The sequence below is a fragment of the Bacteroides sp. B1-V-101 genome, assembly GCF_023656585.1.
Taxonomy (GTDB): Bacteria; Bacteroidota; Bacteroidia; order Bacteroidales; family Bacteroidaceae; genus Bacteroides; species Bacteroides thetaiotaomicron.
Genome location: NZ_JAMOKH010000016.1, coordinates 1 through 57,671 on the forward strand (window position 1 = coordinate 1; position 57,671 = coordinate 57,671).

Here is a 57,671-nt window from a genome sequence, read left to right on the forward strand (position 1 = left end):
TAAGTAAACCGGAGGCAGGAATAATAAATAATAAAGTAAACAGCTGCCAGGGTTAGTAATATTTCTAGTCAACACATAGCAGCTATTAGAGATAAACAAGTCAACCATTATTAGGGAAGTACACTCCGAATATTTTATGCTATCAGATAAAAAAAAGTTTCATGCCTTGAAACTGTTGGTTTCAACGGTTGAAACTTTTTGTTTCAAGCAATGAAACTAATCGTTTCAAGGCGTGAAACTAATAGCGTGTAATAGTACGGCAATCAGTTCTTCGGAACTAATTCCAAAAACATAGTAGTCGTCAATAATATAGCCAGCCCGATGCAGACTGTTATTAATAACCAGTTGATATATTTAGCTTTGGGCTTGGTATCTGCGTGCAGATTATTCAGGAAGTATTCTCTGAAGAAGAGATAAAGTCCCGGAATAGTCGCACTTGCCAAAAGGAAGTCTTCCGGAATCTGAAAGAAGTAAGTCTTGGATAATCCGATCAATGACCAGTGGCAAAGGAACAATACCAGAAACATATTTACCTTGTGTGCAAACAGCAACAGCAGTCCGATGGTAAATACCACTACAGAACAAGGCATCACTGGAGAAGTCATTTCCGGGAAAGATAGCCCGCGTGCCAACGACACCATAGGATAAATGAAAGGCATGGCCAGCAACACATAAGATAGCAGATCATATTTGTGTGTACGTTCGAAAGTCGTATATCCGGTGATCGCATCCCATATCCAGATAATAGCCATCACTCCCCAGAACATCGCCATCACCCCGTTATAGCTGCGTTCTTCGCAGTAGATAAAGTAATAGACAATGGAAATCCACGAATAAAGACCTATCATATAAATCTTCATTCCCATCTTCACCCACGGACGTGGTTTGCTGATCAGCAATGCGGTCAGCACAATGCCGATCAGAATGACAATAATCTGCAAAAGCCAAGTGGCTGAATTATAATACGCAATTGTTCTCCAAAAAATCTCCATAAAAGTAGTTTAATTAATGTCTTGTTAAAGAAAAGGCTCTGTGCGGGAACAGGAACATCGGGAATGTAGCTCCGACCGCAAGCATGAAAATTACTGTACTTGCCACCAAAGTGTTGGAGAAGAACATCTCCTGCATCTTTATATACTTATCATGCAGTTCCGGTTTATTTGCTGTTTGCAAGCACATAATAAGAGAGAATACCATGTTGTACGCAAATTTTCCCGGAATCATCGGGAGCAACGCAGGAATATACAGCACTGTCATCGGGCAATATACCCGTTTTCCGAGCCATAAACTGCCGAACCCGATTACTAATCCACCGAATAAAGAAGCCGTAGCAATATCTACACCCAAGTAAGTCATCAGACAGAAACGGCACGCATGTCCCAATGCCGCCAATATTGCAATCATTTTAAATGCACGCAACGGAGGATCGGAAATTGCGCCAAATCCGATACCTGCTATCGCTGCAAAGAAACCATCAGAAAGAATATCAAGTGCTACCATATCAAATTAAACTGTTTTTTACCATTAATAATGTAAAGGAAAGGCCGATGGCAATGCTGACAATCAGCAAAGAGGCTTCTGTCAAACGGGCAAATCCTGTCAAAACGTATCCTTCGACAACATCAATCACTCCATTAATCAAAGGAACACCGGGTACAAGATATAGGACGCTGGTTGCCAGTGCGATTTCGGAAGTTGTGTCGAAAATCAAGGCGGTAGAAGCACAGAGGGACGCGACGAAGGCCGAAACAATGAATATAATATAATGATTCATTTTCTTCTTTTGCATCTGCTGTTTCAGGTATAAACCTGTAATAGTGGCGGAGAAAACGATTCCCATTGAGATTAAGTCGCCGCCAAACAGTTTGCAGAATGACGCATTGGCAAAGCCTACCAATATCAAAACGAACAGAGGATGTATCATCGGAGCAGAAACTATCTTTTTGTATTTCTCTTTCAGTTCTTCCAACGATAACTGTTTGTCTACTGCTTCCCAACTCAAAGCGCTTAGTTCGGAGTTATGCTCAAAGCTGATGGGATGTGCAGGAATATCTATAACCTCGTTGCAGGCTTCGCTTGTCTCCTTATCGATGATAGTAAGAATGATATTTTTATGAAATACGCCCAGTTTGACATCTAAGCCAAAAGCTTCTCCGATACGTTTGGAATTGCGTACAACACGGGAGGTATGTACCCCCGCTCCCATTAGATGGGCTGAATATTCGGCTATGAATTTACCTATAGATAATAAAGATTCGCTTGTCTTCATGTATGTGATATTTTTAAATCGGCTGCAAAAGTACAAAAAAGAGTAATAGCAGGAAAGGTAAAACACAAAAAATAAATACCTTTGCCTCCATAAAAAGAATGACTCATGAACAACCAATTTACATATCCGAAAGAGAAAATACGTTTTGCCATCCTGACTTTCTTCTTTGCCCAAGGACTCTGTATGGCAAGCTGGGCAAGCCGTATTCCGGATTTCAAAGATGTATTTGCAGCCAATTATGCATTTTATTGGGGGCTGATTTTATTTATGATACCGGTCGGCAAGTTTGTAGCAATTCCTTTGGCGGGTTATCTTGTATCTAAATTAGGGAGTCGCACAATGGTACAAGTCAGCATTTTGGGATATGCCATGTCCTTACTTTGTGTCGGATTGGCTCATGAAGTCTATTTGCTGGGATTCCTGCTTTTTTGTTTCGGAGTGTTCTGGAACTTGTGCGATATATCGTTCAATACGCAAGGGATCGAAGTGGAGCGTTTGTATGGTAAGACAATCATGGCAACTTTTCATGGAGGATGGAGCTTGGGAGCCTGTACCGGAGCACTTATCGGCTTCGTGATGATTCTGACGGGCACCTCTCCTGTTTGGCATTATATGCTAATAGCCGCTATTATCCTTATCATAGTATTGGCAGGACGAAAATATCTGCAAGAAACAACGCTTCCTATATGCGAACATCCGAAGCCGGGCTTTGAGACAACAGACAAAGCGGCTGATAAAGCTCCGAATGGATTCCGTCTGTTATTTCAAAAGCCGGAAATACTCCTTTTACAATTAGGTTTAGTCGGATTATTCGCGCTCATCGTAGAGAGTGCTATGTTCGACTGGAGTGCTGTTTATTTTGAATCGGTTGTCCATGTGCCTAAATCATTGCAAATCGGCTTCCTTGTATTTATGGTTATGATGGCTACGGGACGATTCCTGACGAATTATGCATACCAGCTTTGGGGAAAGAAAAAAGTACTGCAACTGGCAGGCAGCCTTATTTGTATCGGCTTCTTCATTTCCGCATTGTTGGGCAATGCGTTTGACTCACTGGGAATGAAAGTGATCATCAATTCCTTAGGCTTTATGCTGGTCGGACTAGGTATCTCATGTATCGTACCTACTTTATATAGCTTTGTAGGGGCCAAGTCAAAGACGCCCGTCAGCATTGCGCTCACTATCCTGTCGAGTATCAGTTTTATTGGTTCGCTGATCGCTCCTTTGCTAATAGGCGCTATTACACAGGCATTTGATATTCGTATTGCTTACATGATTACAGGTATATTGGGAGGTTGTATCGTACTTATCGTCAGTTTCTGCAAAGCATTCGATATTCAGGAAGAAAACAAATTGTAGATATATAAAACGCAGTCTCTCACAGTACTTGATCATTCAAGTGTCTGTGAAAGACTGCATCAATCTTTTTACTAACCTTAACTAACCTAACTTCTATCTAATCTAACTACAAAATGTTCGAAAAATCTTTTATACTACTAACAATTCTATCCTTTAAATCTTGGTTCTCAACCAGTGAAAAGTCGCAGGCAACATCTGCCGGAGCCAATAATACGGCCTTAGCTTCTTCTGCATCTGCTATCTGTTCCGGGTGCTCTCTGAAATAAGTTTCCCATTGGGAAGCTGCTTCCGGAGTTACACCCAGTGCATAATTGATGAAATCATCATCCGTCAAAAAATCCTTTACCTTAGAGCACATATCGCATCCTTTTTAAGCATTTACATAGATAGGACGCTGTTACTCTGTGTATGTACTCAACTAAATATCCTTTTTACTAAAATTAACTTGCCAGACTACGCAATTTTGTCAATCCACGGTGCATCAGGTTGCGTACAGACTGATAGTTCATGTTCATAATCTCACAGATATCCTCGTACTTCTTTTCTTCTATATAATATAATGTTAGTGCTTCACGCTGCCGGGGAGAAAGCTGGTCCAGTAGACGCTTCACCAGCGAGAACTCATTTTTGCGTTGCTCTTCTTCCATATAGTCATCTTCTACATCTGTGGGAGCTACTGCATTTACATCTTCTATGGCTGTATCAGACATATACATACGTTTGCGGAGTTCATCGCAGAGTTTGTTCTTTAATGAGATGAACAAATAAGACTTCAAATTATCAATAGTTCCTAATTCATCCTTTTTAGTGTAGAGCTTAACGAAAATATCGTGGATGCAATCTTTCAGTAACTCTTTATCAATGGTCAACTTCAATCCGTAATTAAAAAGAATGTTGATGTGCAAATCATATAGCTGCGAAAAAGCTGCCATATTTCCCGCTTGAAAAGAAGCGAGTAAAGTGTCGGTTGAATTATTAGTCTGTTCCATCATAGCATTAATTCGATTGATTTGATGTTGCAAAGCTAAGCAGAACTGACCTCAACCACCGGTAAAATCTGGTTTGTAGGTTGAAAAAATAAGTATCATGTTTTATAACACTCTTTTGTTAGAAATTACCTATAAAATGGAAAAATCCCGCTGATCAGTCATCAGCGGGATTTTTTGTTTCAGAGTTTATGGAACCAATAAATACCTTCTTTTTTATCCGGTACCTTTAATTTGTATACCCCATTAATTTTCAATGATTTATCTATAACACTCATCATCCCTGAACCGGGATGTATGTACTTTAAGATATACTTTCCGGACGATAATTGAACAGGAATTTCTGTTCCGGACTTGGAATAAATGATACTGCCGATATCAGATTTTACCATTTTCTTATAGTTGTCGGTATCGGTTTCTTCCACTTCCATAGCCGCTGCATCCTTCAGGAATGCTTTATCTGTGCACGGAATTACAGGACATGAACCGCCGGCCATGAATACAGCCCATCCCATAGCCGGATAATTCTGTGCGTAGAAGGTTACGGCTTTCTCCGGGAACTTCTGACGATATTCGTGGACAGCCTTGTAGGCTTCGGTGAAAGTAACCTTTCCGACTTTCATCTTACGCATGTGTTGGCGGGGAGCCATATTCTTCCCTCCTTCCGGTGCAAAGACTCCATCAGTTTTATAGTGCCAGTAGCGGATATCAATAATATCCACCACAGCTGCACGCTTCGGATCGGCAAGGATGGCGTCCTGTACATCTTTTGTGGTACTTAATGCTACTTTGGCCTTCTTTCCGGTTTCAGTTTCCCATTCGGCAATCACGTCCAGCCAAAACTGTACAAAATGTAGTGGACCTGTAAATTCGGCACTTGTCAGCTGAATGACATTCGGGTTATCTGCAAAGTTGTTCAGACACTGGCGGATGTATTGTCTGTGTAACTCACGGCGAACCGGATGAGTGATGTCATAAAACATATCTGCAACAAAGATTCGTTTGTCTCCTGCAAACGGAGCAGGTTCCGGAAATCCGGTCTGGTTGATATTGTTGGTGCTTCTCCACGGACAATCTACCCAGTGCGCACCTGCTTCCAGGATATTGTGCTGGAAATAGTTCTCATGGAATAGCAATAGTCCGTCTTTATTTCCTTTTTCGGCAAACTCTTTCAATCGTGACCAATACCATGCATTAGGGCGATTCAGATCATATTTGCTCAGTCCTTCCCAGGCAGTACCCTGACCGCTACGTCCGAAAGGTTGTTCGTAGAAAGGCCCCCATACATCTCCGTCACGACGGCGCACTCGTTCATGATCATCCCGGCGGCGATCATACCAAAGTCCGTAGTTTTGGTCAAATACCAATATGTTCTTTTGTTTCATATAGCCGATTACGGAATCGATGCGATCTGTCAGTCCCAATCCTTCACGTCCGGGAACAAAGCGGGTGATGGCAGGGCTTGCTTTTTTCAGAAAGTTGGTTTTAAGTTTTCCATTCCACCAAGGGGTGGTATGGCTACTTCCTACCAACAAAGTACTGTTCATCTGGATACGTCCGTTTGCAATAGTTACTTCCGGTTGTGCCGATGTCTTGTTCGGAGTTATCTTCTTTTCTTTAATATCATCGATTGATTTTACTCCGGACATAGCTATTGAAGGAGCAAAGGCTCCTTGTTCAATCCAGTGTTCCAATGTCAGGCGGGGATTGTAAGCCTCTTTGGCCAGTTCCATAGCAACTTCAACGGTCGGACTGCTGGTGGCACTTGTATTCCTTGGCAGGATACGGGCACGTTCTGCACATTTTTTCTGCAAACGATCTTCTAATTGAGCATAGAAAATGCTTCGGGGCTGCACATGATTGTTTGATTGTGCCCATTCGCCGTCACCGGAGAATTGTGCCCAGCATCCGTACGCACGGTTCATGGCATCCTTTGCCGGAGCATAACAGTCTATTTCGGCAGCGGTACATTGCCAGAACAGACTATTTGCCGTATTCCATCCCGCTCCGTTCTTGTCCTGTCCCAGATTCTTGAAACTCAGATTATGCCCGTCTATATTAACCACGTCAAACAATAAGCCGCACGCCCATGCGTCAATAGATCCGCTGAAACCTAAAGACTCATACGAATCACATTGTACGAAAGCATTCGGTCCGGCAGCACAATATCCGGCTGCAAAGTCATGAATACCCTGTTCCGAATAGCAGCGCTGGAAAAGTGTCTGTTGTCCTAAGGTATAGAAAGTACAGCGGCGCATTCCTCCGATTTCAGAAACAGGTTCCCGTGAGATACAGTCCTCAACCGTGATTTGGGAACCGGTACGCTGAACAAGGATTGCACTTCCTGCAAAGTGCTTAAAGTTCACCCTGCGTACCCAGCAATCTTCCGCATCTTCGATCGAAATACCTGTCCAGCAATGATCTTCATCTTTAGGGTACCGTTTGTCATAGTCGGAAATCAGAGTCATGTTTTCTACTCCGCACTCCCGGATGCGCCCGTTCCACTGATAAGTAATCACGGAAGAAGTACCGTATTTAGCATCCAACGCCACTGTCAGCGGAGCGTCCAGCGTTATCTGATTACCGTTTACTTCTGTCACGGTTCTATCCCAGGTGAGATCCATATCTCCTTCTTTCCAGCCCAGTGCACTGATTCCTCCTCCAAAGATATCACATCCTAACGAAGCAATCCATTCTTTGCCGGACGGACGGTTTACCAGCACCCGATCTCCCTTTCTCAACGAAGTACCTGAAACAACTTCCAATGTCCTCGCATTTACCGGAACATACTTCGAGAGTACCTGCAATGTATCCTGCACCTTCATATCGTCTGTCCCTTCCATATAGATCAGGGCACCTCTGTCCACTCCTTTTTTTAGAAGTATCGTTTTCTCTTTATCCACTCCGCGCAGTACGATGCCGGAGGCATTTATACGAAGGCTTCCGGATAAAGAAAATTCTCCCTGATCCAATAACACGGCTCCCCTGAAACCGGAAGCATCAGGTACTAATGAGGCGACATAGTCAATGGCGCGTTGAATACGTGATGTATTATCTCCTGCTGTCCAAGGTACAAACACGGCATTGCGGACAGAAGGAATATCCTGTTCGGAGCTCTTGTAGCCACAGTACGAGAAATCAAGAATCCGGTTTCCCTGTTCGTCATTCAAGTAAGTGATCCGGTCATCCTTAACCTGTAAAGCAAAGGTTTGCGCATATCCCTGCGCAAACCCTATGCTCAATAATCCTAAAAGGATAGTTCTTAATTGTATATTCATTACAATAAACGTTGTTTTCTAATTATTCAATCCTGAAAGATCATTTGACCATAAGCAAATCATACGATTAAAACAGACTTTTCCGTTTGGATAAGGTATCGTAGTTGTTCTTCAGATCTGTCCAGTCTATTTTCTTCTTTGTATCCAGCCCATTGATATATTTCTCGATATTGGTATAGCCATCTCCATTACAGTCCTCCTTTGCATCAGTCGGATCGTTCGGATTCAGTCCGTTGGCTATTTCCCATGCGTCCGGCATACCGTCACCATCCGAATCAAGATATGCTTCTCCTTTGTACTCAGGAAGTCCGCCCACCTGACGGATATCGGTGATGATACCTTGTTTGTAGGAGTCTGCCGGCAAGCGTCTTTTCACATAAGGAGAGACAAATTCCGGAGCGTCTTTCGCATAAATCGCTTTTCCTGTCTGTACAGTCTTGATGACGCGTGCGTCTACCGCATCCCGTTTCGGGAGAGTAGCACCTACATTATCCAATACAAAGTTATAAGCTTTTTTGGTATCCATAATCGTCACGGGCGACATTTTGAATGCTTCGTCCACTCTGATTTGCGGTAAGAACTTTCCTTCATCCACTTCACTGGCAAGCTGAACTCCGCCATCCCAGTTATCTTTTGTCACTTTAGCATTTCCGTGAACGATGTTACCGTTTACATAAGCTTTTCCGAAGGACATCGGTTTGCTTTTATCGCGTCCGGCTTCCGGTTTCAATATACGATAAGAGATAGGCTTATCCAGCGGGGTGATAGGACCGGGCTTAAAATAGTTATTGATTATATTATAAAAACTCTTGTTATCTCCTCCGTCGACAGAACGGTTCCACCAGTTGAAGACCACATTGTTTACGAAGTTAAAGTCTCCGTCCATACCCACCGAACTGTTACGACTGATATTGGAAGCGAAAAGATTACGGCAGAACATACTATTATGTCCTCCGATAGTGGCGCCAAACGCATGATTATAAGTATCCAATGCTTCCGAGAACATCGAATTCTGAATGGTAATGTTTACAGTAGGTAACTTCAGTCCGTGCCCGGTTTCATCCCTGTTGTAGACGTGGCGATAGATAGACATATTTTCATCCAGTCCCCAGCTTGCCGAACAGTGGTCTATTATAATATTGCCGACTGCATTTCCTCCTACTGCATCATCACGGAAAGCAACATCCTGTGCCCCCCGACGGAAACGCATATGACGAATCACTACATCATGTGTATCGATCAGGAAAGAATGACCGGTCACGCAGATACCGTCTCCCGGTGCTGTCTGTCCGGCAATCGTTACATAAGGGGCACGTACACTGATCGGGCTTTTCAGGCGAATAATACCTGACACATTAAATACGATAACACGTGCACCACCGGTTTCACAGGCTTCGCGGAATGTGCCGGGACCGGAATCTTCCAGGGAAGTTACCACAATCACTTTGCCTCCACGACCGCCGGGAGTGTACATACCACCACCTTCCGCACCGGGGAAGGCCGGAATATTACTTTTTATCAAATCCTCCGGTTTGGAGGCCCAAGGTTTGTAAGGTCTTCCTAACCTTGCTTCTTCCAAAACTGTTGGCAAGGCTTTTTCCCATGCCGCATTTGATTTCTGTTCGAACTCTGCTTCTTGTTTTGCTCCTCTTTCTTTTACCGAGTCGGGGATCACCGGATATTGGGCTGTCACAGGTAGTACACAGGCAACCAACATCCATGCTGATAATACTTTCTTAATCTTGTTCATTCTTCCGAATCTTAATAGGTTTTTAAAAAAGACGATTAAGAAAGTATTTTGTAATCGGTCTTTCTATCCTTTCCGCCATTCATTCATATATTCACGGGGAGTCTGATTATATTTTTTGCGGAAACACTTGCTATAGTAGCCCGAATCTTTGAATCCGACAGCAAACGCCACTTCCGAAACACTCAAATCCGTATTTTTAATCAGTTCGATCGATTTATTCAGGCGAATCTCCTTTACCAGGTCGACAGGTGCCAGTCCGGTAAGGCTTTTCAGCTTTTTGAAGAATGCCGAACGGCTCAGTCCGATGCCGGAAGCGATCGTATCAATATTGAAATCACTGTCGTCCATGTTTTCCTCGATCACTTGGTGTATCTTTTCAAGGAACTGCACATCTTTCTTCACCAGATATTGTTCGTAGCTGTCTTCTTCCGTTGTCGTCTGGTTCTCCATTTGCTGGCGGATACGTTCGCGGAACAGTTTCCGTTCGCCGAGCAACTGATCGATCCGTGCCAACAGATACTCTTTGCTGAATGGCTTGGTTATATATGCGTTCGCACCCAGAGTGATCGCTTTGGTCTTGGCACCTTCATCGTTCTTGGCTGTCAGAATAATGACAGGGATATGGCTGATCTGAAAATCCTTCCGGATAGATTGCAGCATTTCCAGTCCGTCCATTTCCGGCATCATCTGATCGGTCACTACGATGTCCGGATGATACAGATGCACTTTCTTCAGTCCTTCTACGCCGTTATTGGCTATATGGATATTGAATTTATCTTCCAATTGCAGTTTTATCAGCTGGCACAGGTCTTTATTATCCTCTACCAGCAGAAGAGTCGGTAATGAAGCATCAATTTCCAGTTCCTCCTCCGGTTCCTTTTCTGAATCGATAACCATCTTCTTGTCTGTAGCGGCGGGAGCAGTTTCCGTATCACTGACATAGAAGTCTACTTCCGACGGACGATAATGGTCCTTGTCCAGCAATAGCTCTACAATAAACACGGCCCCCTGCCCTTCCGGACTTTCGGCACGGATGATACCGTGATGCAGGTTTACTATTTCTTTGGAAAGTGCCAGACCGATGCCCGTACCCTGATAATGTGGATTATTCGCATTCTCTCCTTGTGAGAAACGCTCGAAAATTTCACTCAGCTTATTTTGCGGAATGCCGACACCGTTGTCTTCTACCCGTACATAGCAGGATTTTCCATCATCTGTCAATCCGGTAGTTACATAAATACTTCCACCAGAAGGAGTAAATTTGAACGCGTTCGATATGACGTTGCGGATAACAATACTCAGTTTGTCCTTATCTGCCCATACCATAATCGGTTCGTCCGGCAGTTGGAATGTGAAACTGATTTCATTTTCCTCCGAAAGTACACGGAATTCTTTTTGGAAGGAAGCTATCATTTCATTGAAATCAATCAATGATACGTGCAGACGCATCTTGCCATTCTGAATCTTTCGGAAATCAAGAATCTGATTGACCAGTTGTAACATTTGGTTCGTATTCTTTTCCATCAGGTCCACGTATTGCAGTCCTTTCGGAGACAGTTCTTCCCGCTCCTTCAGTTCTTGTATCGGCCCTTTTATCAGTGTCAGAGGAGTACGAAGCTCATGAGAAATATTGGTGAAGAACTTGATTTTCATTTCCGAGACTTTCTGCTCGATATAAATGTCGTTCTTCATCTTAATCATGAAGAAGGCCAGGCGCAGACCGAAATAGAGGGCCGCGATGCCAAGGATTACATAGATAAGAGTTGCCCACCAACTCAGCCACCACGGCGGGAGAATGGTGACAGCCAATGTGCATGTGGATACAAGTTCCGGATTGGCTTCATCCATCGTTTCTACACGGAATACGTAGTCTCCGGGAGGAACATTGGTATAAGAAGCAATACGGTTTTTGCCGTTATAGTGCCATTCTTTCTCATACCCTTCGAGTATGTAACGATAAGATACGCGATTCTGATTGTAGAAATTTAATGCGGCAAATTCGATTGTGAACATAGACTGATTATACTTCAATTGAAGTGCATCGGTGTATGTGATAGACTCCTGAATCGGACAGTCGTTCAAACTTCGCAGATTACGATTGGATACTTTAAAGTCTACGATACGGGTGTCATAGTTGGTATGTTGTGTCTCCAGTTTATCAGGAGAGAATGTCAGAATCCCCTGTCGCGAACCAAGCCATAAGTCTCCGTTCAATGCACGCAACGCACTGCCTTCTTCCAGTTCAACATTCAGGAAACCATCGTATTTGTCGTAGTTACGGAACTGCTCTGTCGCCTTATTAAAGCAGGACAGACCAATTTCGGTAGTAAACCACAAATTTCCGTTTTTATCTTCCACGATGGACTTGACCACATCGTTATTCATTCCTTCACGTATGCCATATGACTTGAATATCGGTTCACGTTTTTCTTTGTCATAGCGGACCAGCTTATTCAGACCTCCGCCGAATACACTCACCCAAATTTGCGAATCACTGTCTTTATATAGTACATAAATGTCATTGTCTGCCACATTGGAACGATCGCTGATCTGTCGGTACGTCTCAAACTGAATCTGTTCGGGAGTCGTAAAATGTCCGTCAAAAGACATCAGACCATCCATCGTACCTACCCAGATACGCCCGTCTTCATCTTCTGTCATTGTACGGACTTCCATATACAGACCATAAGCGGGATATTGTTTCAGTCCGTTGTATTTATGCTTGAATACAAGTGTCCCGTTTTCTTCGGAAATCAAGTTCAGCCCTCCGCCTAGCAGACCGACCCAGATACGCTCCTGACTATCCTGATAAGTGAAATACACATCATTGTTACTGATAGAATTCGGATTCTTGGGATCATTCTTATAGCGGGTAAAACGCAGACCATGTGGTGAGTTCATATCCGGTTCGGCTTTGACAAGTCCGTTTCCCTTAGTGGAAAACCACAAGTTTCCTTCTTTATCTTCCATGATATGATATACGGCGCCTATCAGATAATTCTGATCCGTAAAAACCTGCTTTATCTGTCCGTTGCTATCCAGACGATAAAGTGCCTGCCAACGGGTACCGACCCAGATGTCTCCATTCTTAGCCTGATACAGTGCACGTATCCCCTGATTCCAAGAGGTCGCTCTTTCTGTGTCTACAGGGACAGGAGAAACTTCTGTCAGCAGTTGAAATTGCTTCTTTGGAAAGTTGACTTTGTATACTCCGCTGCCTGTAGATGCCAGCCAAAGAATACCGTCTTTATCCAGCAGCAGATGAAAGAAGAGCTGATCGGGAAGGTCGTCGGAAAAAGGTTTCAGTTGATTGATACGGGTCATTTCCAGTTTCTCCCTGTCGAAGAGCAGAATTTCTCCACCGGGGGTGAGGAAAAACATACCCTGTTCACCGGCATCCTGCTTTTCAAAGTTACCGATGGCATTTTGTTTGGGGAAAGGAAAGCGATGATTGCTTTTGTTCAGAGGATCATAGTACGTCAATGCCTCATTACCTTCCTGAAACCAAATTTTGTCATACTTGTCATTGAATATCATTCCTACTTTTTTCCCTGCGATGGAGAACGGTAGTTTGGTCAGTTGTTTGTAGCCGATGTTATATTCATACGCACCATCAACGGTGGTGATATACATTAATCCTGATTCAGTGACCAGTATATTGGAAATCGGTTGATCAATTTCTGGTATTTCGTAGCGGTTGACTACTCCATTTTGCGGATCGACGCTATAAATATGTCCGTTCTTATCTCCCAGCCATAAGAATTTGGAACTGTAGGAAGCACAAGTGAACTGGTCCGGATCGGCAGAAACTTTCTTTTGAATAAAGTCGACAGGCTTATCTTTCAGAGCCTCTCCTTTTCTTAATGAAAGAATCTGATAGTCCATACCGATCCAATTGATAAACTCGGCAGTTTCGCAAAACACATTATGCTTGAGGCGTAAGTCGTAGACGTTGACATTGGGACGCGAATCGTGCAACTGCTTCATGGTGATTTTACCGTTCTGGTCTGTATTTGCACGCAGCAGGCTTTTATCTTTGGTCAGCAGCAGTACGTCTCCGTCATCTGTCGTCTGTATCTTGATAATCTGAATATTTTCAGAGTACTCTTTTACATCGTCATACACTGCGTGGAAACTTTCATGTTTCTTATCAAACAGATAGAGTTTGCGGTCGATAGTCTTGATCCAAAGGTATCCGTTCCTGTCTTCTACAATACGCTGAATCTTACGGGGAGGAATATCTGCGGAGTAAAATCCATCATGATTATCATAGGAACGGAATTTGGTACCGTCGAAACTGCATAGTCCGTACCAGGTGCCGAACCATACAAATCCGTCCTGCCCTTTCAGTGTACAATTGACGATATTATTGGGTAAGCCTCGTTCGGCCGTATAATGTTCAACAATCATGTTAGGGTAGGCAAAAGCACAGATTCTCGTCATCAAGAGAAACATAAATATAAAAAAGAAGTGTTTCTTCATTGTATATTATATTAGTGGAAATGAATCTTGCATCAAAGATACTATTTTATCTTTAAAAAAGAAACTGAATTTTATAACTTATCTTTTTTATCATCGAAGATATTCATTGAAATTTCGCGAGAATTTCAGTGCTAAAGCTGAACTGGAAACAGCCCCAAAGCAATGATCCGAAGCAAAGATTCAACAAAAGCGAATGTCATATTTAAGTACTTACATTAAATGCTGTATTTCGATCTAAACTACCTCATTTTTCATTCTCAAATTCCAGTAAAGTCTAAAAATCCAGTATTAGGTTTTTCAAAAAGAACAAAAGGGGTAAATAAACCTATAAAAACACATCTATAAGCTTTGTAACGCCTATTTGCTTTTTTAGAAACACGATTCTTGCTACCGGTTCCCACTATGTTCGGGAAATATTTCATGATAGGATATAAAAACAGAGCCTGTTTAAGGTTTATGTATATATATATCACCATTATTCCCTTTCCGTGAGAACTTATTTTCTTCATTTATGCATTTTTGAAAAACCTAATATGGACTTTTAGACTTTACTGGATTTTGAAGTCCCGAAATTAAGGTGTCAGCAAGCCAAAAATTAGCTATTAGCAAAACTGAATTAGCTATTAGCAAAACCAGATTAGCTATTAGCTTATTCATTTTTGCTAATAGCCTATGTTCGATATAACTCAGGTCTGAAAGAATGAAGCATATTGATCTGTCATTCAGTTTCGACCAAGCTCACTTTTCTATTCCAAATTCAGTTTGTTGCCGTTCCACTTCATCCAACACCCGTTGTCGTTCTTCTTCTGTCAGTTGCACTTTGCCGTCGGTTGCATTCTCGGATAAAGTAGCTTTTACAGTTAATGAGGGTGTGTCCTGACTAATACAGTACTTCTCATCATAACAGAAAGGAAGCTCCGCAGGAACACTTTCAAATTCCATTTCAGCGGCAGTCGGAGCCTGAGTCCCTTCAAATTGTACATGAGCTTTCACTTTAATCTTCCCGGCTTTTCGTGTGGAACGGATCAGCAGAGGAGCCGAACCGAATTCTACGGCACGAGGGTTGGCACCGATCCTTGCGTCACCAATGATTTCTCCTTCCCCTTCTACCGTGAATACGATATTTTCCTTTGCCAGACGACGAACGTTTCCGCTATCGTCCGTCACTTCGGCAACTACTACTATAAAATCCGAACCGTCCGCTACCAAGTTTACTTTTTGAGTATCTGCATACAAGCGAAGTTTGGTAGACCGGCGGGAAGGCATTTTCTTTTGGGTACATACTACTTTCCCGTCGATAATACCTTCGGCAACCATATTTACTTTCTGCCAGTTCTTTTGAGTATAACTGTATCCGCGCGCTTCCCAGAAATCCCATACATTTTCGAAGATGACAGGTGCGTTCGGCATATGCCCTTTGGCATGTACCACAGGTTTGGTCCATGTTTTTGTTCCATCGTAGATAGAAAGGCGGATGGAGTCACAGTTACTGAATACTACTACATCCTTATCGGAGAATTGTGACATTTCATGAGCAAGGAATATCATCGGTCCGCATTCTGCCAACGGATGTTGGAGGCTTGCCGGAGATTGGCTGCGGAACATTTCATACGCATACTTTTTCTGACGGAAAGCGTCATAAATGCCTCCCCAGTATGGATCGGGGTGATAACCACGCTGGTGATCGAATGGATGCCACTGTGTGCCACCGATAAACTGACCGGTAGTGCGGTACATCTCATCATAACTTTTAGCCAGAGAAAGTGCCTGTATCAGCAGCGGACGTTCACCCCAACTGCGGCTTGCACGGTTATTGTTGTTGTGGGCATACCAGTCATCTACGTTTTCTCCGAATTCACGGGTGAAGATGCATTGTTCCGGTTTGTCCTCCTTTTCGTCATCACCCGGCCAGCCGTAGACTACATCGTAATGTTCCTTTACACCGGCAGAATGCACATCGGCAGCGGCTATCGGACGTCCCGGATACGGATATTCTTCCTTCGTAATTTCAAGTGCCTTCAGTGCAAAGTCGAGCGGATAGCGAGTCTCATTCAGAATGGGCTCCCACATCAGCACAGAAGGATGATTGCGGTCACGACGAATCATCTCACGGGTATTCTGATGAACCAGTTCTCCGAATTTCGGGTCTTTGTTCCAGTATTGCCAGCCAGGAGTAGCGACGATGACAAACAAGCCGAGTTCGTCACAGGCATCCATAAAGGATGGGTCCTGCGGGTAATGCGCTACACGGATGATGGTACATCCTGCATCACGCAGACGCTTTGCATCACGCCATTGCTGTGAATTGGGAAGAGCATTGCCTACGTATGCGAAGTCCTGATGACGATTGGCTCCGACTAATTGTCCGAAAGGTTTTCCATTCAGCCAGAAACCCTCCTTGCCACGAAATTCCGCTAGGCGGATACCGATACGGGTCGTTCCTCCGTCAATGGAACGGTTTCCTTTCTTTATGCGGGATTGTACTCTATATAGATAAGGAGCATCCGGTGACCAGAGTTTCGGATTCCTCACTTCCATCTGCTGACGGATTGATTTCTTTTCTCCGGAGTTCAGAGAAAGTTTGCCGGACGTACGTTTGATAACGTTGCCTTCGGCATCTGTAAGGGTCGTTTCTATAGTGACGGATTCCGAACGGGTATTATCGTTCTGAATCTCCGTTTCTACATATACTTGTGCGCTCTTTTCGCTGATCTTGTCAAAGTGAACGAATACGCCGCCACCGCCAACTGTGCGGGAGTCGATGGCATCGGTAATGGCAACCGGAGATTTGGCAATCATCCATACATCACGATAGATACCTCCATGATAAGCAAAATCCAGTGTGTATTGGGGCTTTCCGGGAGGGTATGATTTATCGTTGCTGTTGTCGGTATAGACGGCAAGGAGGCAGGAGTCTCCGGCTTGTACGCCGTTTGCCGTCAAGTCCAGTGTGAAAGGCAGATAACCTCCAAGATGTTCCTGGACACGTTTGCCGTTCAGGTAAAGTACTTGCTTTCCCATTGCCGCTTCAAAATGAAGGAGTACACGCTGTCCTTTCGTTGCAGTGGGAACTACAAAATGCTTGCGATACCACGCAGGACCCTGATAATTGCGGCAACCACTGCCTTCGGCGGGCATCAGTTCCACTGTGTGAGGAGTAGAAACGACCTCCCAAGAACGATCGTCAAAATTTACAGCTTCCGCCCCCCGGATATCGCCTTTGAAGAATCGCCATCCCGGATTGAAGTTATATACTTGTCGCCCGCAATCGGGAAGCGGAATAAATCCGGCAACCGATATTTCGGGACGATAAGTATCTGCTGCCTGCCCATCGAAGGAGAATAGCAGTAGAAATAGGGATAAGATTAAAAACGGTCTTTTATTCATAGTGCTTTTTATTTATGTATTCTTTTTTTTATTTTTCTATCATTATAACAATGTCTTTCTTTCTGCTTTCCGGTGACACCTTTAGGATTGTTACTTTTCCATCTTTTAAAGTTGCTTCTACCGTCGTATTGCCCGGAGCATGGAGTTTGAAATGGACGTTCCATTCTTTGGGCCAGGCGGGGAACAGAAGTATTTGTGTTCCATTCGTTTGTAAGAGCATCTCCTGAAGTCCTATCATGCCGCTACCTCCCCAGTTGTGGTCGGGTGTCCAGTCATATCCCGGTCCCCAGAAGGCAGGAAAACGGTGGGGACCATCTGATAGCTTTGCCAGAGAAAGGCTTTTGGCTTCTTCGGTCAGCCCCAGACAGGCTGCCCAGATGTTGTCTTGCTTCCATCCGGTATGGGAGCGGAATTTGAGTGCGTCGGGATCATAGAAATACGTATCACGAGCTATTTCCAGATTTTCCTTGCCTACTCCGTAGATGCGCCAGGGAAAAACCGGGTAGAGTTGTGGTGTCTCTATATTGTTGATTCGTTCCCAGCTTTTGGCGGGAGAAATCGTTTGTTTCCATGCCGGAGTCATGGTAGAAGCCTGAAGATTAAGAGAATCCTTGACTTCGATATAGCGTAATGGAACCGGAGGAATTGTTTCCAGCATCTTTTGCCACTTTTCATTGTTGCAAACTTTGATGTAAGTCTCCAATACAGTTCGCAGTGCGGCGATGGTGCTGCTGGCGTTGTTGGTCATCTTGTAAGTTTCGCAGGCAGAGCCGGGGAACAGTATCAGGTGTCCGTCACCATCCAGTGCTTTGCGTCCCCGACGGGAAGCGAGTAGTCGATAATGTTCGTCGAAAAAGGTCAGCGAACTTTCAATCAAAGGCAAATACGGAGTTATGTCGGCACCGGCATAATTCTTCGTTTCCAGAATCATCTGGCAAAATTCAAGAATAGTATCCCATTCATATTCCAGCCACGCATTGTATTCCAGTCCTTTGTCAAACCAAGCCGGACGTTTGAAACCATATTCTGCGGGATTGGGTAAGCCGAAGTTTTCTATCTGCTCACAGAAGCAGGCTCCCTCGTGTTGCCAATATACATGGCTGCGGAGTTCCGCATTCTTCAACATCCGGTTATAGAAATTGAATTGGGAAGGCATCATGTCGAAGTCACCGCTTTTCAGCATCGGCCAGTAGACAAGACGCTGATTCTGTGCAGTCATCGTTCCTCCTCCCCACTTTCGGTAGTCAGGAGTGAATGCCTGCTTCTCGTCTATGTGGCAGGGATCGAAGGTGAATAAACCACCGTTGAATTTGGTGGGGACACTGCCGTAAGCATTGCAGCCCAGCATATAGCGGAAAAGAGTGTAGTTTCGGGTGATTTCTTTCAATGCATCTTTCGCGTCGCTCTTTTCTTTATTTCCGGTTTCTTTTTCTACTTTGCTGTTCTCCTTGTTTTCGGTTTCACCAATCGTTTCGATAAAACTCCGTTGCCAGAAAGCATTCCACCATAGGCGGGTTTGTTTTTTATCCTGTGATACCACTTTAGACGATATCTTTCCTTGTGGGGCAATTCGTTGCCAGGCTGTTTTCAGACCTTGCTCCCATTGGGTGACGGTTTCCGTCTGTTCTGTGTGTAACACAACTGAGAAATGATGCTTTTTAGAAGCTTTCAGAGAACGAAATCCCCAGGCGCGGTAATCAGTTCCGGCATATACACTGTCTGAAGTGCCTATATATTCCAAATTCTCTCCTGACAGATACCCTCCGAAAGTCAGATTTTTAAGAGGATTCATCATCTGCGACTTCACTTCATTCATCCCTTGCTGGGCAACTGCCACGTCAAACACTGTCTCTTCCGCATTACGATGATAAAACAAAAGGCGTTTACTATCCTTTTCGGATGAATTCTCCAATGAAATGAAGTCGGCATGCGTCATCGTTCCTTTTGGAGGAGCCCACTTATAGGAACATTGCTGCCCCTCTCCTTTTCTGATCAGCCGATCCTGGTATCTCCAGTTTTCATAAAAGATTTCCGCCTGCAAAGACCGGTCATTAACCACTTCGATGTGTACTACCGGATGAAAGACATCTGCCCAGAGTTGTACTTGTGTCCCTTCGGCGGAGATTTCAACATAACCGTCGATCAGCTTTAATTCCTGCCGGAAATCCTTTGCGTCTTCAAAAGGATTGGGAGATAACCGGAGACGAAAACGTCCCTGCTTCAACTGACAGTTGTTTTCATCGAACGTACCGCTTCTGCTCAGATAAAACAGTATATCCCCCTCTTCTACCCATACATTCATGCCGATATCTCCCCCGCCGCATGGCATCGATTCGGAGGAATTCCGGCTGGGAGTATCCCAAACGACATTGGCATGCTGGCTCCAAAGAACCGACACGCCAACGAATATCATTGCTATAGCCAGATAAAATCTCTTCATATTTTCAAATTACCAGTCGTCCGAACGGAAAGACCCCAACGGCAGCCCATCACAATATACATCTCCTTCCACATAATTCTCAAATCCATAGCGGACAGCTACCGGATACGGAACTTTATCACTTTTTACTAGCATTTTGCTGCGTTCGATCCATGCTTTCGCCGGATAAAACACCTTGTCTTCACCTGCTACCTGAAAGTTTTTCGATTCAAAACAGTTTTTACCGCTGATCCACATATTCGCACGTTCAAAGCTGACGACAATAGTGTCATTCTTGATTTCAATACTTTTGTAATAAGGGCTTTCTCCGTTTACTCCCTCTATTCCGTACGTCTTTGTCAGTGCAAGGAGTGCCAGACGCTCTCCGGCAGCCTGTTTCTTTGCGGGATGAATTCCCTTTTCCATTCCAGCATCCAGCAGTACAGCCATGCCGCTGTTAGACACACGATGTTCTACCTTTGCCTGTGCTTCCCGTAGATAAGCAGAATTAATCACCTCTTTACCTTTTTCAGTGATAATACCATAGTCATAAGGAGCTATCTGACAATAGTAGAAAGGAAAATCACCTTGTTTCCATTCGGCACGCCAACCGTTAATCAATGTGGTAAACATATCCGCATAGGTATGGGCACGATTCCAGTTATCTTCTCCCTGATACCAGATCACTCCTTTCATGGTCATGCCGATCAATGGATGCAACATACCATTATAGAGTACGGTCGGGGTACGGTTTTTCGATTTTATATCAGCTTCCGATTGAGGTATCTTTGCATCCGGAAATGCTTTCAGCCAATCGGCAGTCATCCATGCCTCACAAGCAGAACCGCCCCATGCCGCTACTACGAGTCCTACCGGAACTTCTAATATTTCATTGACCAGTCTTCCGAAATAATAGGCCGTCGCACTGAAATCACGGACACTGACCGGAGCCGCTTCTTTCCATGAGCCGACAACGTCGTTCTGTGGGGTAATGGTAGAAGTACGTTTTACCGTAAACAGGCGGATATGAGAATTTTTGCTGCGAAGAATATCCATATTGGCATTCTCTACAGGTTGGTTCTTGAATCCTTTCATCGGCATTTCCATGTTGCTCTGACCAGAGCACAGCCATAATTCGCCTATCAGAATATTATTCAGTGTCTTTTGGGTTCCATCGTCGAAAGTGATGGTATACGGTCCGCCGGCTTCCGGAGTGGAGACTGAAAGTTTCCATGCGCCGTTCTTGTCTGCTGTTACTGCATATTGTTTTCCGTTCCAGCCGGTAGTGACTGTTACTTTCTTGTTCGGAGTTGCCGTTCCCCAAAGGTTGGCATTGGTTTGTTGCTGCATCACCATGCCGTCAGAGAAAATAGCGGGCAGTTTCACTTCCGCACGCATTGACAGGCAGGCAGCGAGCAGAAAGCTTGCTAATACTGTGCTTGTTTTAATTCCTGAACTTTTCATTCTTATTTGTTTTTATTCGCTACATCAAAATTCAAAGGTCCGAGCAATCCTGCAGGAAGCAGGGTGTTTTCTGCTCTTCGGTATTTGGCATTCGTCCATATTCCATCGAAAGGAGCTTTTCCTTCATCGGCTCCTTTGAGTGCATTCGCCCAAGTATTGGTCACTTCGATTTCCAGTTCATTCACACCTTTCTTTAAGGCTGCCGTAATATCAGCCCGATAAGGAGCTGTCCATATCGTTCCGCAATCTATGCCGTTCACACGGACAGTAGCCAGATCACATACTTTTCCCAGATTCAGATATACTTGTTGGTCTTCTTTCACTTTACTTTTCCAGCGGAATGTTGTTTTATACACTGCTGTTCCGGAGTAATAGCGTATTTGCTCATCTTCTTCTTTGCTCCAGTCAAAGAGTTCCTGTCTTTGGATAGTCTTACCGTTTGCTGTAAAAGTCACGGTATATTCTGTTGCTTCCAAGCCTGTCTCCGAAGCTTCTTTTACCGAATCCTTCTTTTCCTTGCGCTCTTTTTCCGAAGTTTCCTTATCATCTTCTTCTGCAGGGTATACGATGAAGACAGACTCATTCGGAGCTAATGTTAAAGTGATTTCCGTACGATGGCTTTTTTGTTCGTAAGGAATGTCAGCGTTAATCTCACCCGTCACCGGATTCCAGCATTCCGGCTTTCTGCCGTCGATGCGCATACTGGCGGTAAATGTACGTGTTTCTTCCAGTTGGTTGGCGATAAAATAAATATCCCCCTGTTCTCCTTGCCGATGTGTCCAGGCAATGTTTTCCGGTACGATCAGATCACGTTCCAGACCGTATGAGGAGAAATCATCTTCTTTATATGGAAGAGAAGGAATCAGTATGCCTGCTTCTTTCAGTTCATTTATCTTTTGTTTTACTTCCGGAGACAGTGCTGCGGGGTCCGGATTCATCGGACGTGGAAGTGGTAATACTAACACTTTGTAACTGGCTCCACCCGGTAACGTCATCCTGCCGTTTTCCGCTTTCGCCAAACGGAGTAACGCGTCTTTGTTAAAGCTGTCATAAGCATATCCTCGAAGTGGATTTACCCACTTTTCAGGATCGGACATATTTGCGGAATGTGTTACGCCTACAGGACGCACACGTAAGGGTTGTCCTTCGTTTGCCAAACGGATTCGTTCGCTTTCCACCCGCTCTGCACCGAAGATGCCCGGTAAAGAAGGAACTAAACGTTCCGGCAATATCGAACGTCTTGGCATCTCTTCTCCTGTAAATACTGCAATATCCGCCACCGGATGCCCGTATTGCAGCAATGACTGGCAACGGGTGATGTATTCACAGAAAGCCTTTGCACCCTTATTCCACCACGTCTGGTCACGCTGGAAGAAAAGGCCGATACCATCCAAAGTCATTCCCGGTTTGCGGTCCAGCCAAGGATTATGGACATATACATGGAAGAAAAGGCGGTTGATGCCTAAAGCATAGTTGCGGTCCAGTAAGGCTTTCAATATTCCCGGATGTTCGTTCCATGTTCCGCGTACTTCCGTGAAACCTTCTGCCTGGATGATATTCTTGCCGTAGATATGCGCTCCGCTGATGGCATCCAGCATATCATTCGGTTTGTCGTGGGTTGGGCTGTTCAGCCAGAATTCTCCCATGGGAAGGTCTACTTTCTGATAATGCAGTAATCCGTCACTTACCATGGTAGGCGCTACGCATTCGGCTGAGAACTGGCAATCATATTCTTTCGCACAGTCGGCCAAGACTTGATAGAAAACATCGACGACCAGTTCACCTATCGTTGTGCGGACATCACGCAGAATCTTTTCGCTTCGTTCGGCACTCTCCATCGGAATACCTGCCAACAATGGTAAATAAGGCATCAGGTCGTATCCACGGCGTTTCCGGAATTCTGCGGCAAAAGTATCGCTCCAGTTCTGGCTTCCGCATTCCCAACTATCCACGTGCATGTATTTTAATACGCGGCGGGCAACGTCTGGATTTGTCTTTACAAATGCTTGCGCAAACCAGTTGTCGAACTGCTTGCGAACAGCTTTTGGATTAAATTTATCACATTCCAGTCCTTTTCCTCCTCCGGCAGTTGCGTTCGTATGTCCGGTGGCGGTATGTCCCATGCGGAGTAGTTTCCACTTTCCTTTGGGGAGAGTAGCTGTCAGTGTTCTCTCTTTAAAATTGTCGCTCGGACTATTTTTAAAGGGATCTGTCAGGTTGATAATCTGTGAAAGGGCATAGCAATCTTGCTCCCCTATTTCCTCCTTCTTCGTGGAGGAAGCTACACGCCATACCAGTCCGGCTTTGCCTTCCCACTGATCCAGTCGGGCTTCCCGGTGCAGACGCAGTTCCTTGATTTTCAGATTTGGTTTCCATTTTGCGGCATCCATGTCTTCACTTCCCGGTTCACTGCCTTCGGGTGTCCAGTAGAAGCGGAAATAACGGGCAGTTGTAGCAGGAATTGCATGAGTGGAATTTTCATCTGTATTCTGCCATCCCTGACGTGCAGGGACGAGCTGTTTCACCAAACGGTAGTTAACCCCATCATCACTTGCCATCACTTTCAAGCGGTGCGCCTGATAATTATTGCCACTCAGAATGATTTCAATATTGCGGCAGGTGAAAGGCTGTTCGTATTCATATTGGATATAGCAGGGATATGATGAACGGATTACTCCGGCATCATCCATGTTCACAGTCTTCTTGATGTCAATATGATTTCCTGTGGCTATATTGGCACAGGTTATTTGGGCCGGCATAACGTCTGCCGCTTCCTCTTTTACAGGCAGGGCAAATAAAGAAATATCTTCATAAAAACCTTCGTATGCCTCCGGTTGCGGTAAGTGTAGTCCTTTGATTTTGCCACCATCAACGATTGTATCACTCCAGACTATCTTTTGCATCGATTCTTTCGGAGTCATCCACGGACCACCAGCCAATGCAAAACCATCACAAATATGCATTCCTAACTTTAATCCCAAGCGGTCGGCTTCTTCCATGCTGAAACGAACCATTTCCCACCATTCGGGTGTTAGTTGTTGCGCCTTTCCATTGTATTGTGGTCCTTCTTTGATACCTTTGATAGGCATCAGATAAGTACCTCCCAGCCCAGCACGTTTCATTGCTTCCAAGTCAGCCGTAATCCCTTCTTTGGATACGGCTCCAAACATCCAGTACCAAAAAGTCCAAGGCTTTGCTTCGTCAGACGGATTTTGGAATTGTTCGCGAAGTAAATGTGTTTGCAGAGCATTGGCAGGAGATATAGCAGTGCATGCCAATAATGAGATTGCAAATATTTGTTGTTTCAGTCGGCTTTTCATTCTAATCTATATTTTTACTTATAGATAAGACGAAAAACGGACTGTTTTGTACTCACAGTATTCTCCTTGCTCAAATTAAACTATTTAATTTCTTAGGCAGTATTGCTTTCTACAAAATAAGTCTCATTTCACCGCTTCTTCTATTCGGGATACTAACTGCGGATTACTGGGACGTGCCGCAGTTCCGAAATCAATAATCTGCCCCTTTCTATTTATTAATACATAGTAAGGCATCCTGTCTATTTTCCATTGCTTACAAATTTTCTGATAGTTATCTATTCCCAAATAATCAGTCACATGAACACATTCAATTCCCCGGTTTTTCAATGAATACTCATTCAGGCATTCCTCCCATTGTTCTTTGGGTTCACTCACACAAATGGAATATATAATCAAATCATCCGTAGAGAATTTGCTGCGCAATTGTTTTAAAGGTTCCATTTCAGCCAGACAAGGAGGACACCATCTAGCCCAAAAATCGAAATAAATCACTTTCCCACGATTCTTTTCGAGCACATCATAGACAGGTTTCATGTATGGCATACGTGTTGTATGCTTTGAGTTCTCATGGAATTCGCCATATAATAAATTGTCGGAAACAGGCTGTGGATTTTTTAGATACGATTTGGTCTGATTATAGATCTGCATCACCTGTGCACGTAGATGTGACATTTTAACGATTGAGTCAAACTGTGTACGTTTTTCGTGAAAAGCAAGTGTGTCATTAGTACATAAAGAACCGGCTATCAACTTAGTATATAAATACTGATTCATCTCACTCTCCCCCATTGTAGCCATGATTTCTTCTATCGAAGGATTCTTTTTATCTCTGAAAGCGATCCCATAAGCAATATATCTTTCTGCTTCATCAGCAACATCGTATAAGCGTGCCGAGAGTATGCCTTTAGTATATAGTTTATTGATTTCAGGTAAAAGTGTATGATAACGGTCCATCTCTTTTCTCGTTTTAAACAAGTATGACATACCATTGAATAACAGCGCATAATAATAATCTTGCTTCAGCAATTCTTCAGTAAACAGTACTACATCTTCCATTGGCTTGTACTTCACCAGATACTCATTCCTACGTTCCAAACGAAAATTATAATCCTTTTTTAATTCAGCCTCAAAATCCTTAACGTCTGATTCCGGTTTCATATTGTAATTCTGTATATAGTAATATGCACTTTCAGTGAACGCTAATATCTCCTGATTTAGCTTTTCGGCATCACCTGTCACTTTAGGATGAAAAAGATCTTTGAAGTCTATTTCTACATGTATGCTGTCTCCCGGGTGGATATAAAGATGTTCTGCATAGTTGCGGATAGAAACCTCCCTTAATTTGGCATAAACCGGAAAACGGAAAGAGAATGAACCATCTTTTTGTATGGGCGAACGATACTGATTTCCCATATCTCTGAAAAATGGGATAATGAGAGTCAGTTCCTTTTCCTGAGGATAGAAATCCCGATTTAGTACTTTGCCTGTGATGACTGCTTCTTCAGCATACTCTTCCAATGAGGGATTACTTTCCTCTGTTTGTGCAGAAGATTCGGACAGGAAATTACTCTGGGCTTTTTGACGGCATCCGGCAAACAACAAGGTAATTATTATCAGAAAGTATAAGCTGTGTTTCATTGTGTTTGAATATTAGTATGTTCGTAAATCTAACATTTAAGAGTTCTTGCCTCTAAATGTATGAAATTATTTTTAGAGGCAAGAACTTTTGACAGGTTATCTGTCTCAATTTTAGATATTTCACATTATATATACATATTTTGTGGGATAAACAGGCCGAATGCTATAGCCAACGTACAAACTTCCTGATATACCAGTTCTTTACCAATTGCGTCAGGATACAATAGGAAAGCAAAATACCAATCAGCCAGGGAAAATAACCCAAAGGAAGAGCCGTCAGGCCGATGGAACGTCCGAAAGCTGTGAAAGGAATAAGAATGCCTACTGCCATAATTAAGAACGTCAGCCCCATAACAGGCCACGTGGCCCGGCTTTGTATAAATGGTATTTTACGGGTACGTATCATGTGGACAATCAATGTCTGGGATAACAAACCTTCTACAAACCATCCGGTCTGAAACAAAGTCTGATGTTCGGGACTGTTACAACTGAACACATACCACATGACCAGATAGGTAGCAATATCAAAGATAGAACTGATAGGCCCTATATAAATCATAAAGCGACTCAGGTCGGATGCATCCCATTTGCGCGGTTTCTTCAGAAATTCCGGGTCCATACGGTCGAATGGAATGGTTGTCTGTGATATATCATATAATAGGTTCTGAATCAGCAAATGTATCGGCATCATGGGCAGGAACGGCAGAAAGGCGCTTGCAAACATCACGCTGAACATATTGCCAAAATTGGAACTGGCAGTCATCTTTATATACTTATTGATATTACCAAATGTCTTTCTACCTTCGAGTACGCCGTCTTCCAATACCATCAAATCCTTCTCCAGCAAGATGATATCCGCACTTTCTTTTGCTATATCTACCGCCGAATCGACAGATATGCCAATATCTGACTGCCGCAAGGCGCCTGCATCATTGATGCCATCTCCCAGAAAACCAACTGTATTACCTTGCTCCTGCAACAGAGAGATTATTTGCGTTTTCTGCAATGGAGTGAGTTTGGAGAATAACGTAGTGTCTTTTACCGCTTCTTTCAATGTTGTTTCATCCATTTCCTCCATTTCTATTCCGGTAAGGGAGTGCCCGGTATCAATCCCTACCTGACGGGCAATAGCTTTCACTACGGTATCATTGTCTCCCGACAATATTTTGACTGCTACTCCATGCATATATAATTGTTCGATGGCTTCGGCGGCAGAAGGTTTGGGAGGATCAAGAAAAGCAAGATATCCGATCAACACCATTTCTTTTTCATCTTCGATGACAAAATTACAGTCCTTTTCGATGAAACTTTTCTGGGAAACCGCCAATACTCTCATACCTTGCCGGTTCATTTCCTCACTGATCTTTTGCGCTTTTATTTTCAAGGAGTCAGTCAAAGGATGTATCTCTCCGTCGAACTCGGCATACGAACAGACATCGAGAATCTCTTCTACCGCTCCTTTGGTAATAATTTGCCGCTTCCCTTGCCTGTCTTCTATAACGACAGACATCCTTCTGCGTGTAAAATCGAAAGGAATTTCATCGACCTTGGTATAGGCATCCTTCAAATGTTCCAGATTCAACTCTCTTACATGAGAGAGGATTGCCTTATCCATCAGGTTTCTCAAGCCGGTCTGAAAATAACTGTTGAAGTACGCGTGACGAAGAATACGTTTACTGTTGTCATCGCTGCCGTCTGCATTGATATACTTCTCCAACACAATTTTATCGCAAGTCAATGTACCGGTTTTATCAGTACAAAGTATATCCATTGCTCCAAAATTCTGAATGGCATTGAGGTTCTTTACGATTGTTTTCTTTTTGGACATGGCGATTGCTCCTTTAGACAGGTTAGCCGTCACAATCATAGGTAACATTTCGGGAGTAAGACCGACCGCCACAGATACGGCAAAAATGAAGGCTTCGAACCAGTCACCTTTCGTAAAACCATTCACGAAAAACACGAACGGAACCATAACCAGCATAAAACGAATCAATAAAAAGCTGACCTTGCTAATACCTTTATCAAAGGCTGTAGTGGCACGATGTCCGACCAGACTTTTGGCTATTGTACCCAGATAGGTTTTATTCCCCGTTTCAAAAACAATTCCTTTTGCCGCACCGCTAATCACATTGGAACCCATATAACAGATATTATCCAACTCTATGACACTTCCCTTACGAAACTGTTGTCCCTGTACTTCCGGAAACTTTTCTATCGGTTCGGACTCACCCGTCAGTGAAGCCTGACTGATAAACAAGTCTTTTGAATCGATGATACGTATATCGGCAGGAACCATATCACCGGCTACCAGATACACAATATCTCCCGGAACGAGTTCTGTTATATCGATCTCTTCTTCCTGTTCTCCGGCACGTTTCGCCAGACAAGTGTTTTTTACCATCCTCATTAAAGAATCCGTAGCTTCACTTGCTCTCCATTCCTGCCAGAAACGAAGAACAGCACTGAATAATACCATGGACGAAATAATGATTACCCCTGTCCATTCTTGCTCTCCGGGTTCAGCCATCAACACATCCAGAAATAAGGATATGATAGCAAGTCCTGTCAGAACGCCTATGAAAGGATTGATAAATGTTCTGATAAACAGTATAAACGGATTCTTTTTTTGTTCATGGATGACTTCGTTTCTTCCATAAATGGATTGTCGCTCCTGTACTTCTCCCAGCGTTAATCCAAGCTTTGTAGTCTGCAAACAGGAATAAATTGACTTACCGGGTTGCGTGGCAACCAAAAATACTCTCTCTGAATTGAATGTGTACTGTGATGAACGCAGTTTTTTCTTCCATACCATACTCTCTAATTTTTTTAAGTTACTAACTGCATTTATTAATTCGATGCAAAAGTAAGGAGGACTTCGGGAGGAAGCCGTTAGAGAATGATTAGAGTGGTATTAGAAAACTATTAGAGTTTCTTAGATATGCGGGAGTTTTACCACAAAAGTAGTTCCCTCGTCCTTATGAGAAGATACGGTAAGTTCGCCTTTGTGAAGGTGAATGATTTTCTGTGTCAAAACCATGCCTATACCATTTCCGGGAGCTATATTCTTGTTTTCTCCCCGATAAAACAGTTTAAACAGGTTTTCTTTGTCTGCATCGGACATTCCTACGCCATTATCAGACAAGCGGATAATAGCCCATTGTTCCCAATAAGCTATCAGGACGGATGAAGTCCGGTTGGAAGAGTACTTGCAGTTGTTCTCTACCAGATTCACAAAGGCAGTAGTCAACAGATAGCTGTTTCCGATTACGGTCAGCACATTATCTTCCTCAGCTTCCTGCTCAAATACTAATTCGATATGATAATCCGGATGGGCTTTTAGGACTAATTCTCTGGCATCCAACAGCAGTTCATCCAACCGGACCTCTTCCATTGTAATCTGTTCCGACTGATAGTCGGCTTTTGCAAGATTCAGCAATCCGTCGATCAGGTTTATGATCCGTCGCGAATCTTGTAGTGCATTGCCGATAGCTGCCTGATATTGTCCGGAGGTTCGTTCTTTCAACAGGGCCAGATCCAGTTCGGCTGTAAGGGCTGCCATAGGTGTACGTAATTCATGAGATACATTGCTGACAAACATCTTTTGCGAATTGAAGGACTTCTCCAAACGTTCCAGCAGTGCATTGAATGTAATACTCAGTTCTCCTAGTTCGTCCTGTTCGTTTTTCACTGGCAGTCTTTTGTCGATATGTGAAGCGGTGATTTTCTCCGCTTCTTTCACGATATTGCGTATAGGCTTTAAGGTGCTTCGGGAGAGGATATAACCGACAATCACCAACATGGTCAATCCTCCGATAAATAACAGAATGAGCATATTTCTCAGTGCATCCCGGTTAGCGTATCCATAGCCATCATAGGCAGCGGCAGTGACAATGTAGTCTTGTCCTTCAAACGGATACACAAGTCCTATTGCCTGATATTCGTCCACATAGAAACTGATATTCTTTCGTTTCAGAATACGTTTTACCATTTCGGGTGTTTCCTTGACTATGTCGTTTTGAAGGGCATCATGATATAGTATTTTAAAATCTGTAGTATAGACGGCTACCTCTACTTCATTAATAAACTTCTGATTATTCAGGTAAATAGACTGCATCGTTTTTGCATCTACCTGATTATTAAGAAATAAGTGGGCTTTGGTTATAGCTTCACTTTGCAGGTTTCGAAAGAAAGCATTGCTGCGCGAATGCTCGCTTACGTAATAGACAGCTATGACAAATGCGAAGAATACCGCAGCTGTAATGCCCGCATATTGCAGAGTCAGCGTTGCCCGGATTTTCATAATTTGTCAGTCAGTATGAAACCCATCCCTGCTTTGGTATGAATAAGTTTCGGTTCAAAGTTACGGTCTATCTTTTTGCGAAGGTAGTTGATATATACATCAATGAAGTTGGTTCCCGTATCAAAATGTGTGTTCCATACTTTCTCCGCTATCTCTACCCGGCTCAATACCCTTTCGGCATTTTCGACCATATATAGCAGCAGGTTATATTCTTTCGGAGAAAGTTTAATGGAAACGTTATTTCGTTCTACGTCCTTCCGCTGAAGATCAATGCGCAGATCCGCATAAACAAGTTCCTGCGGCAATTCCGGTACATTTCCCGAGACACGTTTCAATAGAACTTTGATTCTGGCATTCAACTCTCTGAAATCAAAGGGCTTCACCATATAGTCGTCTGCACCGGCATCGAAACCGTCCAGCTTATCGTTCGTTGATCCTAATGCCGTCAACATTAATATAGGAATACGGGGATTGGACTTACGGATTTCTTTCGTCAGCTCAAATCCGTCCATCTTAGGCAGAACAATATCAGATATAACCAGATCGAACGTATGTGCCTGAAAAAGCCGCAGCCCCATTAATCCGTCATAAGCTACCATGGTCTGATAACCATTTTCTTCCAGCCCGTTCATCAGCAAACTTGCCACTCTGGGTTCGTCTTCTATAATTAGTATTGTGTACATAGGAAAGAACTCGTTAATCTGAATCTATAAAACGAAACAAAAATAATGATTATTCCTCACTTATGACTCTTTTAAACCATTTTATATTTGCTATATTTGCGCAATTATCATCAGTTGAACTTATGTCAGGTATTAAAGAGTTAGAACTATTATTATCCAATATGGAGCCTGTGTTGGATGAGCGGGATTTTGTTTTTTGTTCTTTCCCAACACTCGATTGGGATCAAATGCGGGAGCTGAACCCAATCGGGATTTTCCATGAGAAAGAGGGTGTAACCTTCATTCTTGACAGGAAAGATGCTGTAGACAAAAAGATAGATTACCTGTCCGTTTACAGACTTATCACTCTCAATGTACATTCAAGTCTGGATGCGGTGGGGCTGACAGCTGCCTTTTCTGCCAAGCTGGCAGAAAAAAATATTAGCGCTAATGTGGTGGCGGCCTATTATCATGACCATATCTTTGTGCCTGAAGAGAAAGCGGAACAGGCTTTGGAGGCTATTCTTGAATTACAAAAAAAGGTACCCAACGCAATGTGAGTACCTTTTTATTTCATTTATTTATTCCATAAACCGGAAAATGATTCGTCCGCTCTGCGGACCATTCACCCATTTTGGCTGCGATGACGGGCCACATAGATCAGTCGAATTTACTTTATTACGTACAGGAGGAATCACATTCAAGACAGAGATTCCACTTTCAGGAAGCGTATAAAGTAAGCGGTCACGACCGTCACGCGGCTGATATACTCCGATGTAAGCATCCGGAGTTTCATTGGTCAGGCTGATAGTACCCTCTTTCGTACGGATGTTCATCCAGGAAACACTGCCGAAATATCCTTTGAATTCGGGATATGTGAAGGTTTCACCCGGAATAGGATCGTTATAGTCGTTTTCCCAGACATCGTATTGCGTGCCATGAATACGGTTCTGCCATACACGGTAGGGCCCCGCTCCCAGCCAGCGTTTACTGATCACCTGATCTTCGGGATAGTCGAAGCAGATTCCCATTAAATCTACCACGCCGGAGAAATTGTAGGTATAATCCAGCACCGCTTCTCCACTTGGATTGATTGTCCATTGCGCTTTATCCAGATTACCCAGTTTATAATTGGCAGTAACAATCAGATTGCCTCCGTCTTCTTTTACATCCAGTTTCGTGAATACAGCAGCATCAGGGAATTCGCTGTAGGTACGATCCTTTTCTTTCGCTTTTTCGTCATCGTGATTATAAAACTGATCCAATGAGCGGTCGGCACGACGGGCACCGATGAAACGAGGGCCGTTGGCAAAGCTGATCTTGCGATTGTTTACGGATACACCTTTCAGCTGACCGTCTTTCTTTGAGAAAATGAAAGTATGATTCTTCGCTTTTACGGTAAGTTCATTTTCTGTTTCTGTAGAGGTTACCTTATTAGATAAGGGAGAAAGCACTTCATTAGCCTGATTCAGTTTGTTCACAGGGAAAGTCCAGCGCCAAAGTTCATGACCGTATCGGTCGATGGCTGTGAGGAAAAGGGCATCGGCATCCGGAAGGATCGTTGTTTTAATATTCAGCACACCTGCCGAATGGGCTGCGACATCACTTCCTTGTGTTTCCCCTTGTTTCAGAACTTGGGCAGTTGTATTAGAAGCATCTGTTGCGGTAGGGAACTTCACCTGTTTCCAAAGGAAACGGCAAGTATTCAGATTCAGATAATCATAACGGTTTTCTACGGAGAACTTACCGTCAAACTGCTTGTCGACAGAAGTATTCATGATTTGTACCGGACTCCATAACTGCTTGATTGTGTAGAAACTGCCTTCCTTTTCATGATGTGGCCCTACAATACCGTCAGCGCCGAAATTTCCTTGATTATCAATGAATCCCTCCATATCGACACGCTTCACTCCTTCGTCTGCCAGTACCCAAAGGAAACCACCGATACAGCGGGGATGTTTACGCATCATTTCCCAATAGTCGTATAATCCGGCACCATGACCGCCATCATACAAACCGTGGAGAAATTCTGTCGGCATAAAGATTTCCGGCAAGCGCATATAGTTCTGACTTTCTCCGTAAGAACGGTAATGCATGGTTTCAAAACCAGAGAAATTGCCTTGCGGGTGAATCACCGGACGTTTCTGCGGATCGTACTTGTGAAATTCTCCATCGAGTTCGGTATTCCATCCTTTTTCATTACCATTACTCCACCAAATAATAGACGGGTGGTTAACGTCACGTTCTATCATTCCTTCGATCAGGCGTACTCCGGTCGGAGTATCGTATTTGCCATGCCAGCCTCCTAATTCATCCATCACGTAAAGTCCCAGAGAATCACAAGCTTCCAGAAACTCCGGATCAGCCGGATAGTGACTCAGACGGACGGAGTTCATATTCATGTCTTTCATCAGAAGAACATCTTCGATATTTTTCGCTTTACTTAATGTACGGCCACTTTCCGGACGGAAGCTATGGCGATTGACACCACGCACCATAATGCGTACACCGTTTACGTATAATCCATCACTTTCACGTACTTCGATGGTACGAAAACCGAATGTTTCTGTCTCGCTGTGCAGCACTTTTCCGCCTTTGTCCAGCAAAGAAAACTGAGCTTTATAAAGATTCGGCGTTTCGGCTGTCCACAGAGCCGGATCAGAGACATTGAGCTGTAAAGAAGTCCAGTCTCCTCCTGCTTTTACAGGTACGGTCGTTTCAGTTAGTTTTTTGCCTTTATTATCCAAAATCTGTGCCCGGATACTCATTCCGTCATTAGACAGATTGGTATAGCAATTGGCACGGAAGGAACCATCCATTTGTGCATCGATGGCGATGTGACGTAAATTAATCGCAGGTTTTACTTCTAGGAATACCGGACGGAAAATACCTCCGAAATTCCAATAGTCGGCACGTCGCTCGGCAAGATTCACACTGGCATTTTCGCTTTCCTTTGAAACGGTTACTTCCAGCAGGTTCTTTTTTCCATACTTAAGGAAATCTGTGACATTGTATGAAAAACGATAGAAAGCTCCCTGATGTTTCGAGCCGACTTTACGCCCGTTTACTTTAACTTCGGTATCTGTCATCGAAGCTTCGAATACCAGATTTACCTGCTGTCCGCGGAACTTCTCGGGGACCTCAAACTCGTACTTATACATTCCTTTTTCATCGGCGATACCTTCGGGGAAGGCTTTGCCATAGAAGGTGATTCCATACTGATAGGTGCCAAAGCCCTGCAACTCCCAGCATGACGGTACGCCGATCTTCGTCCATTTGCCGGAATTGCGTCCGTCAGTACAGAAGAAGTCCCATTCTACCATATCATCACATCCGTGACCGGAAAGGTATTGCCGTTCCGTTTGCGGAAGGGTTTGAGCAGCCAGAGTAGTTGCCAACGCCAAGGTTGATAATAAAGTGGTTACTTTTCTCATTGTTACTTTTATTATTGTGTTAGTTACTATTTATTTGAATCAATTCTTATTTTACTGCTTGCTGATGCGTATATGCAGCGTATGTTCTTTTTTCTCAATAGCATACTTCTTCAGTACGCCCGGTCCGCAGCTGCTATTCCCTAATCCGAGCACGGCCGCGTCCATACTGAGAATAATTTCGGGACGTGGTTTCAGATTGCAGTCATGAGTTTCTTTATATAAATCCTGTGCAGTATAATGCAAAGCAGAGGCAGAAAAGACATCTTCTACCGCGTCTACACGGATACCTTTATTCTGTTTGTCTGTCAGCGTAAGAAATTGTACTTCTTCCTTATTTCCGCTATCCTGCGGACGAGGATAATGTACATACTGTTCTGCTACCGTTCCCTTCCAGAGCCCTGTTGCGGCAGATGTCTTGCGATCGGGATAATTATCCTGTGGTCCTCTGCCATACCATGTAAAGGTATTATAGGCAGGAGCCAGACAGAATGCAAGTCCCAAACGAGGCAATTCCGGAAATACTCCTTGTGGTAAGAAAGTTGTTTTCAGATCAATGACTCCATCGGAAGAAATGGTATAGACGGATGTCGTTGTCACGTTGCCTTCTTTATATAAATTAGTCGTCCGGATACGTACTATGACTGCCCCATCTGCACGTACTTCATGATCGAAAGACTCCAGACTAATCAGAGGGTGGTCCATGCCATGCAGTTGCCAGTCTTTTGCCAGCCAGTTTCCGAAACTCTTGTCATTGTCTGTCGGTGCACGGAATGCTTGCGTGACAGGCTGAACCGGAAAATGATTCTGAGTCAATATTTCTTTGCCATTGTACATAAGGGAAGTTATACTTCCGACTGTTTTCTTTTCCCACTGAACCGAGAAACCGCGTCCGCTAACCGATAAAGATTTATCATCCTCTTTTACTTGCAGCGCTCCTTTATTGATCAGATCGGCAGACAACAATTCTCCTTGCTGTAAGCAGAATTGTTCCCAAGTAACTTCATGACCGGCTTTTGCCCAAAGGGCATCAGATTTCAATACGATGCTTACTTTTAGCTGACAATCAGAAAGCATATTCGTTGAGTTGCTGTTGTTGCTTTTTCTGTTTAAAGCCTTCTTGTCCGATAAGGAACGGAAAGCAGGTAAAGTGATTGTTTCACTCTCACCCGGAGCGACTTCCGGTAATGTGATTTCTCCCTGTTCTTTCTGTTTACCATCTATTGTCAATGTCCATAAGCAGCGATACTGAGATAAGTCTATATGATGATTCCTGTTTGTAACGATCAATTGTCCATTGTTGACGGCCAACTGAACCGGTGCATATACTTTCTTTACTTCCCAATATTTCGGAGTCGTCTCACGATCACTCATCAATAGACCGTTAAAGCAGAAAGCTTTCAGATTCGGTTTATCACCGAAGTCTCCGCCGTACGCCACCATAATGCGGCCATCAGGCAATTCTTTATAAATTCCCTGATCTACCCAGTCCCAGATGAAACCGCCCAGCATACGGGGATTGCTATATATTTCATCCCAATATTCTTTAAAGTTGCCCAACGCATTTCCCATCGAATGGGCATATTCGCTTGTCATCACCGGACAATCATCATTGGTACGTTCCGCTATTTCCAACAGCCGTTCCCAACGTGCATTTTCCGCACGTTCTTTGTCTTCTCCTTCTGCAATACCCGGATTCAGATATTCTTGTTTCACACGGGTATAAAAACGGCTGATCACATCGACCGTCTTCGGATCAGGATTGCCATCTACTCCCTGCGCACCTTCATAATGAACGGGGCGTGTAGGATCAAAATCGTGTAACCATGCAGAAATAGCTGCAAAGTTCGGTCCGTAGCCGCTTTCATTTCCCATACTCCACATCACGATACTTGGATAGTTCTTATCACGTTCTGCCATGCGGACCGCACGATCCATGAATGCAGCATACCAATCGGGAGTACTTGCCAGTGTCCCGCGCAGACCATGCTCTTCGATATCCGCTTCATCCATCACATAAAGCCCTAAACTATCACAGAGTTCATACCAGCGGCTCACATTGGGATAATGGCTGGTACGAACGGCATTGATATTTGCCTGTTTCATCAGCAGTATATCCTGAAGCATTCTTTCTTCACTCATTACGCGTGCCGTCCGTGGATCGTGTTCATGACGATTCACACCTCTGAAGCGAACCGGATTACCGTTAATCAGTAATTGTCCTTTATTGATTTCTACAGTACGGAAACCAACCGATTGCTCCGCCTGTTCTATCACTTTTCCTTCCGCATTCTGCAAAGTCAGGTGTAATTTATAAAGATAGGGTGTCTCCGCTGTCCATCTTTCCGGTGATTTTATTATGGCTGACAAACGTCCCGTCTTACGTGGCCCGCGTTGCGGATACCACTCATTCATCCGGCTTGCTTTGTGCTCCAGATCCAGTATCTCTTCCACCTCTCCCTGCAACTTTACTATCTCTTTTCCACTTGCGTCTTTCAGCACACCTTGCAGGGTATATCCTTTTCCAGTCATACCTCTGTATACACTAAATTGCGGATCGATCTGCAAAATAAAGTCCTCATAATTGCCAGCAGATGCAGGAAGAGTGCGTATCGCATAATCACGCATACGAACATCAGGTGTATGTATCAGATGAATGCTACGATGAATACCGCCAAAACGCCAGAAGTCCTGATCTTCGAGATAAGACCCGTCACTATAACGGTACACTTCCAGTGCTATCTGATTCTCACCGGTCTTCAGATAGTTGGTGATGTTAAATTCACTTGGCTCCATACTGCCTTGACTATACCCTACCCGTTCGCCATTTATCCAGACATAGAAAGCACTCATCACTCCTTCAAAGCGCAGAAAAGTCTGTCCGTCCGCTTCCCATTCCACAGGCCAGACGAATGTGCGCCGATACTGTCCGACCGGATTTCGTTCTTTATAGGTCGTATAGTCGGCTTTCGGCTCTCCCATTACCCGTGGAGGATCTATCTTAAACGGATAACCTGCAGATACATAAATAGGCGTGCCATATCCGTTGACTTCCCAATTGGCAGGAACAGGAAAGTCCTTCCAGTCTTTATCATTAAAATCAGTCTGATAGAAATCTATGATTCTTTCGCCCGGAACAGGAGTCCATCGGAACTTCCATGTTCCGTCCAAAGATATCGAACAGTCTCCTTTCTGTACGGAAAAAGGAGTAAAAGCAGCTCGTGCCGGTTCACGATTGATCTGGAGAACATGATGATTCTCCCAGTCATGCATTGTTTGTGCCTGCATCGGGCAAGCGACCAATGCGCCAAACACTAATGTATATATTTTCATTCGTTCTTTTTTCTTCATACCAAGAAGACGGACGAAGGGGCATTTTGTACCCCTTTCTTTTACATTAATATTAAAGAATAATAAAAGGAGAAACACTCTATGAAGAAAAGCTCTACCTTGTGACCTATAATTACTTCTAATATTTTTATTATGAAAAAACTACTATTCAGCAGCCTCTTTTTATTCAGTTGTCTCGCTTCACACGCACAGCATGAGTATACGATTGAAGGTGATGTAAAAGGAGTGAAAGACGGCACTCTTGTTTCCCTGTTTTTAACGGACGGACGTGTAGGAAGCGTAGTTGCTTCGGATACGATACGTAATGGCAAGTTCTTCTTCAAACGAAATGCAGGAGAAAGCGGTATGGATCAATTATCCCTTATGTGTAACCGCGAAGCGGATTTTCCTTCGATGTCTTTGGAGATTTATGCAACTCCCGACGCTCAAATAAAAGTGACAGGCACCAATACTCTGATTTATACATGGAAAGTAGACAGTCCGGTAAAAGAACAACAGGAATATAACCGATTTATTGAAAACTCCCGTGACCTGTGGGATGAATACCAACGTCTGGCTATCAAAGAGAAAAAAGCGGCCTCTAAAAGTGAATATGATTTAATAGAAGCAAAAGAGGACAGCATATCAGCTATTATCAAAAAACGGGAACTTAAGTTAATGCAGGAACTCCCTGTTTCTAACATCTGGATGGATAAACTGTTCGGTTTAAGTATGTCTGTGAAGTACAATCCCAAGTTTACCTATAAAGAAGAAACATTGGCTTTGTATAACAGACTGAATGAAGAACAGAAAGCTTCCATCAAAGGACAGGAAATTACAGTCAATCTTTTCCCTCCCAAAACAGTGAAAGAAGGAGATGATATGGCAGACACCGACCTTTTCGACCTCGACGGAAATATTCATCATCTGGCTGGCTTTAAGGGAAAATATATGCTTCTTGACTTTTGGAGCAGCGGTTGCGGACCTTGTATTATGGCACTCCCCGAAATGAAAGAAATCCAGGAACAATATAAAGACCGACTCACGATTGTCAGTTTGAGTTCGGATACCAAAAACAGATGGAAGGCTGCTTCTGCCCAACATGAGATGACCTGGCAAAACCTGAGTGACCTGAAACAAAATGCAGGATTGTCCGCTGTATATGATGTCAATGGTATTCCCAACTATGTTCTCATCTCTCCGGAAGGCAAAATCATGAAAATGTGGTCAGGATATGGCAAGGGTAGCCTGAAACTTAAAATGCGCAGATACCTGGATACACCTAAGCGCGAAATGAGTATCGTTCGGAAAGCCAACACCAAGATCGTTAACCATCCAATTTACAAATCAACCAATACCGACATTCTTGAAGTGAAGCAGGTGGAATTGACGGATACGGCAACAGTCGTTCACTTCTATGCATACTACATACCCAAATATTGGATACAAGTGAGTACAGATGCCAAGTTAACAGACGCAAAAGGCGTATCATATGCCTTGAAGAAAGCGGAAGGCATTACTCCCGGTGAACATTTCTTTTTGCCCGAAAGCGGAGAAGCCGAGTTCTCACTCACATTCGAACCATTACCTTCCGATACAAAATCGTTTAACTTCACGGAAGGAACCGCCAAAAAAGACTGGCAAATAAATGAGATAAAACTTATTAAGTAGAGAATAAAGAAGAAACTAAACCTATCCTTCTTTTTTCTTTATTAAAGATTCAATTGAAGACTTCGAAATAGCTGCATATTCCGAAGTCTTCTTTTTTATTTCATCAATCGATTCTAAAAGTTATAATTAAAATAAGAATATCAATTATTAAAATGCAAACATCGTTTTAACAATTAAGGTCTTGCGAATTAAAATACTCCTTCAGACAGAAGTAAAAACAGAAATGAATATCGTATTATCTTCCGGGAAATGGTTTTCTTTGTTATGTATTCATATCACTAATCTCATATTCTGCATTAAAAAATAAAAAGAAATGGAAGAGAATAAACAAACACTTTACAATGATGAGTTGCTAGATATCTTACCTGACGGAGTTATTATATTTAATATTAGTGGAGAAGTAATACAGCTTAACCGGCAAGCTCTGACCGAACTTCATGTGCATTCATCAGTCAATGCAATGATGCCTCTTCCAACCAATATCCTTTTCAAATTATTAAATAATAAAGAAGACATTCTTTCTGTCATCTTAGAAAAGATTCGTCAGGGTGAACAAACTTATTCGCTTTCTGAACATACTTTCATGCAAGAACAGGTGGATTATACACAATTCCCGATCAGAGGTGATTTTGCAACGATCAAGGAAGATGGCAATCTGAAAAAGATATTATTCTTTTTTCGTAATATCACTGTAGAACTGACACAGGAGTATATTCTGAACACAGCCTTACAAAGAACCAGGATATATCCGTGGTATTATGATATAAACCGAAGTGAGTTTACCCTTGACAACCGTTATTTCGAACATTTGGGTATTTCGGCCGGAGAAAATAACACTCTGACTATGGAGGAATACGTAAATATGATTCATCCGGACGATCGGCAAGCTATGGCTGACGCCTTTATTGTACAGCTTAGTGGCATAGAAACATTCGATAAGTCTGTCCCTTTCCGCTTGCATCGTGGAGACGGAACTTGGGAATGGTTTGAAGGACAGTCTACTTATATTGCCAATATTTCGGGGCACCCTTATCGGTTGGTCGGTATCTGTATGAGTATTCAAGAATATAAGGACATAGAGAATACCTTAATCGAAGCACGTAAGAAAGCTGAAGAAAGTGACCGGCTCAAAATGGCTTTTCTGGCAAATATGAGCCACGAGATTCGCACACCACTAAATGCAATAGTCGGCTTCTCTGATGTAATTGGTGCTACGTATGATGAATTAAGCGAAGAAGAACGTGCCGATTTTGTGAGACTAATCAGCATCAACAGCGAACACTTGGTAAGACTGATTGATGATGTACTTGATTTATCCAAGATTGAATCAAATACCATTAAATTTACTTTTACTGACTGTTCTCTCCAGTCTCTCATGATGGATATAGAGAAAGAACAGGCAATGAAACCTATATCGGAAATAGAGATCAGAGCATCATTACCCAATGAAGATGTCTATATTAACACAGATGCTACACGTCTGAAACAAGTCATATGTAACTTTATTAATAACGCCCGTAAATTTACCGAAAAAGGGTATATTCATTTTGGTTATGCGGTTGATCCAGTCAATGCAGACTCTGTGAATATCTTTGTGGAAGATACCGGTTCGGGGATTCCTCAAGAATGCCAAAAAGAAATATTCGACCGTTTTTATAAAGTAGATACTTTTAAACAAGGAACCGGCCTGGGACTTTCTATCTGCAAAACGATTGTGGAACATTTGCAAGGAGACATCTCTGTAGAGTCTGAAATGGGAAAAGGCAGCCGGTTTATCGTTACTCTTCCATTTGAAAGGCAGACAGAAGATTAATGTCCTCTGTATTCCTGCGGAGTGACACCGGTATGCTGCTTAAAGAATTTATTGAAGAAAGAGATATTATTGAATCCCAAAGACAAAGCGATATTCTTCACAGGTTCATTACTTGACTTTAAACGAGACTTAGCATCCATCAGAATGACAGAAGCAATGACTTCCAGCGGGGTATTCCCCGCTGCCTTTTTAATTGTTGAACAAAAATGAGGCAGACTAAGTCCCAAATGATCAGCATAAAAAGAGGCACCATGATGAACTGTATAATTCTTCATGACCAGTTGCAGAAACTCCTGATATATCTCATATTTTCTTGATTGAGTAGATAAATACCGATTGCTCTGTAGCTTATAAATCTCTGTTGCCCCCTGAATAAACATAGTGAGTACAGCCTTTACGATTTCTTTATTGGCCAATGTCTTGGCAGAAGCATACGCAAGAATCAATGACTCATAAAACATCTTATAGCTACAGGCTTGCAATGGAGACAAATTGATAACCGGATTTTCTACTATTATCGGAAGCAGATGCTGGGTGGACTTCATCAGATTTATATTTTCTATGAACTGAGATGAAAAGCCTGCATAATAAATATGAATATCAGATGAAAACTCATGAATTTCCATGAAATAATTAGGTGGCAGAGTGATTAAATCATTTTCGACAATATTATATCGTTCTCCATTAATTGTTGCCTGTATTGTCCCTTTCACACAAAGTATGAAGAATCCTGCCTCTATTTTACAATGAAAATTCTTATACCCATTCAGTAAGTTTATCCCAAATCCTTCTCCCACTATATAATCAACTGTTAAATCGTACCTCGGTATATCGCTTTCCATCGTTATTTTGTTTTTTACTTCAAATATAGAGATTATTTAAAATCTACGCTCGAAATAATTAAAATCTGACTATCGAATCATAAAAAAATAACATATATATTCTATTTATAGGAAAAAGGTTTCAAAATAAGAAACGGGATGCAGAAAGCTATACAAGCTTCTTTGCGTCCCGCTTTTTAACTACTATTGCAAAAGTTCAGTCTGCTAACAGATTTATTGAATATCCAAGGCATCAAAAGCCAGACCGTCCATATTTTCCGCTGAAAGTAATACTTTATAATGTCCGGCGTTGATAAAAGTTCCGGTGGTGGTACTCATCATCTTCCATTTGTCCGGTGTTTCCGGGAAGGTCAGAATGTCTTCTTTGAGCACTACTCCCTTTGAATCGATGAACTTCATTAAAACAGGCATTGGTTTTCCGGTAGTATTCATATATTTAAAGCGAAGGGCATAAACCTGTGCCAGTCCGGTAGAGATATTCCATTCAATACTGTTACCTTTTCCTTTATCAAAGAATACTCCCGTTTGCTTGCGATGTTCTTTCTTCCGGAACTTGCCTTTCAGGGTTGCCGTTTCAGCTTCATACGCTACACTGACACGGGCATTCTTGTCTTCGGGAAGCAACTCTTTCGGAGTTTTTTCCATGACTTCTTTGCCGGCCTTTTCCCAACTCCAGTCGGATGCGGGGAATACAGTAGGTTGCAGATTCGAATCAACAGAAGCAATGGCAATACCTGAAATCAGCCCCTGTCCTGCTTTCACTTCCGGGAAATGAATCTTCAGTACTCCACCTTTTACTGTAGCGTACACTACTTTCTTGCATACTCCGTCGTGACCACTCTCTGCCCAAATATCAAGATCATCCAATACTACCGAATCATTTACTGCCACATCGAAGATGCGCAACCCCTCGCAGTCGGTGGAAGCACTGCCTCCCGTCCCATGCCAAGGCTCTGTGAAATAGAGTTCAATCCGATATGTTCCGTCAGCTACCGGGAATTTGTACTCCAGTTGATGACGTCCAAAACGGAAGTGCTGGAACAACTTCCAGTCACGGCTTCCCCGAATCGGATCATTCGTCGTGCGCTGACTGGCAAGGTATGGATTCAATTCTTTAAAGTTCGCTGCCCATGAACGGGAATAATGGGTATTATCCTGCATCCATAACTGACCGAAACTATCTGTATAGTCGTCTCCTCCACAGTTAATACGGTACAGGTAATTATATCCATCTTCCCCTTTCAATACAGGTTTCGCATTCTGATACAGTACGTCAAAGTGGGGAGCTTGCTCCAGTCCGTTGAGTACAATTATGTCTTCGGCAACCGGCTTCCCTTTGTAATATCCTACAGCACGAAGTACATTATAACGAATATCCCGATTCTCCCACATGAAGTGGGTGCCTGTTCCATTATTCTTTTTGCGTCCCAGATAAGTCACTTTGTCATTGATCATGTCGTTATAAAGCAATACGGAATCACAATTGCTGTAAGCCTCGATAGTAGCCCGACGACGTCCTTTCTCAAAACGATCCGCCCAGGTATGTGATACCAGGTATACCATCGGGTCCTTTGCCGCCGGCACATAGTTGGCACGATACATATAATATACATCCAGTGGTTCTTCCCACGGAGTCACCAGTCCTTTATAGTTGAACGGACCTACTTTATCTATTTTCCGGAATGCTTCATCCGGCTGGCGACGTCCGGGATTGTCGTGGCTGCTGAAAATCCATTGGAACTGTCCGCAAACACTGTCTTTGGCCTGTTCCGCCAGACGAATCTTTGTTTCCATCAACTGGCACATACGACTTTCGCTCCATACTCCATTCACTTCAAATTCGCCGGGTTCCGTATGCAGATCAATACTTCTCCATGCACCGTATTCTCCATTCAGCAACTGGTTCTTCTGCGAAAGTTCCTTTCCGTATTTCGTAACGTCTCCTCCATACGTGCCGCTCCAATTCTGAATTACATTCCAGTCGGTTCCTTCACCGCCGTTACAGGTGGTGATGATACGCATCGTACGTGCTGTCGGGTCCATTTCGCGAATGATTTCACTGCATTCCTGTGCAAATTCACGAGGCAATGTACTTTCATTCTGTAATCCCCATATCACTACTGACGGAGAATTACGTCGCTCCTTCACCCATTGACGAAGCAGCTTTTTAAAGTTCTCTCGAAACTCCGGTGTGTCATACCATACATGGGCAGAAAGTTGTGTCCAGAACAAGACGCCTTCTTCGTCCCAATATTTCTGATAATCGAGATGATGGGGCTGATGGGCATCACGGAAAGCGTTGAAGCCTGCCGCACGCATTTGTTTCACTCTCGCAGCTACCTGCTCCCGACTGAAGGCATGACTTTGCCCGAACTGATGCTCATACTCGCATACACCATTGATAAAGACAGGCTTTCCATTCAGATAGAAACGCCCATCTTCGTCATTCCTCTTTACCGGCCAACTGATTGTACGGATACCGAAAGGCGTAGAGATCTCGTCCGTTGTTTTGGTATCACGCTTAATCATACTTGCCAATTTATAAAGATAGGGATTCTCCGTATCCCATAAAACTGGATTCTCTACAGGAGACTGTTGGCGAATCACCTTCATCTCTCCCGGAGCCAATGTTACCTCCTCTACGAGACGGAACACTTGTTTACCGTCCGCATTGCTCAACTTATTGACTACTTCTATTGTCTCCGCAGTCTTGCCATAGTTCTTTACTTCTGTTTCGACAAAGACATTAGCCGCCTTTTCGTCATTCCAGATGTGTACTCCGAAGGGTTCAATACGGATCTCATCTGTGGTCTCCAGCACCACTGGACGGAATATACCTAACGGCTGAGATCCCTCACTGAATCCCCACTCCGACGAACAGCCACCACATACCCACGGCATATCGGCTATCATTTCCGGATGCTCTACTTTTACTTCCAGACGATTCATTCCTTGTTTCAATGCATCGGTCACATCCTGTGTCAACGTGGTACGTCCTACCGGATAACGTCCGAAATCATGTCCGTTCACTTTAATAGTAGCATACGTACCTACCCCCTCAAAACGGAGGAAATAACGCTTCTTTAATTGAGAATTGACAGTTGACAATGGACAATTATCGAGGGAGAAGTCTTTCACATACATGGCTGTTCCGTGCAGGTTGCCATGAGTCAGTTGGCGATAACCGTAATAGTCATCCCAATTATGAGGTATTTGACAATTAATAATCGGGGATTGGTGATTGCCTTTTGAATTGTCAATTGTCAATTGTGAATTGTCAATTAACCAGGTTTTCCAGCCTTCATTCAGTTCAGTGATCATCCGGCGATTCTTCGTTTCCGGCTTCGGGAAGCGAACGGCAGAGCGTCCCATCGGCTTACTTGTAGCAACAGCGATACCACGCTGTTCGGCATTGTTCACCGCGCAGTAGAAATGATAAACTACTCCGTCGTGTTTGATCACATAGCTTTTGTGCGCAAATAATTCGTCGTAATTCTTGGAAGGAATAATCAAATCAGTTCCATGCCAGTCTGTCCAGTTAACGAGATCATAACTGGCAGCAAACGTATTAAAGGCTTTATACTTGCGTGACGGCTCAAAGGCTGAGAAATAAAACATCACGTACACGTCACCCATCTTCTGAATATGAGCATCACCAGTGATTGTTCCGTCCGCTTCGTGTGCAAAGACTGGATTGCCGGGATAACGTTTCCAGGTTTTCATATCCTTGGACAGTGCGATTCCTACCCGTTCACCCTTTAAATCAGTTTCCGGATGACGTCCTCCCGCATTGTAAAACATCACAAACGGAGCACCCAATGTTTTGTCTTTATCCCAGTAAACGGTACTTTTATATTGAGTCAACTTTTCCCACCACTGCGCATCTTTATCATGGATGCTCAGAATTGGCTTGTCCAGAGATTCCCATTCATGAGCGGTGGAAATATCTCCTTTGGTAGATGCCAGTCCGACAAAGAGTGGTGCTTTTACAGCTTCATAACCTGTACCTTCTCCACCGATATAAGTCATCCAGTGGCGGCCTTTGTAGGTCTGAAGTTCGTAGCTTCCACCCCACTCCATATCCGGCAGCGCGGGGAATCCTCCACGCTGATTACAATCCCATTTACCATCCCGATAAGAAAGTACACGTCCTAAGGTACGCCAATCAAGCAGATTATCACTTTCTGCAATCCAGGTTTCGTATCCACGGCCATCCGTTCCGGTTTTACCATTATAAACGACATAAGTCATCAGCCACTTGTCTCCCTGACGAAAGACAGTAGGACAATCAATCTTATGATAATTGTCGGTCGGGGCAACAGCAAGTCCGTACTTATAGGGCGTCTTTACCTCTTCATAAATCTGCTCCATCCGTTCCTGCGTGACTTTACGTTGGGCATACAGTGAGCATACGGCAGCTATACTTAAAAATGTCAGTAATAACTTCTTCATTATACTTTTGTCTATCATCTTTTTGTTGAGTTGCCGCTATTTGTTTCAAGCTTTGGAACAAATGGTTTCAAGGCATGATACTAATAGTTTCAAAGAGAGAAACCAATAGTTTCAAGCCTTGAAACTAAATAGCAGCTTACAGCAATCGTTCATTAGTAAAACAACCAGTCCATCGTTTCTTCGTCTCCGGCAAGTCCGGTATTACGAACTTTCATATCCGCAGTCGTAAATCCAAGGACCTGAAGGTAGCCTTTGGGCAACATCAACGTATGTTTTCCTGCCGGAAAGCTATATGCGTGTACATTTGCTAATGGCATTCCATTGATATGGATTGCATTGGTCAGTACAGGTTCCGCCTGACCGTAATCGTTGGCAGATGCATCAATCTCCAGCTTCGGAGCTTTGGCATACTTCTTCTGGTCGTCTTTAAAGTAGGCTACTAATAGTTTCACCGGAGCATTTGTTTCAAAAGTAATGCTTGTTCCTTTTTCCCGTTGTTCATTTCCATTAAAGCGGAATGCCTTCATTCCCTTCAGTTCAGGAGCTATTGCTTCTATTTTGCCCGGAAGATCCGTGAACAAGGAAGTTCCTTCATTCAGTTTCACTGTCGGATAATTCGATATTAAGTTCACATCCGCAGGAGCCCAGGCAGCGATCTCTACCGTTTCAGTCACCGCATTGCCATTTTGCTTTTCTTTCAGCATGGCAAGGTTCGCCTTGAAGTTCTCCAATTCTTTTTCGTAGTGTACCAGCAGTTCTTTCCATGTCTTATTATGGCCATCGTCCCCGCCGATAGGAATACGGCGCTGGGCAGTCTGCATACTGTTGGCATATAAATAATGCTCGTCTGTCAGTTCCACCAGTTTGCGGTAATGTTCCAGACTTTGTTCCATCAGAGGGATAGCTTCTTCCAGATTCTTCATGTCTTTTCCCCACTGATAGTCCAATACCAGTTTCGCAGCTTTCACTTTCAGATTAAACGCATAGGCAAACTCACGGTAACAATGCATATCATTCTGCAAACGTGCGAATTCTTCTTTGTTGGAGGAGATGGAACCGGCTGCCTTGTCAATCGCCGCTATTGCCTTATCACCGTGTTCAATCACCTGAGCGACAATATCCAGCGGCATCTCACCTACATGAGGCTGATTCTTCCATTCTTTCTCTACAAATTCGATCAGCTTCTCGCCTTCCGGTCCGCAGCTTTCATAGAATCCCGGATAGATGGTATATTTGTACGGATTGACAAGCTGGCTCATAAACATCCCCAACAATAACGTCTGACGGTTTCCTTCTGTGATACCAAAACGACGTAATAACTTCGGGGCAATTTCTCCGCTTTCTTCATAAGCAATGCGAATATTGCCTGCATTCTCGTCGGATGTTCCGTAGAACTGTCCCAGTTGATGATTCCAGTAACCGATCTCGTCAGCACGATCCCGATGGCTGTTCCATGCATAACGTCCCCAGGTCTGATACCAGATCCAGTCGCGGTCCAGTTGGAATTCCCGTTCGCCATTCGGCAGTTTGTCGGCTGTATACGGCCAATCCCAGTAAGAAGCCTGCGGATAAAGGTGCAGTGCATTGGCACCGTGCACGTTGTACATCGCTTGTACCGCCTTCTGTACGAAGTCCGGAGAGCCCCAACGGAATGGTTCCAGATTTGCTAGGATATGTACATTACTGATATGAATAGATCCTAAAGAGCTCAAATCCGTATGAATCTTCGACCAGGGGCCACGAGGCTCGTAAGTTGTCAGTGATTCACCATTATACTTATGCATCGTATAAAGATTCTTATATATCGGCAATGCCGCATCCATTACCAGTTTGCAGTCCGTATCGTGTGCGCGCAGCAAAAGAGGCGGTTCGTCGGTACGTCCCAATGCCTGTAATCCGTCTTTTACACCCGGAATGATGGTCTTTGTGAACCATTCCACATCATCTTCTACCGTACACATGGCTTCTCCCAGGCAAACCAGCAGTCCCACATTCGGATATTTCTCTATAAATGCGGCAATACTTTTACGGGTATAGTCTGCAATCAGAGGGGTGATGGGACGGTTACGGTCCTGCGTTTTCAGTCCATAATGCTCTGCAAATGGTTTGGAAAGGATGATATTGTAGAACATCTGTATCACGAAGATACCACGCTTGTCCGCTTCTTCCGTAAGGAAAGAAAACATCTCTTCATTCTTCTTGAACGTCTCTTCGTCTACTTCCAGCGCAAACGGATAATCTTCCAGTTTGACCAACGATGCAAACGGATGACCATTCCAGAGATACAGGGAATTCATGCGGTTGGCTACCAGCATATCGAGGTATTTAATCCATTGTTCCTTATCATAAAACCAAGGGAAACTTTCCGGAGTATACGGATACTCATACACACCGTGTCCCGGCAGGTAAGTCATTTTCTGCAGACCGACACAAGCACCGCGGAGCACCATTTCCGGACCATCTTTCAACTCTTCCGGAAAGTCAAGCTTGCCATCAGAGTCGTTCACACGGTCTATCAGTTCGCGACTTCCGTAGATCACTCCGCTTCCGTCTCTGCCGCATACTCTTGTCAGATTACCGGCAGTCGTAATATGAAAGCCTTCTTTCTTAAGCGTCGTATCATTCACTTCCGTCAGCAGAATCGTCTTTATTTCAGGATCGGAGAATGTGGTATCCCCTTGTTGCATCATTACCTGATAACCGGCTTTATTCAGGGTAGACTGTAACTGTTCCGCACTGAACAGAATACGATTTGACGCATCCGGCGGAGTCATTATTTTCACGGTTTGCTTACCACACGCAGCTAAGAAAAGGGTGCATGCCGCAAACATGAACAATTTGGTATTTTTCATTCTTCTGATGTATATTATAAAATGTATAATTTCGTCCTTTTATAAAAGAAAGACGAAGTAAGTCCTTGTTTGTACTCATTTATCCACTCTTCCACTTTTTGATACCATATTACCACATTATTCATCCAAAACATCTGTAATCCCCTTTATTCTTTAAAATAATATCTATATTTGCCGGACAGTATTCTATAATAAAAAAAGAAAACAAGAGCAAACAATATGGAAGGGCAATTGAATTTGGACTGTGAACGATTTCAACAAATTACTCAAATGGCGAAAATGGGATGGTGGGAGTCTGATGTAAAAAATCAACAGTATATTTGCTCTGATTTTATCGTTGATCTGTTAGGACTTGAAAGCCATCGGATCAGCTTTCAAGAGTTTCATCACAGGATACGCGAAGATCACCGCACGCGTCTCAGAAACGAATTTATCTCTCATTCAAATCTTGAAACTTATGAGCAAATGTTCCCTATCCAAGCTAAAAACGGAGAAATATGGGTATATTCCAAGATCAGTTTCAGAAAACCTGATAAAGAAGGATACAGAGACATATTCGGTTATTTGCAATACGTGGACAAACCTGCGGAAAACAGATGCGGAAACATCGACTTCTTTCATGTAAACAGTCTGCTTTATCAGCAAAACAGCATCTCCTATTCATTGCTCGCTTTTCTGCAATCCGATAATATCGCGGAGATAATCAATCAAATATTAGGTGACCTGCTTAAACAGTTCGGAGGAGACCGTACCTATATCGTCGAAATAGACAGAAAGAAAAGGGTTCAGAATTGCATGTATGAAGCTACGGCGGAAGGGGTATCCGAAGAGCGGGATAATCTGCAGGATATACTTTGGGATGAATCTTTTTGGTGGAACAGGCAGATTTCAAACAGGAAGTCCATTATTCTGAATACTTTGGACGATATGCCCCAAGAGGCTCAGGAATACCGCAAGCTGCTCGAATCACAGAATATTAAGTCACTAATGGCAGTTCCGCTCATATCCAAAGACAAAATATGGGGATATATGGGCATTGATATGGTGAAGGCTTATCGCAGTTGGAGTAATGTAGATCTTCAGTGGTTTTCTTCATTGGCAAACATTATCAGTATATACATAGAACTGCGCAAGTCCGAACTTCAAGCGAAGGAAGACCGACTGGCACTGGATCATAGAGAAAAGATTCTCCGTAATATCTATAAGAATCTGCCGGCTGGTATCGAACTTTACGATAAAGACGGTTATCTGATTGATATCAATGATAAAGAACTGGAAATATTCGGCTTAACTGATAAAAATGAGGTCTTGGGGATCAATCTGTTTGACAATCCCAATATTCCGCAAGAAATAAAAGAGAAGCTAAGGGCGCGGAATGATGTAGACTTTTCAATCAATTATGATTTCTCCAAAGTAAATAAATATATAGAAACTCAACGGAAAGGAGTCATTAACCTCACTACGAAAGTAACTACGCTTTATGACTCTCAGAATCAGTTCATCAACTATCTGTTTATCAATATAGATACAACAGAAACCACCAATGCATACACCAAGATACAAGAATTTGAGAATCTGTTTCTCCTGATTGGTGATTATGCCAATGTGGGGTTTGCACACTTCAATATACTGACCAGAGATGGCTATGCCCAAGATACATGGTATCGGAATTTAGGTGAAAAAGATGGGACTCCTATGACTGAAGTAATTGGAGTATACTCACATGTACATCCTGAAGATCAGGCGGTTCTGAAGAGTTTTGTCCGAGGAGTCAAAGAAGGGAAAGCTACCAGTTTGCGGAAAGAAGTCCGTGTTAGCAGAGAGAACGGGAAATATACATGGACCAGTATCAATGTTATGGTCAGAGATTATCGTCCGGAGGAAGGCATTATCGAAATGCTGTGTATCAATTATGATATTACCACTCTGAAAGAGACTGAACAGAAACTGATTATCGCCCGTGATAAAGCGGAAGAACTGGACCGTCTGAAATCAGCTTTTCTGGCTAATATGAGTCACGAAATCCGTACTCCGCTGAATGCGATTGTCGGCTTTTCCAGCCTGTTGGCAGAAACCGAAAGCAAGGAAGAATGTCAGGACTATATCAAGATTGTACAGGATAATAATGACCTTCTCTTGCGACTGATATCTGACATTCTCGATCTTGCGAAGATAGAGGCAGGAACATTCAACTTTGTATATGCCGACTTGGATGTAAATGAGGTCTGCTCTGAAATTATCAAGTCCACTGGTATGAAAGTGAAAGGAAATATCAAGCTCCTTTTTGAAAAGCAAATCCCCGAATGCCATATCTATACAGATAAGAACCGGTTTATGCAGGTGATCACTAACTTTATAAATAATGCACTAAAGTTCACCCATGAGGGGACTATCGCTTTGGGATACGAACAGATATCTTCTCAGAAAATAAGGTTCTATGTGCGCGATACAGGCGTTGGAATCCCTGCCAGCAAGATAAACAGCGTATTCGAACGTTTTGTAAAACTGAACAATTTTGTCCAGGGAACGGGACTGGGACTTTCTATCTGTAAAAGCATCATTACACAGATGGAAGGAGAAATCGGGGTAGATTCAACTGAAGGAGCAGGCTCCTGTTTTTGGTTTACACTTCCTTACCACACAAATGAGTGAAAAAAGGTATATCTTTGCACTTCATTTATTACCATTATTATGCAGACTTACATAGAAACATCCCGTTTAATTCTCCGCGATTGGAAGGAAGAAGATATTCCGGCTTTTGCCCGCATGAACGCCGACCCTCATGTTATGGAATTTTTTCTCCATCCGCTGACTCCGGAAGAATCACTTGCTTTTTATCACCGTATCCAAAATGAGTTTCAGACCTGTGGCTTTGGCTTGTATGCTGTAGAACGTAAAGAAGATCATGCTTTTATGGGATATACCGGACTGCATCAGATCACATTTGACGTTGATTTTGCTCCGGGTATAGAAATCGGCTGGCGATTGGCGCACGAATATTGGGGACGTGGTTATGCTCCGGAAGCAGCAACCGCTTGTTTGGAGTATGCTCGTAAGAGTTTAGATATCAAAGAATTGTTCTCGTTTACTTCTCTTCCCAACCAACGTTCGGAAAGGGTGATGCAGAAAATAGGGATGGAACGGGTTAGAGAATTTGGTCATCCGCTTGTTCCGGCTGAGCATCCGTTACATAGACACGTGTTGTATCACATAGATTTAAGAAAGCATTCATCGTAAGGTATTCAGTGCAATGACATAAAAAGAGAAAGGGAGTAATGTATCAATAATTTATCGATTCACTTAGAAGATACAGAACTTTTCAAAATCAGCACCAACATCTATACGAAAGACATTGACTAATGATACAGTAACTTCCAGTCATTTATTAATAAATTCTTTCATCGTTTATTATAAACGTCCTTCCAGTTTATTATAAACTCGAATTTCGATCTTACTGCAAGGAATATCAATTTTAAGCAACAAAAAGGGCTGCAATTCCCATAAAGAATCGCAGCCCTTAGCTTGTGTCAGACTATCTAACAAGCATTATCCGGAGTGGGAATGCCTGCAAACTGTTATTATATTATACTTATTATTGCTCATTTTTTCGTCTATATTATCAATGTTATCGAATTTACTTCCGGTTTTCACTTACAAAGATACAACATTAAAAGTGGTTTGTCAACTCCTCCATGCTTCTTTCATACATCCATTCAGATTTATTCCGTCTTTATAATCTCCGCAGGATTAATTCGTGCCGCCTTATTCACTTGCCAGAACAATGTACCTGCGGAAATAGCTACGACAACCAACAAAGCTATCACAAAAATAGAAATGCTTACCGGAGTTTTGACCACAAAATCTGATGTATATATGTATATCAGATAGTATGATAATGGCATCGTGAGTAATGTTGCACCGCCTATAATCCATATATATTTGCGGAACAGGATGGAATAAAGATTCCTGAGCCGGGCACCATTCACTTTCCGGATGGCTACTTCCCGATATCGCTGGCGGATATCAAATAACGAAAGACCAAATAATCCCAAAGCGGAAACAAATATAGAGATAGTGGCAAAAAGGGTGAAGACGGTTGCAATGCGGCGGTCGTCCTGATACAACGCTTTTATATCATCTTTCAGCCAATGATAATCGAATTCATTAGAGTTATATATGTCTTCCCTGCATTTCTTAAGATAATCAACTAATTGTTTTTCTTTTCCCGGCACACAGGATATTTGACACTGGGCATTAATTCCTGCGCTGGATATCATATATATAATCGGCTTTTTACCAGCAGTCAAATGTCCAGAGTAATAATCTGCAATAATAGCCTGTACAGGCATCAATGACAATCCACCTTCTACTATTTTACCATTAGATATAGAACTCCAAAGTGAACTTTCACCTTTGACGAATGCATCTTCCCGACGGGTATAACCAAAAGCTTTTAATGCCGCTTTGTTCATAGCTACCAGATAATCGGCATGTCCATTTACTTCATCGGGCAATGAACCATCAACTATATGTAATCCATATAACTTAAAGAAATCCACTGTTACCCACATCATTGCCATATTTAACTTTCCTCCCTTATCATTTATCATACTTGACATGCTACCAGCCGATAAAATGCCTTCGCGACCAGTATCTCCGGCAAACCAGTGTTCGATATATGGGCATTCATTCAGCTTCTGTTCCATAACTTCTCTGTCATGCCACCGCTTATTTTGTATTTCCTGACTATCCTCCCACCATTGGTTAGGAAGCTTTGGCATCAGATCAGCATATAAAATTCCTTCGGTTCTGAAACCCGGAGGTGTATTCAGCAGGAAATGAAGATGATTACTAAAATACAACGATAAGATGATCAGTAAAAGAGTGATACTATATTGCACAAATAAGAAAAGGGTGCGTGTTTTCACTGACTGACGTGAAGTACCAATCGTACTTATAGACACGACCGGAGGCAAATAATTGTATTTAAGATAAGGATAAATCGTTGTCAACAGTGGCAACAATATAAATATTGCCAAAGAGAGCTGCCAATCGAAAGCTGTATACATAACGTTGCTTTCCAGCAAACGATTGGCATATCCTGAAAACATCTCTATAAAGAACCATGCGAAAAATAAAGCGATGAGTACCATCAAGACATTCTCTGTCCATAACTGAAGAAAAAGTGTACGACCTCTCATGCCAAATACTTTCCTGATGCCATACTCCTTGGAACGCTTTAGCATAAAAACCAAATAGATATTGACGAAATTGAGAATGCCGGCCAAAAGAAGCAACAGGCATACACAGGACAGTACCCATAAATGAAATCGACTGCTGTAATGCCACATTTCCGGAGCATCGGCTTTTGCTGCTAATATCTTATTCCAATAAAGCTCACTGACAGGAATAAAATCATAACGTATACGGTAACCGCCATCAGCTTGACGGTAGATATTACTAATAGCGTTAATAGCATCTACATCCACTCCCGGCATAAAACGGATAAGTTCAACCAGCATCTTTCCCCATCCTCTTTCTCCATTCTTGAGTTCGAGGTTTAAAACGATGTCAAATGTTAACGAGGATTTACATGCCGGTTCATCCAATACACCACAGACAGTGAGAAGATGACCACCGGAATAACTTAGTTTTTCTCCAATTGGATTTTCCTTTCCAAATACACGCTCGGCAAACTGGCGGGTAACAAGTACATCATTGGGAGCTTTCATTGGTGTACCACTGAGGGGATACGTGAAGAAATGAAAGAAAGCGGTATCTGCCGCTAATAATTGTACGGTATACGGCTTTCCATTTATGGCAACATTATCATTGCTGAAAGTTACAAAACGGGCCTTTTCCTTCACAGCTTCCGGAGAATAGAAAACTGTATCTGCTCCACTATATCCATCTGATACACTACCTGCATATACATTCCCATCAATATCCCGAAGCGGTATATATACATTTTCAGCATCTATGCAATGAGTATTTACTCGTGTCTCCTGATGAATATAACGTACCAGTATGATTGTACACGCCAGACTTAATGACAAGCCGACAATATTAATGACTGTATATGATTTGGAGCGCACAAGGAAACGCCATGCATACTTTAGTGTTTTCATTATATTCTGTTGTTTGCAGAAGAATACTTCAAATCCTGTGCCAAAACATAAAGCGTTATATACTAGTGATTTGGATTTATCAGCATATATTCTTTTTGTGCATATACGCACAAAAAGAGTGCGATAATGCACAGATAGAAAGACCTCCGGCCTATTGCCGCTATAGCAATACAACCGGAGGCCTTATTTCAATCTGAATCTCTGACTACAAACGATAGGTAACAATCCTTTCTTCCGGAGAATCAATCCAAAGGCGCCATACACCTTCCGAAACCTTCTCCACAGTTCCCATATTGGCTTTTGGCTGACGGCGACTCTGGATGGTCAGATAACCTTTTCCTTCCGTGGCCTTCACTTTAATGGTTTTATTATCCATGTAGACATGAATGTCTCCGTTCGGAGTAGGTACGGTACCTTCCATCCATTTCAAACCTCCCAATACCGGACTGACAGCAAACTCTTTATAACCCTCTTTCGTTGGTTTGACTCCCAAATAGTATTTACCCAGCAGATAAATAGGACTTGCTCCCCAAGCGTGGCACAAGCTCTTTCCGTATGGGCGGCCATACATGGCAAGATGCTGTGTTCCGCTTTCCTCCGGATTATATTTCTCCCAAAAAGAGGTTGCTCCTGCTTTCAACATTCCACCCCAGTAAGCTTTCATTTCTTTCATTACAGTCTCCTGCTCACCAAGAGCACAAAGGGCTTCCAGTTCGTAAAAACGCATATAAGGCGTTGTTATTTTCAGAATCTCATCATTCAGGAGAACGGACTGTTTAATGGCCTGCTGCTTATCCGCATTCAGATAATCAAAGAAAACAGAGAACATATTAGCGTATCGGGTTACGGCATCACTCTGACGTCCATCCACACAATTGTGCACAAATGCCTGTTTCTGATTATTCCAGAAAGTCGGCTCTAATTTTGCTTTTAACGCAGAAGCTAACTTCTCATATTTTTGTTGTCCGTCCTTATCTCCGACTAAATCTGCACAAAGTGCCATCGTCTCCAGACTCCGGCAAAACAAAACCTGTTCGAAAGAAAGTTCTCCCTTTTTGTCTAAATAGCCATCCGCCCAGTCCACAAATACCCAGTCGCCGGACATTCCTTCCACCATACCATTCTTATTCGTACGTCCCAATACATAATCCATCATTGTTTGCATACGTGGATATAGCTGGTTGACGAAATGCCGGTCACCGCTATACATATAATAATCATATACGCTTAAGAACCAGTAGAAAGTGTAATCCATAATGGTGTTACTATGGCTGGTCACCGGATCTTTTCCACGAAGTAACCAGATGGTACGCTTCACGGACTCACTGTCAAAGAACAGATAATAATTCATCAGATAACTTTGGATGGCATCGCCACTCCATACCCAACGGTCGCGCTTGATACCGTCTATAAAAAACTCGCGTGTAGTAAGATGCATCGTGTATGCTCCCACCTCCCAGATACAGTTCAGTTCCTCGTCGTTACAACGGAAGTTACCACGATATTCTTCGGGAAGATATTCATATTGCATAGATACTTCACCAATCTGTACTTCCGGTTCGTGAGTGATGTATACATAGCGGAATGCTTTGCTGTTCTCCAGCGTATATTCATTATCAGAATGATGCAAAGGAGATGTGCTGCGGATAGCGAGATCAGTGATCTGTCCCGGCTCCAGCAGGAGTTTATCCAATGTTTCGCAATATGCTTTGTCTTTCGCTTCTTCCGGACTTTCACCATAATAGAGGTCAATCTTTCCCTTGCCCGAAAGGTTCTTTAATGTGATAAATCCGAAAGTTTCTTTTCCAAAATCATACAGTATGCCTCCTTCCGGT

Annotated in this window: 30 protein-coding genes (1 of these 30 running past the window's edge); 6 read left to right on the plus strand and 24 right to left on the minus strand. The window is 43.1% G+C overall.

What is annotated here, in order from left to right:
• Positions 1 to 263: 263 nt before the first annotated feature.
• From NBH01_RS13585 to NBH01_RS13595, 3 genes are read right to left on the minus strand one after another with little or no spacing between them, the layout of a single operon-like run.
• The gene (locus tag NBH01_RS13585; protein WP_008761610.1) at positions 264 to 992 is read right to left on the minus strand and encodes a DUF6064 family protein; all 729 of its coding nucleotides are present in this window, start codon (positions 990 to 992) and stop codon (positions 264 to 266) included.
• Positions 993 to 1,005: 13 nt separating this feature from the next.
• Complete coding sequence (locus NBH01_RS13590) at positions 1,006 to 1,500, minus strand: threonine/serine exporter family protein (protein WP_008761611.1); 495 nt, start codon at positions 1,498 to 1,500, stop codon at positions 1,006 to 1,008.
• A 1-nt stretch (position 1,501) separates the two neighbouring features.
• The gene (locus NBH01_RS13595) at positions 1,502 to 2,269 is read right to left on the minus strand and encodes a threonine/serine exporter family protein (protein ID WP_008765764.1); all 768 of its coding nucleotides are present in this window, start codon (positions 2,267 to 2,269) and stop codon (positions 1,502 to 1,504) included.
• A 105-nt stretch (positions 2,270 to 2,374) separates the two neighbouring features.
• Between NBH01_RS13595 and NBH01_RS13600 the strand changes: the two genes are divergently transcribed.
• Positions 2,375 to 3,628, plus strand: coding sequence for an MFS transporter (locus NBH01_RS13600; protein ID WP_055298484.1), 1,254 nt, complete (start codon positions 2,375 to 2,377; stop codon positions 3,626 to 3,628).
• A gap of 106 nt (positions 3,629 to 3,734) precedes the next feature.
• Here the strand turns inward: NBH01_RS13600 and NBH01_RS13605 are convergent, their stop codons facing one another.
• The 14 genes from NBH01_RS13605 to NBH01_RS13670 form a co-directional block, all read right to left on the minus strand.
• Positions 3,735 to 3,986, minus strand: coding sequence for a hypothetical protein (locus NBH01_RS13605; protein ID WP_008765766.1), 252 nt, complete (start codon positions 3,984 to 3,986; stop codon positions 3,735 to 3,737).
• An 82-nt stretch (positions 3,987 to 4,068) separates the two neighbouring features.
• A complete protein-coding gene (locus NBH01_RS13610) occupies positions 4,069 to 4,620 on the minus strand; it encodes an RNA polymerase sigma factor (protein WP_008765767.1) in 552 nt (183 codons plus the stop codon).
• Between the two features lie 176 nt (positions 4,621 to 4,796).
• Positions 4,797 to 7,892 (minus strand): DUF6298 domain-containing protein, encoded by a 3,096-nt coding sequence (locus NBH01_RS13615; protein ID WP_225680091.1) that lies wholly within the window; start codon positions 7,890 to 7,892, stop codon positions 4,797 to 4,799.
• A gap of 67 nt (positions 7,893 to 7,959) precedes the next feature.
• Positions 7,960 to 9,642, minus strand: coding sequence for a polysaccharide lyase (locus NBH01_RS13620; RefSeq protein ID WP_225680088.1), 1,683 nt, complete (start codon positions 9,640 to 9,642; stop codon positions 7,960 to 7,962).
• Between the two features lie 63 nt (positions 9,643 to 9,705).
• Positions 9,706 to 14,124 carry a hybrid sensor histidine kinase/response regulator transcription factor gene (locus tag NBH01_RS13625; protein WP_373150812.1) on the minus strand — a complete coding sequence of 1,473 codons (4,419 nt, stop codon included), beginning with the start codon at positions 14,122 to 14,124 and terminating at the stop codon, positions 9,706 to 9,708.
• Between the two features lie 257 nt (positions 14,125 to 14,381).
• Positions 14,382 to 14,633, minus strand: coding sequence for a hypothetical protein (locus NBH01_RS13630; protein WP_008765771.1), 252 nt, complete (start codon positions 14,631 to 14,633; stop codon positions 14,382 to 14,384).
• 229 nt (positions 14,634 to 14,862) lie between these two features.
• Entirely contained in the window at positions 14,863 to 17,511 is a 2,649-nt protein-coding gene (locus tag NBH01_RS13635) for a beta-galactosidase (RefSeq protein WP_008765772.1), read from the minus strand.
• Positions 17,512 to 17,539: 28 nt separating this feature from the next.
• A complete protein-coding gene (locus NBH01_RS13640; protein ID WP_225694005.1) occupies positions 17,540 to 19,951 on the minus strand; it encodes a DUF5703 domain-containing protein in 2,412 nt (803 codons plus the stop codon).
• Positions 19,952 to 19,960: 9 nt separating this feature from the next.
• Positions 19,961 to 21,394, minus strand: a complete 1,434-nt coding sequence (locus NBH01_RS13645; RefSeq protein WP_225680082.1) for a sialate O-acetylesterase — start codon at positions 21,392 to 21,394, stop codon at positions 19,961 to 19,963.
• A gap of 2 nt (positions 21,395 to 21,396) precedes the next feature.
• Positions 21,397 to 24,681, minus strand: coding sequence for a glycosyl hydrolase (locus NBH01_RS13650; protein ID WP_370448176.1), 3,285 nt, complete (start codon positions 24,679 to 24,681; stop codon positions 21,397 to 21,399).
• A 156-nt stretch (positions 24,682 to 24,837) separates the two neighbouring features.
• Complete coding sequence (locus tag NBH01_RS13655) at positions 24,838 to 26,352, minus strand: TlpA family protein disulfide reductase (RefSeq protein WP_008765776.1); 1,515 nt, start codon at positions 26,350 to 26,352, stop codon at positions 24,838 to 24,840.
• 163 nt (positions 26,353 to 26,515) lie between these two features.
• Complete coding sequence (mgtA, locus tag NBH01_RS13660; RefSeq protein ID WP_225694007.1) at positions 26,516 to 29,167, minus strand: magnesium-translocating P-type ATPase; 2,652 nt, start codon at positions 29,165 to 29,167, stop codon at positions 26,516 to 26,518.
• Between the two features lie 120 nt (positions 29,168 to 29,287).
• Complete coding sequence (locus NBH01_RS13665; RefSeq protein WP_225680078.1) at positions 29,288 to 30,655, minus strand: sensor histidine kinase; 1,368 nt, start codon at positions 30,653 to 30,655, stop codon at positions 29,288 to 29,290.
• On the minus strand, positions 30,652 to 31,338 hold the full coding sequence (locus tag NBH01_RS13670) for a response regulator transcription factor (RefSeq protein WP_008765779.1): 687 nt from the start codon (positions 31,336 to 31,338) through the stop codon (positions 30,652 to 30,654). Before NBH01_RS13670 ends, NBH01_RS13665 begins: the two co-directional genes overlap by 4 nt.
• 122 nt (positions 31,339 to 31,460) lie before the next feature.
• On the opposite strand from NBH01_RS13670, the gene NBH01_RS13675 reads away from it, so the two are divergent.
• Positions 31,461 to 31,877, plus strand: a complete 417-nt coding sequence (locus NBH01_RS13675) for an ACT domain-containing protein (RefSeq protein WP_195439330.1) — start codon at positions 31,461 to 31,463, stop codon at positions 31,875 to 31,877.
• Between the two features lie 21 nt (positions 31,878 to 31,898).
• Here NBH01_RS13675 and NBH01_RS13680 read toward each other — a convergent pair whose 3' ends face one another.
• Both NBH01_RS13680 and NBH01_RS13685 read right to left on the minus strand, forming a co-directional pair.
• Complete coding sequence (locus NBH01_RS13680; RefSeq protein ID WP_195439093.1) at positions 31,899 to 34,751, minus strand: glycoside hydrolase family 2 protein; 2,853 nt, start codon at positions 34,749 to 34,751, stop codon at positions 31,899 to 31,901.
• A gap of 51 nt (positions 34,752 to 34,802) precedes the next feature.
• The gene (locus NBH01_RS13685) at positions 34,803 to 38,081 is read right to left on the minus strand and encodes a glycoside hydrolase family 2 TIM barrel-domain containing protein (RefSeq protein ID WP_250700153.1); all 3,279 of its coding nucleotides are present in this window, start codon (positions 38,079 to 38,081) and stop codon (positions 34,803 to 34,805) included.
• A 150-nt stretch (positions 38,082 to 38,231) separates the two neighbouring features.
• On the opposite strand from NBH01_RS13685, the gene NBH01_RS13690 reads away from it, so the two are divergent.
• Together NBH01_RS13690 and NBH01_RS13695 are read left to right on the plus strand one after the other, a co-directional pair.
• Positions 38,232 to 39,749 carry a TlpA disulfide reductase family protein gene (locus tag NBH01_RS13690; RefSeq protein WP_151209359.1) on the plus strand — a complete coding sequence of 506 codons (1,518 nt, stop codon included), beginning with the start codon at positions 38,232 to 38,234 and terminating at the stop codon, positions 39,747 to 39,749.
• Between the two features lie 313 nt (positions 39,750 to 40,062).
• A complete protein-coding gene (locus NBH01_RS13695; RefSeq protein ID WP_055217780.1) occupies positions 40,063 to 41,562 on the plus strand; it encodes a sensor histidine kinase in 1,500 nt (499 codons plus the stop codon).
• Here the strand turns inward: NBH01_RS13695 and NBH01_RS13700 are convergent.
• From NBH01_RS13700 to NBH01_RS13710, 3 genes are all read right to left on the minus strand, one after another.
• Complete coding sequence (locus NBH01_RS13700; protein WP_011107556.1) at positions 41,559 to 42,404, minus strand: helix-turn-helix domain-containing protein; 846 nt, start codon at positions 42,402 to 42,404, stop codon at positions 41,559 to 41,561. The two genes, NBH01_RS13695 and NBH01_RS13700, sit on opposite strands and share 4 nt — an antisense overlap.
• 213 nt (positions 42,405 to 42,617) lie before the next feature.
• The gene (locus NBH01_RS13705; protein ID WP_250700154.1) at positions 42,618 to 46,856 is read right to left on the minus strand and encodes a beta-d-glucuronidase/beta-L-arabinofuranosidase; all 4,239 of its coding nucleotides are present in this window, start codon (positions 46,854 to 46,856) and stop codon (positions 42,618 to 42,620) included.
• A 152-nt stretch (positions 46,857 to 47,008) separates the two neighbouring features.
• Positions 47,009 to 49,708 (minus strand): alpha-d-galacturonidase, encoded by a 2,700-nt coding sequence (locus NBH01_RS13710; protein WP_250700155.1) that lies wholly within the window; start codon positions 49,706 to 49,708, stop codon positions 47,009 to 47,011.
• Between the two features lie 219 nt (positions 49,709 to 49,927).
• On the opposite strand from NBH01_RS13710, the gene NBH01_RS13715 reads away from it, so the two are divergent.
• Together NBH01_RS13715 and NBH01_RS13720 are read left to right on the plus strand one after the other, a co-directional pair.
• Entirely contained in the window at positions 49,928 to 52,360 is a 2,433-nt protein-coding gene (locus NBH01_RS13715; RefSeq protein ID WP_008765790.1) for a sensor histidine kinase, read from the plus strand.
• 39 nt (positions 52,361 to 52,399) lie between these two features.
• Entirely contained in the window at positions 52,400 to 52,945 is a 546-nt protein-coding gene (locus NBH01_RS13720) for a GNAT family N-acetyltransferase (RefSeq protein WP_055217769.1), read from the plus strand.
• A 482-nt stretch (positions 52,946 to 53,427) separates the two neighbouring features.
• On the opposite strand, the gene NBH01_RS13725 is transcribed toward NBH01_RS13720, so the two are convergent.
• Entirely contained in the window at positions 53,428 to 55,836 is a 2,409-nt protein-coding gene (locus NBH01_RS13725; RefSeq protein ID WP_011107560.1) for an ABC transporter permease, read from the minus strand.
• A gap of 205 nt (positions 55,837 to 56,041) precedes the next feature.
• Positions 56,042 to 57,671, minus strand: partial view of an alpha-L-rhamnosidase-related protein gene (locus NBH01_RS13730; RefSeq protein ID WP_062695108.1) — the 3' portion only. It continues 575 nt past the right edge of the window; only the last 1,630 of its 2,205 coding nucleotides appear in the window; its start codon lies beyond the right edge, outside the window; its stop codon occupies positions 56,042 to 56,044.

What these genes read in the sequence shown, in the direction of transcription:
- NBH01_RS13585 (WP_008761610.1), bottom strand. Translation starts at nt 992, where the DNA reads ATGGAGATTTTTTGGAGAACAATTGCGTATTATAATTCAGCCACTTGG.
- NBH01_RS13590 (WP_008761611.1), bottom strand. Translation starts at nt 1,500, where the DNA reads ATGGTAGCACTTGATATTCTTTCTGATGGTTTCTTTGCAGCGATAGCA.
- NBH01_RS13595 (WP_008765764.1), bottom strand. Translation starts at nt 2,269, where the DNA reads ATGAAGACAAGCGAATCTTTATTATCTATAGGTAAATTCATAGCCGAA.
- NBH01_RS13600 (WP_055298484.1), top strand. Translation starts at nt 2,375, where the DNA reads ATGAACAACCAATTTACATATCCGAAAGAGAAAATACGTTTTGCCATC.
- NBH01_RS13605 (WP_008765766.1), bottom strand. Translation starts at nt 3,986, where the DNA reads ATGTGCTCTAAGGTAAAGGATTTTTTGACGGATGATGATTTCATCAAT.
- NBH01_RS13610 (WP_008765767.1), bottom strand. Translation starts at nt 4,620, where the DNA reads ATGATGGAACAGACTAATAATTCAACCGACACTTTACTCGCTTCTTTT.
- NBH01_RS13615 (WP_225680091.1), bottom strand. Translation starts at nt 7,892, where the DNA reads ATGAATATACAATTAAGAACTATCCTTTTAGGATTATTGAGCATAGGG.
- NBH01_RS13620 (WP_225680088.1), bottom strand. Translation starts at nt 9,642, where the DNA reads ATGAACAAGATTAAGAAAGTATTATCAGCATGGATGTTGGTTGCCTGT.
- NBH01_RS13625 (WP_373150812.1), bottom strand. Translation starts at nt 14,124, where the DNA reads ATGAAGAAACACTTCTTTTTTATATTTATGTTTCTCTTGATGACGAGA.
- NBH01_RS13630 (WP_008765771.1), bottom strand. Translation starts at nt 14,633, where the DNA reads ATGAAGAAAATAAGTTCTCACGGAAAGGGAATAATGGTGATATATATA.
- NBH01_RS13635 (WP_008765772.1), bottom strand. Translation starts at nt 17,511, where the DNA reads ATGAATAAAAGACCGTTTTTAATCTTATCCCTATTTCTACTGCTATTC.
- NBH01_RS13640 (WP_225694005.1), bottom strand. Translation starts at nt 19,951, where the DNA reads ATGAAGAGATTTTATCTGGCTATAGCAATGATATTCGTTGGCGTGTCG.
- NBH01_RS13645 (WP_225680082.1), bottom strand. Translation starts at nt 21,394, where the DNA reads ATGAAAAGTTCAGGAATTAAAACAAGCACAGTATTAGCAAGCTTTCTG.
- NBH01_RS13655 (WP_008765776.1), bottom strand. Translation starts at nt 26,352, where the DNA reads ATGAAACACAGCTTATACTTTCTGATAATAATTACCTTGTTGTTTGCC.
- mgtA (WP_225694007.1), bottom strand. Translation starts at nt 29,167, where the DNA reads ATGGTATGGAAGAAAAAACTGCGTTCATCACAGTACACATTCAATTCA.
- NBH01_RS13665 (WP_225680078.1), bottom strand. Translation starts at nt 30,655, where the DNA reads ATGAAAATCCGGGCAACGCTGACTCTGCAATATGCGGGCATTACAGCT.
- NBH01_RS13670 (WP_008765779.1), bottom strand. Translation starts at nt 31,338, where the DNA reads ATGTACACAATACTAATTATAGAAGACGAACCCAGAGTGGCAAGTTTG.
- NBH01_RS13675 (WP_195439330.1), top strand. Translation starts at nt 31,461, where the DNA reads ATGTCAGGTATTAAAGAGTTAGAACTATTATTATCCAATATGGAGCCT.
- NBH01_RS13680 (WP_195439093.1), bottom strand. Translation starts at nt 34,751, where the DNA reads ATGAGAAAAGTAACCACTTTATTATCAACCTTGGCGTTGGCAACTACT.
- NBH01_RS13685 (WP_250700153.1), bottom strand. Translation starts at nt 38,081, where the DNA reads ATGAAAATATATACATTAGTGTTTGGCGCATTGGTCGCTTGCCCGATG.
- NBH01_RS13690 (WP_151209359.1), top strand. Translation starts at nt 38,232, where the DNA reads ATGAAAAAACTACTATTCAGCAGCCTCTTTTTATTCAGTTGTCTCGCT.
- NBH01_RS13695 (WP_055217780.1), top strand. Translation starts at nt 40,063, where the DNA reads ATGGAAGAGAATAAACAAACACTTTACAATGATGAGTTGCTAGATATC.
- NBH01_RS13700 (WP_011107556.1), bottom strand. Translation starts at nt 42,404, where the DNA reads ATGGAAAGCGATATACCGAGGTACGATTTAACAGTTGATTATATAGTG.
- NBH01_RS13705 (WP_250700154.1), bottom strand. Translation starts at nt 46,856, where the DNA reads ATGAAGAAGTTATTACTGACATTTTTAAGTATAGCTGCCGTATGCTCA.
- NBH01_RS13710 (WP_250700155.1), bottom strand. Translation starts at nt 49,708, where the DNA reads ATGAAAAATACCAAATTGTTCATGTTTGCGGCATGCACCCTTTTCTTA.
- NBH01_RS13715 (WP_008765790.1), top strand. Translation starts at nt 49,928, where the DNA reads ATGGAAGGGCAATTGAATTTGGACTGTGAACGATTTCAACAAATTACT.
- NBH01_RS13720 (WP_055217769.1), top strand. Translation starts at nt 52,400, where the DNA reads ATGCAGACTTACATAGAAACATCCCGTTTAATTCTCCGCGATTGGAAG.
- NBH01_RS13725 (WP_011107560.1), bottom strand. Translation starts at nt 55,836, where the DNA reads ATGAAAACACTAAAGTATGCATGGCGTTTCCTTGTGCGCTCCAAATCA.